At 46.6% G+C, this 57671-nt stretch carries 52 protein-coding genes and 1 pseudogene (1 of these 53 running past the window's edge); 30 read left to right on the top strand and 23 right to left on the bottom strand.

Features of this window, described 5'->3' with window-relative positions; genetic code table 11:
- On the top strand, positions 1-552 hold the 3' portion of the coding sequence (locus tag BN1234_RS00395) for a DUF3800 domain-containing protein (protein WP_054954690.1). 186 nt of this gene lie to the left of the window's left edge; only the last 552 of its 738 coding nucleotides appear in the window; the start codon falls outside the window, past its left edge; it ends in the stop codon at positions 550-552.
- A 515-nt stretch (positions 553-1067) separates the two neighbouring features.
- Here BN1234_RS00395 and BN1234_RS00390 read toward each other — a convergent pair.
- The gene (locus BN1234_RS00390; protein WP_054954689.1) at positions 1068-1646 is read right to left on the bottom strand and encodes a hypothetical protein; all 579 of its coding nucleotides are present in this window, start codon (positions 1644-1646) and stop codon (positions 1068-1070) included.
- A 605-nt stretch (positions 1647-2251) separates the two neighbouring features.
- On the opposite strand from BN1234_RS00390, the gene BN1234_RS00380 reads away from it, so the two are divergent.
- The 11 genes from BN1234_RS00380 to BN1234_RS00330 all read left to right on the top strand — a co-directional run bounded on the left by BN1234_RS00380 (position 2252) and on the right by BN1234_RS00330 (position 15202).
- On the top strand, positions 2252-3349 hold the full coding sequence (locus BN1234_RS00380; protein ID WP_054954687.1) for a PRK06851 family protein: 1098 nt from the start codon (positions 2252-2254) through the stop codon (positions 3347-3349).
- Positions 3350-3503: 154 nt separating this feature from the next.
- Entirely contained in the window at positions 3504-4178 is a 675-nt protein-coding gene (locus BN1234_RS00375) for a lysoplasmalogenase (protein WP_054954686.1), read from the top strand.
- A gap of 342 nt (positions 4179-4520) precedes the next feature.
- On the top strand, positions 4521-5348 hold the full coding sequence (locus BN1234_RS00370; RefSeq protein ID WP_054954685.1) for an alpha/beta fold hydrolase: 828 nt from the start codon (positions 4521-4523) through the stop codon (positions 5346-5348).
- 305 nt (positions 5349-5653) lie between these two features.
- Positions 5654-7267: a response regulator gene (locus BN1234_RS00365; RefSeq protein ID WP_054954684.1), complete on the top strand. Its 1614-nt coding sequence runs from the start codon at positions 5654-5656 to the stop codon at positions 7265-7267.
- Between the two features lie 12 nt (positions 7268-7279).
- The gene (locus BN1234_RS00360) at positions 7280-8305 is read left to right on the top strand and encodes a sensor histidine kinase (RefSeq protein ID WP_211751786.1); all 1026 of its coding nucleotides are present in this window, start codon (positions 7280-7282) and stop codon (positions 8303-8305) included.
- 7 nt (positions 8306-8312) lie between these two features.
- Positions 8313-9779 carry an ATP-binding cassette domain-containing protein gene (locus BN1234_RS00355; protein WP_054954682.1) on the top strand — a complete coding sequence of 489 codons (1467 nt, stop codon included), beginning with the start codon at positions 8313-8315 and terminating at the stop codon, positions 9777-9779.
- A 110-nt stretch (positions 9780-9889) separates the two neighbouring features.
- A complete protein-coding gene (locus tag BN1234_RS00350) occupies positions 9890-11389 on the top strand; it encodes a sugar ABC transporter ATP-binding protein (RefSeq protein ID WP_054954681.1) in 1500 nt (499 codons plus the stop codon).
- A 45-nt stretch (positions 11390-11434) separates the two neighbouring features.
- Positions 11435-12433, top strand: a complete 999-nt coding sequence (locus tag BN1234_RS00345) for an ABC transporter permease (protein WP_054954680.1) — start codon at positions 11435-11437, stop codon at positions 12431-12433.
- Positions 12434-12465: 32 nt separating this feature from the next.
- Complete coding sequence (locus BN1234_RS00340; RefSeq protein ID WP_054954679.1) at positions 12466-13413, top strand: ABC transporter substrate-binding protein; 948 nt, start codon at positions 12466-12468, stop codon at positions 13411-13413.
- A gap of 34 nt (positions 13414-13447) precedes the next feature.
- On the top strand, positions 13448-14128 hold the full coding sequence (locus BN1234_RS00335) for a D-lyxose/D-mannose family sugar isomerase (protein WP_054954678.1): 681 nt from the start codon (positions 13448-13450) through the stop codon (positions 14126-14128).
- Between the two features lie 12 nt (positions 14129-14140).
- Entirely contained in the window at positions 14141-15202 is a 1062-nt protein-coding gene (locus BN1234_RS00330) for an aldose 1-epimerase family protein (protein ID WP_054954677.1), read from the top strand.
- A 99-nt stretch (positions 15203-15301) separates the two neighbouring features.
- On the opposite strand, the gene BN1234_RS00325 is transcribed toward BN1234_RS00330, so the two are convergent.
- Complete coding sequence (locus tag BN1234_RS00325) at positions 15302-16360, bottom strand: NAD(P)/FAD-dependent oxidoreductase (protein ID WP_054954707.1); 1059 nt, start codon at positions 16358-16360, stop codon at positions 15302-15304.
- 195 nt (positions 16361-16555) lie between these two features.
- Between BN1234_RS00325 and BN1234_RS00320 the strand changes: the two genes are divergently transcribed.
- From BN1234_RS00320 to BN1234_RS00305, 4 genes are read left to right on the top strand one after another with little or no spacing between them, the layout of a single operon-like run.
- The gene (locus BN1234_RS00320) at positions 16556-17404 is read left to right on the top strand and encodes an ABC transporter ATP-binding protein (protein ID WP_054954676.1); all 849 of its coding nucleotides are present in this window, start codon (positions 16556-16558) and stop codon (positions 17402-17404) included.
- Positions 17355-18284, top strand: coding sequence for an iron-hydroxamate ABC transporter substrate-binding protein (locus BN1234_RS00315; RefSeq protein WP_054954675.1), 930 nt, complete (start codon positions 17355-17357; stop codon positions 18282-18284). The genes BN1234_RS00320 and BN1234_RS00315 overlap by 50 nt, the downstream gene beginning before the upstream one ends.
- A 9-nt stretch (positions 18285-18293) precedes the next feature.
- Entirely contained in the window at positions 18294-19304 is a 1011-nt protein-coding gene (locus BN1234_RS00310) for a FecCD family ABC transporter permease (protein ID WP_054954706.1), read from the top strand.
- Entirely contained in the window at positions 19301-20308 is a 1008-nt protein-coding gene (locus tag BN1234_RS00305) for a FecCD family ABC transporter permease (RefSeq protein WP_054954674.1), read from the top strand. Before BN1234_RS00310 ends, BN1234_RS00305 begins: the two co-directional genes overlap by 4 nt.
- 87 nt (positions 20309-20395) lie before the next feature.
- Here BN1234_RS00305 and BN1234_RS00300 read toward each other — a convergent pair whose 3' ends face one another.
- From BN1234_RS00300 to BN1234_RS00275, 5 genes are all read right to left on the bottom strand, one after another.
- Positions 20396-20932 carry a hypothetical protein gene (locus BN1234_RS00300; RefSeq protein WP_054954673.1) on the bottom strand — a complete coding sequence of 179 codons (537 nt, stop codon included), beginning with the start codon at positions 20930-20932 and terminating at the stop codon, positions 20396-20398.
- A gap of 244 nt (positions 20933-21176) precedes the next feature.
- A complete protein-coding gene (gene ypfJ / locus BN1234_RS00290; protein ID WP_054954671.1) occupies positions 21177-22022 on the bottom strand; it encodes a KPN_02809 family neutral zinc metallopeptidase in 846 nt (281 codons plus the stop codon).
- Positions 22023-22242: 220 nt separating this feature from the next.
- Complete coding sequence (locus BN1234_RS00285; RefSeq protein ID WP_054954670.1) at positions 22243-22419, bottom strand: FeoB-associated Cys-rich membrane protein; 177 nt, start codon at positions 22417-22419, stop codon at positions 22243-22245.
- 26 nt (positions 22420-22445) lie between these two features.
- Positions 22446-24455, bottom strand: coding sequence for a ferrous iron transport protein B (feoB, locus tag BN1234_RS00280; protein ID WP_054954669.1), 2010 nt, complete (start codon positions 24453-24455; stop codon positions 22446-22448).
- Positions 24452-24679, bottom strand: a complete 228-nt coding sequence (locus BN1234_RS00275; protein WP_054954668.1) for a FeoA family protein — start codon at positions 24677-24679, stop codon at positions 24452-24454. Before BN1234_RS00275 ends, feoB begins: the two co-directional genes overlap by 4 nt.
- Before the next feature lie 109 nt (positions 24680-24788).
- On the opposite strand from BN1234_RS00275, the pseudogene BN1234_RS21640 reads away from it, so the two are divergent.
- A pseudogene (locus BN1234_RS21640) lies at positions 24789-25037 on the top strand (transcriptional regulator); the annotation flags it as partial.
- Positions 25038-25366: 329 nt separating this feature from the next.
- A complete protein-coding gene (locus BN1234_RS00265; RefSeq protein ID WP_245640046.1) occupies positions 25367-29410 on the top strand; it encodes an FIMAH domain-containing protein in 4044 nt (1347 codons plus the stop codon).
- A 117-nt stretch (positions 29411-29527) separates the two neighbouring features.
- Here BN1234_RS00265 and BN1234_RS21635 read toward each other — a convergent pair whose 3' ends face one another.
- Positions 29528-29680, bottom strand: coding sequence for a hypothetical protein (locus BN1234_RS21635; protein ID WP_156337086.1), 153 nt, complete (start codon positions 29678-29680; stop codon positions 29528-29530).
- Positions 29681-29897: 217 nt separating this feature from the next.
- A complete protein-coding gene (locus BN1234_RS00260; protein ID WP_054954666.1) occupies positions 29898-31256 on the bottom strand; it encodes an IS1182 family transposase in 1359 nt (452 codons plus the stop codon).
- Positions 31257-31645: 389 nt separating this feature from the next.
- Here BN1234_RS00260 and BN1234_RS00255 point away from each other — a divergent pair, with 389 nt between their 5' ends.
- The 10 genes from BN1234_RS00255 to BN1234_RS00215 all read left to right on the top strand — a co-directional run bounded on the left by BN1234_RS00255 (position 31646) and on the right by BN1234_RS00215 (position 41982).
- Positions 31646-32737, top strand: a complete 1092-nt coding sequence (locus tag BN1234_RS00255) for a GntR family transcriptional regulator (RefSeq protein ID WP_054954665.1) — start codon at positions 31646-31648, stop codon at positions 32735-32737.
- Between the two features lie 68 nt (positions 32738-32805).
- Entirely contained in the window at positions 32806-35013 is a 2208-nt protein-coding gene (locus BN1234_RS00250) for a GH92 family glycosyl hydrolase (RefSeq protein ID WP_054954664.1), read from the top strand.
- 394 nt (positions 35014-35407) lie between these two features.
- Positions 35408-36397, top strand: a complete 990-nt coding sequence (locus tag BN1234_RS00245) for a glycosyl hydrolase family 8 (protein WP_245640045.1) — start codon at positions 35408-35410, stop codon at positions 36395-36397.
- Between the two features lie 129 nt (positions 36398-36526).
- The gene (locus BN1234_RS00240; RefSeq protein ID WP_054954662.1) at positions 36527-37402 is read left to right on the top strand and encodes a GGDEF domain-containing protein; all 876 of its coding nucleotides are present in this window, start codon (positions 36527-36529) and stop codon (positions 37400-37402) included.
- Positions 37403-37459: 57 nt separating this feature from the next.
- Entirely contained in the window at positions 37460-37603 is a 144-nt protein-coding gene (locus BN1234_RS22370) for a hypothetical protein (protein WP_170307949.1), read from the top strand.
- A complete protein-coding gene (locus BN1234_RS00235) occupies positions 37596-38891 on the top strand; it encodes a glycosyltransferase family 2 protein (RefSeq protein ID WP_054954661.1) in 1296 nt (431 codons plus the stop codon). Before BN1234_RS22370 ends, BN1234_RS00235 begins: the two co-directional genes overlap by 8 nt.
- Before the next feature lie 176 nt (positions 38892-39067).
- Positions 39068-40420, top strand: coding sequence for a sodium-dependent transporter (locus tag BN1234_RS00230; protein ID WP_054954660.1), 1353 nt, complete (start codon positions 39068-39070; stop codon positions 40418-40420).
- A gap of 193 nt (positions 40421-40613) precedes the next feature.
- Entirely contained in the window at positions 40614-41045 is a 432-nt protein-coding gene (locus BN1234_RS00225; protein ID WP_054954659.1) for an Hsp20/alpha crystallin family protein, read from the top strand.
- A gap of 239 nt (positions 41046-41284) precedes the next feature.
- Entirely contained in the window at positions 41285-41596 is a 312-nt protein-coding gene (locus BN1234_RS00220; protein WP_054954658.1) for a hypothetical protein, read from the top strand.
- 95 nt (positions 41597-41691) lie between these two features.
- Entirely contained in the window at positions 41692-41982 is a 291-nt protein-coding gene (locus tag BN1234_RS00215; protein ID WP_054954657.1) for a hypothetical protein, read from the top strand.
- Positions 41983-42413: 431 nt separating this feature from the next.
- Here the strand turns inward: BN1234_RS00215 and BN1234_RS00210 are convergent, their stop codons facing one another.
- From BN1234_RS00210 to BN1234_RS00200, 3 genes are all read right to left on the bottom strand, one after another.
- Complete coding sequence (locus tag BN1234_RS00210) at positions 42414-43424, bottom strand: sensor domain-containing diguanylate cyclase (RefSeq protein WP_054954656.1); 1011 nt, start codon at positions 43422-43424, stop codon at positions 42414-42416.
- Between the two features lie 42 nt (positions 43425-43466).
- Positions 43467-44264 carry an alpha/beta fold hydrolase gene (locus BN1234_RS00205; protein ID WP_054954655.1) on the bottom strand — a complete coding sequence of 266 codons (798 nt, stop codon included), beginning with the start codon at positions 44262-44264 and terminating at the stop codon, positions 43467-43469.
- Positions 44265-44353: 89 nt separating this feature from the next.
- The gene (locus BN1234_RS00200) at positions 44354-44695 is read right to left on the bottom strand and encodes a zinc ribbon domain-containing protein YjdM (protein ID WP_054954654.1); all 342 of its coding nucleotides are present in this window, start codon (positions 44693-44695) and stop codon (positions 44354-44356) included.
- Positions 44696-44905: 210 nt separating this feature from the next.
- On the opposite strand from BN1234_RS00200, the gene BN1234_RS00195 reads away from it, so the two are divergent.
- Entirely contained in the window at positions 44906-45328 is a 423-nt protein-coding gene (locus BN1234_RS00195) for an SRPBCC family protein (protein WP_054954653.1), read from the top strand.
- 89 nt (positions 45329-45417) lie between these two features.
- Here the strand turns inward: BN1234_RS00195 and BN1234_RS00190 are convergent, their stop codons facing one another.
- A complete protein-coding gene (locus tag BN1234_RS00190; RefSeq protein ID WP_054954652.1) occupies positions 45418-46893 on the bottom strand; it encodes a protein adenylyltransferase SelO in 1476 nt (491 codons plus the stop codon).
- Positions 46894-47107: 214 nt separating this feature from the next.
- On the bottom strand, positions 47108-47848 hold the full coding sequence (locus tag BN1234_RS00185) for a Bax inhibitor-1/YccA family protein (RefSeq protein ID WP_054954651.1): 741 nt from the start codon (positions 47846-47848) through the stop codon (positions 47108-47110).
- 169 nt (positions 47849-48017) lie between these two features.
- Here BN1234_RS00185 and BN1234_RS00180 point away from each other — a divergent pair, with 169 nt between their 5' ends.
- A complete protein-coding gene (locus BN1234_RS00180; protein ID WP_054954650.1) occupies positions 48018-48914 on the top strand; it encodes a diacylglycerol/lipid kinase family protein in 897 nt (298 codons plus the stop codon).
- 17 nt (positions 48915-48931) lie between these two features.
- Here BN1234_RS00180 and BN1234_RS00175 read toward each other — a convergent pair whose 3' ends face one another.
- From BN1234_RS00175 to BN1234_RS22080, 9 genes are all read right to left on the bottom strand, one after another.
- Positions 48932-50077 (bottom strand): DHHW family protein, encoded by a 1146-nt coding sequence (locus tag BN1234_RS00175; RefSeq protein WP_054954649.1) that lies wholly within the window; start codon positions 50075-50077, stop codon positions 48932-48934.
- Between the two features lie 17 nt (positions 50078-50094).
- Positions 50095-51480, bottom strand: a complete 1386-nt coding sequence (locus tag BN1234_RS00170) for an MBOAT family O-acyltransferase (protein ID WP_054954648.1) — start codon at positions 51478-51480, stop codon at positions 50095-50097.
- Between the two features lie 6 nt (positions 51481-51486).
- Entirely contained in the window at positions 51487-51972 is a 486-nt protein-coding gene (locus BN1234_RS00165) for a DUF4358 domain-containing protein (RefSeq protein WP_054954647.1), read from the bottom strand.
- 121 nt (positions 51973-52093) lie between these two features.
- Positions 52094-53692, bottom strand: coding sequence for a permease-like membrane multi-spanning protein (locus BN1234_RS00160; RefSeq protein ID WP_054954646.1), 1599 nt, complete (start codon positions 53690-53692; stop codon positions 52094-52096).
- Positions 53685-54398, bottom strand: coding sequence for an ABC transporter ATP-binding protein (locus BN1234_RS00155; RefSeq protein ID WP_054954645.1), 714 nt, complete (start codon positions 54396-54398; stop codon positions 53685-53687). Before BN1234_RS00155 ends, BN1234_RS00160 begins: the two co-directional genes overlap by 8 nt.
- A 95-nt stretch (positions 54399-54493) precedes the next feature.
- Positions 54494-55201: a hypothetical protein gene (locus BN1234_RS00150; protein WP_170307948.1), complete on the bottom strand. Its 708-nt coding sequence runs from the start codon at positions 55199-55201 to the stop codon at positions 54494-54496.
- A gap of 370 nt (positions 55202-55571) precedes the next feature.
- Positions 55572-56264 carry a YdeI/OmpD-associated family protein gene (locus BN1234_RS00145; RefSeq protein ID WP_054954643.1) on the bottom strand — a complete coding sequence of 231 codons (693 nt, stop codon included), beginning with the start codon at positions 56262-56264 and terminating at the stop codon, positions 55572-55574.
- 112 nt (positions 56265-56376) lie between these two features.
- A complete protein-coding gene (locus tag BN1234_RS00140; RefSeq protein ID WP_054954642.1) occupies positions 56377-57201 on the bottom strand; it encodes a Cof-type HAD-IIB family hydrolase in 825 nt (274 codons plus the stop codon).
- Positions 57202-57368: 167 nt separating this feature from the next.
- Positions 57369-57569 carry a hypothetical protein gene (locus BN1234_RS22080; RefSeq protein ID WP_156337084.1) on the bottom strand — a complete coding sequence of 67 codons (201 nt, stop codon included), beginning with the start codon at positions 57567-57569 and terminating at the stop codon, positions 57369-57371.
- Positions 57570-57671 lie beyond the last annotated feature (102 nt).

Genomic DNA, 57671 nt, shown 5'->3' with positions numbered 1-57671 from the left:
AGTAAAGCAGCTACACCATTTAAAGTGTTTCAAGATAAACGGAGACTTCAAGATTTCTGGAACGATATCACAAATATGTTTAACTTATATAACTTACCCATATTTGGAGTCAGTATTCATGAAGAGAACTGTTTAAATTTGTACAAAAACGGCAGAGATAAGTATTTTATTGCCCTACAAATGATTATGGAGAACTTTGTCCATTTTCTTGAACTTAATGACGGAAAGGGTTCAATTAATTTAGAATCTACTAATTCTGATCCGGACCAAAAAGATCAACAGTTACAAAATCATTTTCATTACCTTATGGCCCAGGGCACTCTTTTCTATAGTAATAGAACTGTACAAAAACGTTTAAGTACAATAAATTTCAGCCTAAAGGCAGACAATGTTATTGGGCTTCAAATCGCAGACTTATTACCTAACACATGGAATAGAAAACTTTCTGGTAAAACACAAAGAACGTACGGTTTATTAGATGTAATTGAAAAACACGCCTACGATGGGGGATGTACTAAAAAGGATAGATTTGGATTGAAAATTATACCATAAAATCATTGACTTCTTTTTTCTAAAGGATTATGATATCATCTGTGGCGATTGCGTAAGCCTTCATCACAAAAAAATTCGGTAAGAACTGCGCAAGCTCTTCTTACATTTAAAAGACATGTATATTTTGAACAAGTCGATGAATACTATTACTTAATGATACACAAGACTGCGAAAGCTCTCTTGCGTATCATGAACTTGAGGTAACTGCGAAAGCTCTTTCCTCATTAGAAGCGCCCCCCAGGGGCGCTTTTCTTCGTATTATCAATAAAAAAGCTTAAGCTGAAAACAGATTTGAATAGCAATATTCGAATGTAAAATACTCACAGTAGAAGAATCTTACCTTACTTTGAGCATCGTATGATGGTTTTCACTTAATAGGATAAAAGCATGGAAAAAGCGAAATACCACCCACAGTTGCATAAATGCAGCGATTAACCGGGGCGTACTTCTTCTCACTTTTTCTTATTACAAGTAAGACTTGGTTAAGTGAAGAACGCAACCATTATAGGGTCTAATTACGGTTGTTCTTTCTCTTGCTGATCAGAGGATCCTTGAACGTTAGATTTATCAATAACTATTTCAGGATCTTTTCCGACATCTTCAATCACTATCAGATGAATACTAATTAACTCTTTTGATCTACTTGTAGAGAAAGAAAATATTCTAGACAAGACTGATAGCCAACCGATTATCCAGAGCATCATCCAAATGATATCCATAGCTGGATCGAAAAAGAAAGTCTTGAGGTCCTGTGTTTCTTTATAAATGTTTATAGTTAACGAAATCATAACTGAAATTAAAGATATAACTATAGTAATTAATTTTGTAAATTCCTCAAAAAGAGTTCCATCCGATTGCTTTTCTTTCAAAATTTTTAAATCGATTTGAGCTCGCTTGAATGCTTGAAGATCACTAATCTGTAGTTGTTTGTAAGAGTCAACCAGATACCCTGATTCATCTTTTTCGCTTTCCTCTATTTTTATAGAAGTTAACTTTCCTTCAATTCTTTCTTTCAGGTATTTGTGCCTGGTCCACTCAATAATTATAGTGATTACTGTTAAAATAGGCATCAATATCGCAAATGTAATTTCCATAAATAACCTCCCTTTGATTTAACTATCGGAATATAAAGCATGTATTTTAATAGTAAAGGTGGTGATTACCGCCTCCAGCAACGAAAGATACACATTCATCTTGAGTGCATGAACACCATCAAGGGGATCCAGCAGTGGTTCTGGCGAAAAGACCCGAAGACAGGCCTTTACTTGGACGAACCGGTCAACTACTTGGATAATGCGATGGCAGCTCTCAGGTATGCAGTTGGTCCATTAAGGCGTCTAGAGATGTGTATAGTAATCGGCCGCCAGCAGGCCAGTGACCTGATATAATATTGAAAATTGGGGGCGGAGTGGTTGCGGTATAGATAATGAACAAAAAAGATTAATCAAAAGCGCATGGCAAAAACTGAGTGAGCTCGAAGATCCGATTATATTCGAGACTGATCAAATAGATGAATAGAACAAACTAATCCTCTCATTCCGAGGATGAATTCTTATATTCGGTAAAAAAGAAGGGGTTGCCATGAAGCAAAGGATTACAAGGGACATCATAGAAAATAAGTATCTAAAGCACCTTTTTTACTCCGAAGTAATACCATGAAGTAAAACCCATGACAGCTGCCTAGAAAGGTGTGAGCGTAATGACTGGAACCATCCGAAATTTCTTCGCAAGCGGCAATACGGCCCGAGGTTATACAAGTCTTCTATCCTCGTCCCTGCAAGGGATTCAATCTCTGATGATCGTTGATGGATCACCCGGCAGCGGCCACTCGAATCTCATTCGGGAAATCGGCAGTGAAGTATCGGCGCTTGGTCATGAGCTGTGGATTTTCCATACAGCCTCTGATCCGGATGATATTGATGGCTGGGTCGCTCCTGAACTGAGCACAGGCATGATTACAGGAGATGCCTTCCGCGGCATGTCGGCAGACGAGATTGGAGCGGACATTCAGTTTATCAATCTGGATGATACATGTATCGACCGGGAGAGACTGCGCCCATTACAATCCGAAATCGATAGACTAACCCTCTCGATCAGGCAATCTCATCAGAAAGCCTATGCCGGCTTTGCCGAAGCTCTGCGTATACATGATGAGTGGGAGGCCCTTTACAACGAACATATGGATTTTCAGGCAGCTGATGAACTTGCCAGCGAATACACAAAGCTTCTGCTCGGCGATCAAAGCCTCAAGAAACAGGGCCGTATGGATCACCGTTTCCTGGGCGCCGCGACTCCAAAAGGAGCGGTTGACTATGTCCCTAATCTGACCGAAGGATTAAAAAGATACCTCGTCAAAGGGCGCGCCGGCTCCGGTAAATCGACCATGCTCAAGAAAATCGTCGCCAGTGCCGAAGAACGCGGCTTCGACGTGGAGGTGTATCACTGCGGGTTTGATCCAAACAGCCTGGATATGGTTATTGTCCGCGAGCCCGGCTTTGCGATCTTCGACAGTACGGCTCCGCATGAATATTTTCCGGACCGCCCTGATGACGAAATCGTTGATACGTATGCGCGCTGTGTTCAGCCGGGAACGGATGAACAGCATGCCGAAGCACTCAGCGGTTTCAAGCAGCGTTATGCCGCCCAGATGAAAGCATCCACTCAGCATTTAACCGATGCCAAGCTTCAGCTGGATCAGCTAAAACAGCTTATTGCTCCCCTCGTGGATGCGGTAAAAGTGAATGAAATCAAAGACGCACTTCAGCGTGAAGTGATCGGTATCACACAGAAATCTTAGGGATATTAAAGGTACGCCAATAAAACAGCAGCCTGGTGAAGAAAAGTTATACTTCCTTTAGCCATGGCTGCTGTTTTCGATTATAATAACGGTAATTAACAGATTTCCGGGGTTTTACTGAAAATTATGTAAAATGATTGTATGGAGGACTGCCATGATAAAAAAATACATACTCCCTCTGCTCATCCTTCTGATGAGCATACTCTACATCTTCTTTATTCCATCCGATCCGATGGAGGTTAAGCTTCTATTCAAGCTCATTCCTATGTGGCTTATGATCGGGTATGCATTCCTGCAAGTCTCGCATTCGAGAACACGCACCCACTACCTGATTCTCGCCGGATTATTCTTCTGTATGCTCGGTGATGGCCTGCTCATCTGGTTTGTGGTAGGCTTGAGCGCATTTCTGATTGGGCATCTGTTCTACATGGCAGGGTTCTTCAGTCAGTGGAGATTCTCCATCATCCGGTTTCTCAGCATTGTTCCGATTGGGGTATATTCCTTCATCATGGGCAGCAAACTCGTTAACGCACTGGAGGCCAGTGGTGACGATGCGCTGATTCTGCCTGTCATGGCTTATATTACGGTTATTTCCCTGATGCTGTGGTCTGCCGTCATGACACGGAATCCTTGGGCGATTGTCGGCAGCACTCTATTTGTCATCTCGGATTCAATTCTATCCTGGAATATGTTTATTTCGGATGTTCCTTACTCCGGTATTCTCATTATGACTACCTACTACAGCGCCCAATTCCTGATTGCGCGAAGTCTTTCAGGATTTCAAGGCTCTGTTCGGCATTCATCCACTCGGCGCTTTCCTGTAAATTAATGGTTGTGAAGGAGGGTTGAACGTGATATTATGGCCGTAATGATTAGGAATGGAGGGTTACGTGTGGCTAACTAATTTTCGATTTTCAGTGCGCATTGGAATGGAAAGCACGTTTAGTCTGTGCTGCTGTGTGCATGTAATCGGGATTAGTGTGCCTTACGATACCTTAACATAGGCGTAAACGAATGATTTGAACTCTTAAGCCAGCTCTAGGCGCATCCGGCACTCGTCTTCTGGCATTGTTCTTTGATTTTGTTATCCTTTTTCCGACTACGAGTGGCACAGACACAGGCAATATTGCCTGTGTTTTTTTAGGTTTCTACTCTAAGGAGGGAATGTTCAGTGAGAGAGCAACGAATTCAAGCAAATGGAATTCATCTATATACCGAAAGCTTCGGTGAGCCTGACCATCCGGCTATTTTGCTCATTATGGGTGCTCAGTCTTCATTGGTCTGGTGGGAAAAGGAATTTTGTCAGCGGTTAGCTGATAGCGGGCGATTTGTAATCCGCTACGATAACCGCGATGCCGGTCGTTCTATTACGTATGAACCTGGTCATCCAGCCTACACCTTCGAAGATATGGCCGATGATGCGATACATGTCCTGGATCACTATGGAATACAGAAAGCACATATGGTGGGCATGTCCATGGGTGGAATGCTCACGCAGATGATCGCCCTGCGCCATCCCGACAGAGTGGCAGCCATCACGCTAATGATGACATCTAATTTCGCATCCCATCTGCCAGAGATGGAAGCGAAGGTGATCAACTTTTTTACGGAAAATGCAGAAGTAGACTTATCGGATAAACAAGCGTTTATCTCATTTACCGTTAGCAAATGGAAGATGCTTGCCGGTTCCAAATATTCGTTTGACGAAGAAAGAATCTACCGTCTGGCTGAGGAAGAATGGGAACTCTCTGACAATGCGGCAAGCTTGAACAATCATGGCTTAATAGCCGGTGGAGAAGCTTATCTGGGGAGAACCTCCGAAATTCATGTCCCTACCCTGGTAGTCCACGGCACAAATGATCCCATCATCCCTTATGAACATGGCGTTCATTTGGCCGATGTCATCCCGGGAGCTTCGTTAATAACACTGGAAGGTGTAGGCCACGAAATTCCAACGCAAGTGTGGGATACCCTTGTTGAAGTGATTATTCGGAAATAATTAGTCAACAAAAGAACAGCACATAAGGCACTCAGCCTATGAGCTGTTCTTTTTATGCAGGCGGTTTTGAGTAGACACTCCTATGCCACTATCCCCTCTGGCAGCTCACTGTTCTTGTAAGCGCTATAAAAATAACCTCTACAGGCATTCTGGATTTGATATACTAGAGAATAGGCAATTTGGCATAGAACACCATCGAAGCATTCATCAACTGGGATCTCATTGTCGAATAACTGCCTCCGCAACAATAAAGGCAGACGAACAAAGGCAAGGCATAGACCCCAGGATTACATGGGAGGACAAGCATGATTAAAGTAATTATTGCAGATGATGAGGAAAAAGTATGCCAGCTTATTGTTGGCTTAATTGATTGGCATCTGCTGGATATGGAAATTGTGGCGGTTGCGCACAACGGTATTGAAGCGCTCGAGCAGATCAAGCTGCACAAGCCCGATTTAATGATTACAGATATCCGAATGCCCGGATGTGACGGACTGGAATTGATTCGCAGATCCAAAACGATGAAAGCTGATCTGGACTTTATTATCATTAGTGGCTACCGCCATTTTGAATATGCACAAAATGCCGTTAAGTACGGTGTAGGGGACTACCTGCTAAAGCCTATCAAAAAAGACGAATTTCTAGCTGCGCTCCATAAAATGCGCAATCGATATATGCAGCGTACAGAACAACTGGATCATGAGGAACGTCTGAAAATCCGGTTGAAAAGCGATATCGATATCCTGCGCAACAATTTATTTACAGGCCTGCTTCTAAACAAGAGTATGAATGCGATCGACATAAACGATGTCAATGAGCATTACCATTTCTCTTTTAAGCCAGGTCTCTTTCAAGTGTTCGCAGTTAAGATCGATTGCGGGTATGAAGATCAATATCACCATGCAGTTGGTGTTCTGGAAGAGAAGATTTTGCAGATGATACACCGTTTGTTAAATGATCTTTGCTATGAAATGTGGATTTATTCACATGACAGCTGCCTATACGGCGTTATCAACTATGACCCTGACTTGAAAATAGAAATAAGAAGACAAGTGAAGCTATTGCTGGATGAGTTAACTGCACAAGAAGCCGCGTTTGAACCCTTTAAGTTTACAGTTGGGATGGGCAAGGCGGTAGAGGATATTAAGCAATTACACGTCACTTATGAAGAGGCCAGATCTACCGTGATGCAGAGACTGCTCCTTGGCACAGGCAAGTTTATTGAAGACGGAGCCAGATCGGAGCCATCTGCCTCTGCGAGAGGGACTGCACTGCTGGCGGAATTGAATAAGTCCATGGGAGCGGCTGTCGAGGTGCTCGATAAGGATTCGGTATTGAACTGCATTGCCCGTTTGAAAGAACAAATAAAATCGGCGGAGAGCTTAAGCGGTGAGATGATATTTACCGTGGTTGAACAAGCTTTTGAAATGTACTTATTTCATCTTCGCAACAACCAAATCATGCTTCACGACGACAAGTTCCATGAAACGTTCCGGGACGTGGCGAACCGGTGCAGCTCCATTGACGCCCTGTTTGAATATTTGTCCACCATGGTTGAACAATCGCTTAAAGCCATTATCGAGGACAAAAAGCAAATGGAAACGAAGCCGATCCGAATTGTTAAACAATATATACAGCAAAACTTTATGCATTCCATCAGCTTGGATGAGGTAAGCAGTTTAGTCGGATTTAATCCGACGTATTTCAGCAGCCTGTTCAAAAAAGTAAGCGGCAGTAACTTTGTCGATTATCTGTCTGAAATCCGCATGAATAACGCTAAGGATCTGCTCCGGCAAACCAACCTGAGCATCGCTGCGATTTGTGAACAAGTGGGCTACAGTGATCTGAAGCATTTTACAAAAAGCTTTAAGAAACATACAGGACTCAAACCGAACGAGTTTCGGAAATTATACTCATAACAGGATGGCTGGATGATGAAAACAAAAAATTCGCGTTATCTTTCCTATCGTATCGCTTGGATATCGATCCTCATGTTTACGATCATGATGGTTTTGCTGCTGACACTTACCATGTTCGCAGTACAAGAAGGAAAGCATTGGTTTATTGTTGCGTGCGGGTATGTCTCGCTGATTGCCATTGCGTATGCCTATTATAAATGGATTGTCGTGCCGTACAAGCAAAGCTCCAAGGTCCTGCATCTGTTCGTAACCGGATATACCATCCGGGACCTCATTGACCAACCGGTGTCGCTCAGCCCTGAAATCGATGAGATCACCAAGAAGGTCCAGGAATTAATGGATACAGGGGAGCTCGTGAATGCTACCAAGAAGCAGGCGGAATATCTTGCCCTGCAAAATCAAATCAACCCCCACTTCCTCTACAATACGCTGGAAGGTATACGGGGTGAAACCTTAAATGCCGGATTGGAGAATGTAGCTAAAATGACCGAGGCTCTAGCTACTTTCTTCCGTTATACCATCTCCAATGTCGAGAACTTGGTCACGCTGGAAGATGAGCTGATGAATGTAAACAACTACTATATCATTCAAAAATACCGCTTTAACGACCGGATCCATCTGACAGTGGAATATGACTCTACCAATGAAATGGAAGCCATGCTGTATAAAATCCCTAAGCTTACCCTCCAGCCTATTATTGAGAATTCGATTTATCACGGGATTGAGCGGAACATCGGCATAGGGAAGCTGCGCATTAAAATTCAGACCACAACCAAGAGACTCATCATTACGGTGTCGGATAACGGTGTCGGCATGACGGAGGAGCGCTTGCAGGAGATTAATGACCGACTGCGTCGGACCTCCCTCGATTATATTAATCCGGATACGAAGACCCAGGGCGGCATCGCCATCGTCAATGTTAACAACCGCATCAAATTATTGTTCGGCGAGGAATACGGAATCAATGTGTATAGTGCCTTAAATGTAGGAACAGACGTTGAAATCACATTTCCGCTGATCAAGAACAGCCAAGGGTGAGGACAACATGAAAACGGAAATTTTGAGAATGGAAAGAGTTACGATTAAAAAAGAGGACAGCACGCCTTTAGATAACTTTAATCTGAATATTTTTCAAGCTGAGATTATGGGGCTCGTATGCCTGAATCTAACGGGAAAAGAATTGCTCATTGACCTCATCCGGCAGAATACCCCTATCCATTACGGGCGTGTATATTTCGACGAAGTGCTCGTCAACAATTATCAGCACAGCCCCTTAACGATGAATAAGGTATTTGTGATTGAGCAGAAAAGCAGCCTGATTGAGGATTTATCGGTTGCGGACAATATTTTTATCCCTGGCAGAGGGCTTAAGCATTTCTTCATTCGTCCTCATGCATTGAATAAACAGCTGCAGCGATTTACGGAGGAACTCGGGATCCATATTGACGGCCGGGAGCTCGTAGCCAATCTGAGCGCTTATGAAAAATGTGTAGTCAAGCTGCTGCGGGCGGTTTTTACCGGAGCCAGGCTCATCGTGGTCCGGGACATCAGCAGCTCGATCAGTGCAGCGGAGCTATCGAATTTCCACGCCCTTTTGCGATATTACTGTCAGAAGGGCTTTTCCTTCTTGTATATTTGCAACCATCCCGAAGAAGCGTTCCAAATATGTGATCGCCTGCGTCTAATGCGGGACGGGAAAATACTCAAACTGCTCGGCCAAAGCGAATTTAACATCGAAAATGTGACTCCTTACTACTTAGCGGACTACGCAAACAGGATTGAATTTGAAGCAGACAGCGGCAGTGAAGAGGAAATTCTCCGATTTCAGAATGTTTGTACCGATCAGCTCAATGATCTGTCTTTCAGCATCGTACAGGGTGAATGTACACTGCTGTTAGATATGGACAATGTCGCATTATCCGATATTTGGCGTCTGATGAACGGAGAAATGAAGCCTGATCGCGGCCTTATTATGCTGGAGGATGCTCCATATACAGACAAGCAAGCACGCCATGCGGTATCGCATGGTTTAGCGTTTATTCAGGAGAACCCTGTTGAGACGATGCTGTTTAAGGAAATGAGTTACCTCGAGAATTTATATTTTATGGTGGATAAGAAGCAGAACCCCATACCGATCAAGAAGAGTGTGATTAACAGCATCATCCATGAGTACGAGCCCTTTGTCGGAGAAGAAATCTACGAAACTCATATTACGAATCTGAAGCTGCATTCCCTGTACAATCTGGTTTATTACCGAATTCATCTATGCAATCCCAAGATCGTTTTTTGCGTGCAGCCCTTTGCAGGTGCTGACATGTATTTGCGAATGCATTTAATCCACCTCATGAATCAATTGAGAAAAAAGGGAATAACAGTCGTTATTTTGGACGTCAATTTCGGAGATACGCTTGCCATAGCCGATAAGCTGATTGTTTTGGAGCAAGGACGGTTTGGTGCGGAGTATGCGAGATCGGAATTTCATCATTTTAGACCGGAAGGTATGACCCGTTAATCCCAAAGAACAGAAAAAAAGCCCCATAATTCAAAATCTACTCTCCTTATTCAGGCTGTGACTTCGTGATAGAGTTATAACCAAGACAACGAAGAGAGGCGGTGAGATATATGGGGCAATACATAGTGGAGATGAATCATATTAGCAAAAGCTTTCCTGGGGTAAAGGCACTGAATGATGTCATGTTTAACCTCAAGGAAGGTGAAGTTCTCGCTCTGTTAGGTGAGAATGGTGCTGGAAAATCAACACTTATGAAGATACTGAGCGGCGTTCATTCCAAGGATGAAGGCGAAATTAAAATCTATGGTGAGGTTATTGAAGATCTGACACTGAAGAAGGCTCAGGAACTTGGTATCGCTATTATTCATCAGGAGCTGAACCTGTGTTCACATTTATCGGTTGCCGAAAATATATTTCTAGGTCGCGAGAAAACACATTCCGGCGTTCTTTCCAATAGAGAAATGAATGCGGAAACAGAAGCTCTTCTGCAGAGCTTGAACATTAACATGGATCCAACAACGATTGTCGCGGATTTGCCTGTGTCCAAGCAGCAAATGGTCGAAATTGCGAAAGCGCTTTCGATTAATGCGAAGATTCTAATTATGGACGAGCCTACCTCTGCGTTAACATCCAGCGAAGTTGTGGAATTGTTTAAAGTGATCAATAAGCTTAAGGCGGAAGGTTATGGAATCGTTTACATTTCGCATCGTCTGGAGGAGCTGCAGCATATCGTCGATCGCGTGACGATCATGCGGGACAGTAAATATATCACCTCCATGGATTTTGCGAAGACGAGTATGGCGGAAATCATTTCGAATATGGTTGGCCGCGAGATCAAGGAGAAATTCCCGCATGTCAGCTGTAAACGAGGCAAGAAAATACTAGAGGTTCAAGGCTTAAATGCCGGCAGGATGGTCCGGGATGTCAGCTTCGATCTGTACGAAGGCGAAATTGTCGGTATTGCGGGCCTGATGGGTGCAGGAAGAACGGAAACCACAAGAGCAATCTTTGGAGCGGATGCCAAGGATTCCGGAACAATCATTCTGGACGGCAAGGAAGTAACGATCAATAAACCGATTGACGCTATTCGGGCGGGAATCGTGCTTGCTCCGGAGGACCGGAAAAAAGATGGATTATGCACCAAGCTGGGCGTTCAGGATAATATCGCGCTGCCTAATCTGGACCTGCTCTGCAGCAAGCTCGGAATTGTAGATCGAAAGAAAGAAAAAACCATGGTGGAGAAAGCGGTCAGCAACTTAAAGATCAAAATCGCAAATCCAGGCGTATATGCAGGTACTCTATCCGGTGGTAATCAGCAGAAGGTCGTTGTCGGAAAGTGGCTGGCACGAGACTCCCGTGTTGTTATTTTTGATGAGCCGACCCGAGGGATCGATATCGCTGCCAAGGTAGAGATCTACAACCTTATGAACGAATTGAAGAAGCAGGGTATCGGGGTACTGTTCGTTTCCTCTGAAATGCCGGAGGTCATGGGGATCAGTGACCGGATACTCGTCATGTGTGATGGCAGAATCACGGGTGAATTTATGACCGGGGAGGCTACACAAGACCTTATATTAGAGCGTGCCACCAAATTCGAGTCCAAGCTGTAGCATATGCCTAGTGAAATATAACTTGATGAATTAGGAGACTTGGAAATGAAGACTAATATGTTTAAGAGGGTTCTGAATATTAGGGGTATGGGCCAAGTACTAACGGTTACAGTGGGTCTCCTTATACTGTGTATCGTATTTGGGATCTTGAGTCCCTCCTTTTATTCCGAAAGAAATATCGCGAACTTGCTTCGCCAGATTGCACCGATCTTGATTATCGGTATCGGTCAATCCTTTGTTCTTATTACAGGCAATATTGACCTGTCGATCGGTTCCGTTGTAGGTATGGGCGGCATGATATCCGCAACACTTATGACCCGAGGCGTGGATCCCTGGGTTGCTGTGTTCATTACGATGATTTGCTGCATTGCCGTCGGCGTGCTGAACGGAACGCTTGTCGCCAAGTGGAAGCTCCCTCCTTTTATCGCGACGTTAGGTACGATGACCGTTGCCCGAGGGATCGCTCAAATTGTCAACAACAACTACAATACGGACGCTATCGGAGAAGGAGCCAAAGGGTTTAGAGATTTCTTCTACTACGGAAAGTCTTTGGGTCTGTACAATACCATCTGGATCGCGCTGATCCTGTTCCTTATCTTTAATTTCCTGCTCAGCAAGACCCGCACCGGCCGCCACATTTACGCGGTGGGCAGCAATATTGAAGCCGCTAAATTATCCGGCGTCAATACGGTGAAAACCACCATGATCGTCTATATTATAAGCGCATTTTGTGCAGGTATCGTTGGACTTATTATTAGTGCAACAGCAGGCATGGGAACCATGGATGCAGGTAACATGTATGAAATGTATGCCGTTGCTGCTTCTGTTATCGGCGGGATCTCCACGCTTGGCGGTCAGGGTCTCCTCATTGGTGCGGTTATCGGTTCTGCGATTTGGGGCGTGCTCCAAAACGGCCTTCAGTTCGCTGGAGCTCCGGTAGCGATGCGTAATATTGTCATTGGTGCCATTGTGGTCATTTCGGTTCTGCTCGATGTTATTATTCGCACCGGCAAGCCTAGAAAGAAAGCAAAAAAACAATCATAAATCCGATATCAAAAACTTGGGAGGTTTTTACTATGAAAAGAAAAGGTTCTATGGCGTTGTCACTCTGTTTAATGTTCTCTGTACTGTTAGCCGGCTGCGGCCAGGGAGCGGACAATTCGGCAAGCGGTGATGATTCATCATCCAAGAAGCAAAAGGTAATTCTGATTACGATGGACAGTACGGACCAGCACTGGGTATCGGTGAATAAAGGGGCTGAGAAGGCCGCCTCTGAGCTTGGGAATGTATCGTATAAATGGATGGCTCCAGATAAGAAGGATGACGCACAGCAGATTGAGCGTATTAATAACGCGATTGCCGATGGCGCAGAAGCGATTGTGATTGCGGCCAACGGACCTGACTCCATTACAGCATCCCTGGATGAAGCCAAAAATGAAGGTATCCAGATCGTGTATGTTGACTCCCCTGCTAATACCGAAGCTGCAGCCACGTTTTCTACGGATAATTTAGCTGCTGGTGAGACAGCTGGCAAGAAGATGATTGAATCCTTAGAAGCGGCCGGTATTAAAGAAGGCAAAATTGGTATTGTCAATTTCAACTCCTCTACCGAGTCCGCTACCAAACGTGAGCAGGGCTTCCGTAAAGCATTAGAAGGAACAAAGTATCAAATTCTGCAAACCCAGTATGGTGACGGGGATGCATCGAAATCGCAGGATATCGCAGATAACTATATCACTGATGGTGTTGTAGGAATCTATGGTACCAACGAAGGAAGTACGGTTGGGGTTGGTAATGCGATCAAAGGGTCCGGCAAGGAGATCATCGGTATTGGTTTTGATAAATCGGATGCTATTCTTTCCTTGATTAAAGACGGTTCGCTTGTGGCTGTCATGGGCCAAAACCCTGACGTTATGGGATATGAAGGCTTGAAAGCCGCTGTAAAAGCGATTCAAGGTGAAGAAATTGCAGAGAAAACGGTAGATACAGGCGTATCTATTATCGATAAAGAAAGCTTGAAGTAAGTCATTCTAAGCATCTATGAAGGAGAGTGGTCTCATGAAACGTTCAGAAGTGAATCACAAGATCAAAGAGGCTGTCGATTTTATTGAGCAGATGAATTTTAAGCTCCCTCCGTTTGCCTACTGGGGTCCTGAGGAATGGAAAACCAAGGGCAGCGAGTATGATGAGATTCGGGATAATATGCTGGGCTGGGACATTACGGATTTCGGAAGCGGCGATTTTGAGAATATAGGTCTTCTTCTGTTCACCATCCGTAACGGTAACCTGAATAACGATAAGTATATTAAAACGTATGCCGAGAAAATTCTGATTGTGGAAGAAGAACAGGTTACGCCGCTTCATTTTCACTGGAACAAGATGGAGGATATTATCAACCGCGGCGGCGGAAACCTGATGGTTCAGGTCTATAACTCCACCGAAGATGAAGAGCTTGCCGATACACCGGTAGAAATATCGATGGATGGCAGAGTATGTACGGTCGATGCTGGAACGGTGCTGCGGATCACCCCTGGAGAGAGTATTACCCTGCCGGTTGGCCAATACCATAAGTTCTGGGGAGAGAAAGGCACGGGCAAAGTATTGATTGGCGAAGTATCGATGGTGAATGATGATAACGCCGACAATCGGTTCTATGAGCAGACAGGCCGCTTCTCGGACATTGAGGAAGACGAAGCTCCGTTATATGTACTGGGGAATGAATATTCAACCGTAAAGTAAGGAGCGCTATATATGCAGAAGATGAGCTTGAATAAGCGAGAGATTCTTAAATATGTAGGGGACTTCAGCCAGGTTTTCGGAACGAAGGACTATACGCTGAGTGGAGGAAAAGCTCAAGGAGTTCGCGCCATTGATGTAAAGAACGGATCGGGGCTCGAATTTACTGTTCTGCCGGATCGGGGACTGGATATTGCATGGTTATCCTATAAGGGCAGCAATATCAGTTATATCAGTAAAACGGGAATTGTAGCTCCCGAATACTATAATGAAGCAGGCACGAGCTTCTTCCGAAACTTCTTCGCCGGCTTCCTGACCACCTGCGGGCTCATGAATGTGGGCTCGCCATGCGAGGACCATGGAGAGAGCTTTGGCCTTCATGGCCGCATTTCCAACACTCCCGCCGAAGAAGTGTACTCGGGAACGGAATGGATCGATGGTCAGCCTGTCTTAAAGATCAGAGGGCGAATGAGAGAGGCCAAGGTTTTTGGCGAAAACGTTACTCTGGATCGGGAAATCACATGCCGGGTTGGAGACAACAAGTTAACCATCAGGGATACCGTGGAGAACAATGGATTTAGAAAAGAGCCGTTGATGCTCTTATACCATTTTAATATGGGTTATCCGATGCTTGATGAGCATGCTTATCTTGTAACTCCAACCTTGAAGGTAGAACCCAGAGATGAAGAGGCACAAAAAGGTGTTGCAGCTTATCATGTATTTCAAAAGCCAACTCCGGATTATCTGGAGCAAGTATTCTATCACGATTTGAGAGCTGCAAGCAGCGGAGCGACTTGTGTCGCGTTAATCAACGAGGAGCTTGGACTCGGTGTCGCCATCCGCTTCAACAAAAACCAGCTGTTTAATCTGGTGCAGTGGAAGCAGATGGGTGAGGGTGAATATGTTCTCGGAATAGAGCCCAGCAACTGCTTTGTCGGGGGCCGGGAGGACGCGAGAAAGACCGGAGTTCTGGACGAACTGGAGCCCGGAGAAGTGAGAGCCTTTGAGATTGAGGCCGAAATTCTGGAGGGTGCCGGGGATATCCGCAGAATTAAGGATGAAATTGCAGCAATCTAATCACAAGAACAGCTCGTAAGGCATTCAGCCTTTGAGCTGTTCTTTTTTTATGGAGGCTGTCTTAAGTAGATGGGCCTCTGCCCCTGTCCCCTCCGGCTGTTAACTCAACATCTGTTTCACGAGTTTCCGGTTGCGCTGCTTGAACACTTCATTATGCGAGGATACCATCGCACTTTTGCCCGCGTCAGGCATAATATACTGCTTCGCCTGGTTCACCGCATTGGCTGCGTCCTGGAAGGTCCCTGCGATGAGACCCAGCTTCCCTTCATGCATAAGGATATCTCCGGCAGCGTACAGCCCTTCAACGGAGGTTGTACTGTTCGCTTGACCGGCAATGTAGTAGTTATCTACGATGTCAATATGAAGCGGACTATTCTCAAGCAGAGTCATATCCCGTTCATAGCCGTGATTAATGATGACCTCATCGACATCCACGATCGAGACTTCCCCTGTTGCTTGATTCGTCAGTTCTACTCGTTCTATCCTGTCATGGTTCTCACCAGCAATCAGCTTCGTTATCGTTGTATTTAAATAGCACTCTGCGGAGCTGTTCAGCAGCTGGGCAGCCTGTGACTCGTGTCCCGACAATGAGTCCTTCCGGTAACTGAGAATCACTTGCTTAGCAATGGGTTCAAGCTCGTTCGCCCAATCAATAGCCGAATTACCTCCGCCCGAAATCACAACGATCTTATCTTTAAAGTGCTTTAACGATTTTACAGTATAACTTAAATTCGCCACTTCGAAGCGTTCTGCGCCTTCAATATCCAGCTTTTGCGGATTCAATATTCCACCGCCGACAGCTACGATCACGGTTCGCGAATAGTGCTTCTGACCCGAAGCGGTATCTATGATGAATATCCCCTCTTTCCCCTCTTCATCCCGCGCGATCGACTCCACCTTTTCATTCAGCACTACCTCAGGATCAAAGGTTAAGCCTTGTTCAACCAGCTGCTCAATCAGTTTGGCCGCAGGTACAGGAGGTAATCCGCCCACATCCCAGATCATCTTCTCCGGATACACATGCAGCTTACCGCCAAGCTGCGGCTGGTATTCAATAATCTTCGTCTTCATCTCTCTTAGTCCGCTATAAAAAGCGGAGTAAAGCCCTGCAGGTCCTCCTCCGATGATCGTCACATCATACAACTCCCGCTGATCCATCATGGCTCCCCTCCCGCTCCTTAATGTTAATGATTATCATTCTCAATATTAATATAATCTCATTTGATCTTTTTTACAACATTCATTAACCCTTGACAATGGAATCGCTTTAGATTTAAAGTAATTATCGTAATGAAATTGATAATCATTATCATTTATATTGTTTAAGCATTATTCTAAACTGGAGGTTCGCTTATGACTCGACTGTATACGGAAGACTTGAGCATTGGATATGGTGAACGTCTTATTGTAAAACGGCTGAACGTTGAGATCCCGGATAAGCAGATCACCACGATCATAGGTGCTAATGGCTGTGGTAAGTCCACTTTTTTAAAAGCCATCACCCGCATTATATCCCACCAAGACGGTAGTATTCTGCTGGACGGGAAGCATATCGCGAAGGAAGACACCAAGGTTCTTGCCCGAAAAATGGCGATCCTGCCCCAGTCTCCTGAAAGTGCAAGCGGACTTACCGTCTCCGAGCTTGTCTCCTACGGTCGTTTTCCCTATCAGAAGGGATTTGGACGCTTGACGAAAAGAGACTTTGAGGTCATCGACTGGGCTCTTGGGGTAACAGGCACACAGGAGTTCAAGTACCGCCCTGTCGATGCCCTGTCCGGCGGACAACGCCAGCGTGTATGGATCGCGATGGCATTAGCACAGGAGACCGACATTATTTTTCTCGATGAACCAACAACCTATTTGGATATGGCTCATCAGCTTGAAGTTTTGGAGCTGCTTCAAAGGCTCAATCAGGAGCAGGAACGTACGATTGTGATGGTTCTTCACGATCTGAACCAGGCGGCGCGTTTCGCCAACTATATCATTGCCATGAAGGATGGAAAGGTTGTAAAGTCCGGCAGCTGTGAAGAAGTCATCCATCATGATGTCCTGCGGGAAGTTTTTCAGATTGATGCGGAAATCGGGGCAGACCCGAGGACCGGTAAACCGATGTGTATCACCTATAACCTATTAAAAGGAGAATCAACGACTCATGAAAAAGTTACTCATCCCCTTCCTGCTGCTGTCACTGCTGGTGCTTAGCGCCTGCGGCAGCTCATCTGCGAAACCAGACGGCAATACGTCACCTGCCGATAACAAATCATCAGAATCCGCAACGATTACCTATCAATCCGAAAATGGACCCGTTGAGGTGCCTGCAAATCCTCAGCGTGTTGTCGTGCTTGCCTCTTTTGCAGGGAATGTTATGTCTCTCGGTGTAAACCTCGTCGGGGTCGATTCTTGGGCCAAGCAAAATCCACGGTTCGAGCAGCTTAAAGACGTTGAAGAGGTAAGCGACGAGAGCCTTGAGAAGATCATCGAGCTTGATCCCGATCTGATCATTGGACTATCCAGCATTAACAACCTCGATAAGTTAAAAGAAATTGCTCCAACCGTTACATATACTTACGGCAAGGTAGACTATCTAACGCAGCATCTGGAAATCGGCAAGCTGCTTAATAAGGAAAAGGAGGCCGCTGCATGGGTAGATGACTTTAAGAAGCGGGCCGGCCAAGCGGGAGAAGAGATCAAGGCGAAGATTGGAGCAGACAAGACAGTGTCTGTTATCGAAAACTATAATAAACAGCTGTATGTGTACGGCAATAACTGGGGACGCGGCACCGAAATCCTGTATCAGGAAATGAAGCTAAGCATGCCGGAGAAGATTAAAGAATCTGCGCTGGAGCCGGGGTATTACGCCTTATCTACAGAAGTCCTCCCGGAATATGCAGGGGATTACATCGTTCTGAGCAAAAGCGCTGAAACCGATAATTCCTTTCAGGATACCGATACATACAAGAACATTCCTGCTGTGAAGAACAACCGGGTGTTTGAGGTCAATATGAATGAGTTCTACTTCAACGATCCGCTTACGCTCGACTTCCAACTGGAGTTTTTCAAAAAAGCCTTTCTTGGCAGCTGATGAATGAATATGCGTACTGGAACGAAACGTACCCTGCCTTTTGTATATAAACTGATTGCCGGATGCATTGTTTTAATGATCATGTTTATTATCGCGATGGTGCTCGGCGCAGCAAATACCACATTAAGTGATCTGTGGCTTGCCCTGACCTCGAATGCCCAGGGAGATAAAATCTCCATCCTGCGGGAAATCCGGCTGCCCCGCGAAGTCGCTGCAAGCTTCGTCGGAGCTGCGCTTGCCGTAGCGGGTGCAATCATGCAGGGCATAACGCGCAATCCGCTGGCCGATCCCGGCCTGATCGGTCTGACGGCTGGAGCCAATGCTGCGCTCGCGGTCACGATAGCATGGATTCCTTCTATTCATTATTTTGGCATCATGCTCGCCTGCTTTATTGGAGCTGCCCTTGGTGCTCTCATGGTGTTCAGCTTAGGCGCCATTAAAAAAGGCAGCTTCTCTCCCCTCCGGCTCGTGCTTGCGGGCGCTGCTGTAACTGCGTTCCTGCATGCGGTATCGGAAGGTGTCGGTATCTATTTTAAAATATACAAGGATGTCTCCATGTGGACGGCGGGCGGCTTGATCGGCACCACCTGGGGCCAGCTCCAGCTCATCATCCCGGTTATCGTGATCGGTACGGTCATCGCACTCCTCCTGTCCAGACAGCTTACCATTCTAAGTCTAAGTGAAGAAGTTGCTGTTGGTCTCGGTCAAAGGACAACACAGATCAAGGCGATCCTGTTTATCGTTGTGATTGTACTCGCAGGGGCATCGGTTGCGCTTGTTGGGAATATGGCGTTTATCGGGCTCATGATCCCTCATATCGTGCGGGCGATTGTGGGAACCGATTACCGATTTATTATTCCGATGTCCGCGATTTGCGGTGCATCCTTTATGCTGGCTGCTGATACATTAGGACGTACCCTGAATGCTCCATACGAAACACCTATCGTGGCCATTGTAGCGATACTTGGCTTACCTTTCTTCCTGATTATTGTACGTAAAGGAGGAAAAGCATTCTCATGATCCATCCGGCCCTCATCAAAAAACAACGTTTGATTCTAGCTGCATTATTCGTCCTTATTACGGTAACCGCGGTTATCGGCATGGGGATGGGATATGCCTCCCTATCGTTTGACCGATTGATTCCCACTTTATTCGGTCAAGGCACGTTTAAGGAGGAATTTGTCCTCTTCTCCATTCGGCTGCCGCGCATGCTCATTACCCTGCTCGCAGGGATGGCACTGGCGTTGTCGGGTTCCATTCTCCAAGGGATTACACGCAATGATCTGGCAGACCCGGGGATCATCGGTATCAACTCCGGCGCGGGGGTAGCTATCGCTGTATTTTTTCTGTTCTTTCCAATCCAGGCGGGTTCGTTCGTGTATGTGCTGCCGCTTGTCGCGTTCCTGGGGGCTTTGATTACGGCATGCCTGATCTACGCCTTCTCTTATAGCCGAAGCTCAGGTCTGCAGCCTGTAAAGCTTGTACTCGTTGGAGTCGGCTTCTCGACGGCGCTGTCCGGTATGATGATCGTCATTATTTCATCGGCAGAGCGCTCCAAGGTCGATTTTATCGCCAAGTGGATTGCCGGGAACATCTGGGGAGCCGACTGGCCTTTTATCTGGGCGATCCTGCCTTGGCTGGCGATCCTCATCCCCTTTACGCTCTACAAGGCGAATCGGTTAAACCTGCTTGGACTTAGTGAATCCGTGGCTATCGGCGTAGGTGTATCGGTTGAAAAGGAACGCATCGTCCTGCTGCTTACAGCGGTTGCGCTAGCGGCTTCAGCGGTTTCTGTAACCGGAGGCATCGCATTTATCGGTCTGATGGCCCCTCATATTGCGAAGTCGCTGGTCGGACCACGCAATCAGATGTTCATTCCTGTTGCGACTCTCACCGGTGGATGGCTGCTCCTGCTTGCGGACACGATAGGTCGAAACCTGGTGGACCCGGACGGTATTCCGGCCGGGATTATGGTGGCGCTGATCGGCGGTCCTTACTTTATGTATTTGCTGATGAAGAAATAAGATCAACTAGAATAAGAGGCCTCCTTTATCATGCTGAGGGCCTCTTATTTTGAATTTCTATGGAAATCGTTAGTCTCTGCACGCCTTTTACTCTTCCAGATCAAATGTCTTAATTAACTCACTAACTTCATCCAATGTTTTATACTGCTCTCTTAGGCTTTTGCCTTTAATTTTATTTTCCAGATCCAGTGTATCTACAATTTGAGAAACGTAAGAGGTGTATACCTCCAATTTCTGATTCACTTCTTCATTGGATACACCAGCAACGCGGTTACTCAAAGAATAGCCAACAGGCAATGACGACATAGGACTATTTAAAATATTTATTTGATCAGGAAAATCCACGTACTCACCAATAGAATTATATTTTTTAGTTAGATTAAAGTTATGGTAAATGTTGGCATATACTCCGACTAATGCATTAACATAATCTACATTGTCATCTTTATGGCCAAATGCAGTTTTCAAATCTAGAAGAACTTCACTTTGCTGAAAAGCATATTGCAAGATAACTCCTTTTTTCATGTCTGTATTTTCTCGATACAAGAAAAATAAACACAATATCAAAAGAACATTTAAGCCCAATGAAATTGGGACTATAACTTTCCATTTATTAATCTTCATAACGGATTCCCCCACTTTAAAGTTATGTTTCTTTTAGGCTGATGCACGCCTTTCGATTTCAAAATTATACCATTTTCCAGATTGGTAAATAACACTTTTTATTAATAAACCCTTTTTTAAAAATCTCCGCTTATTTGATGGATCCACGAATCCAATCATCATCTCGCTCTTACTTTTTGTATTTGCTGCAAAAAAGAGATGACCCTCCGCAAAGCAAAGGGCCATCTCTTTATTCCGTCTATGCTTATAAATTGTTCGCGTTAAATGTGTCTCCGCCTTGCAGCGTACCGTTCTCAAAGCCTTTGTAGAACCAGCGCTTCCGCTGTTCGGATGTACCATGCGTAAAGCTCTCCGGCACAACATAGCCCTGAGCTCTTTTCTGGATAGTATCATCCCCTACGGCACTTGCAGCCGTTAAGGCTTCCTCCAGGTCGCCTTCCTCAAGCAGGTTCATCCCCTGCGCGTGATGCGCCCACACACCTGCCAAATAGTCGGCCTGCAGTTCAAACCGAACCTGATACTTGTTGTATTCCTCCTTGCTCAGCTGCTGCCGGTATTGCGCCAGCTTGTCCGATGTGCCGAGCAGCGTCTGTACGTGATGGCCAACCTCATGCGCGATTACATAAGCCATGGCAAAATCGCCGGGTGCCTGAAAGTCTTTTCTCAGCTCATCATAAAAGCTCAAATCAATATACAGCTTCTGGTCACCCGGACAATAAAATGGACCTACCGACGAGCCTGCTGTTCCGCAGGCAGACTGTACGCTTCCCGTATAAAGAACGAGCTTCGGCTTCTCATATGTCTTTCCTTCTTTTCTGAAAACCTCAGTCCACACATCCTCCGTATCCGCCAGAACAACAGACACGAACTGAGACAGCTCCTTCTCTTCCGCCGTTTCCGTGTATGGTGCTCCCGTATCCGAGCCGCTGCCCACGAGATTGCTCAGCACATCCGTAACATTGCCGCCGCCGAGCAGTGTTACGAGCAGCAGGATGACAACACCTCCAATACCGCCACCGATGAGACCCGGACCCCTGCTTCCTCTCCGGTCCTCCACATTAGAGCTTGTCCTTCTTCCTTTCCACTGCATGATGTCTCCTCCTTAATCTATCCGAACAACCATAAAGTCAAGTGATCGTTAAATCGTTCCTAATACGTTTTACCCTAAAAAGGATCCGTTACTCACTTTCGGGTATGATAGCGACCTATTCAAACCGCCAGATTTGGCAATCATTCAGGTGATCCGGATAAAAGAAAAGCGCCCCTTTCTCCTATATGGAGAGGGGACACTTTGGGTCAGTTATATTTAACTAGCGGCCGCCTTTGTTCTGGGGAGGTGTTACAATCTCACTGCTGCAAGACGAAGAACATGTCTTCGCCAGGGAACAGCCGGCGCATTTGCCTTTCTTGGTCTTTTTGATATAAGAAAACAGTGTCCATCCGGCATAGCCGAAGATCAGCACACCGATGATGATGCTTGCCAGCATGCTCGTCACTTCCTTTCACGATCCATTTACTGAAAGCCGAGAGCCCTTCCTGCCGTCATAATGATGAATGAAATTCCATAGGCAATCACCAGCGCGTAAATGATCGAGAACCAGGTCCAGCGCGCTGACATTGTCTCTTTCCGAATAACCCCAACCGTAGCCAGACACGGCACATACAGCAAAATAAATGCCATAAACGAATATGCTTCAAGCGCTGTAAAATGTCCGGCAAGCAGTCCCTTTAGCGTCTCTGTATCCGGTGCGGCGTAAATGATGTGCATGGTAGATACGACAACTTCTTTGGCCAGAAAACCGGTGATCAGCGCTGCCCCCGCCTGCCATGTTCCGAATCCGAGCGGCGTCAGCAGATATCCGATCCCCCCGCCAATCATTGCGAGGAAACTCTCGTCCATTGGGACATCCAGTCCGCCAGGCCCGGCATAACTGAGCAGCCAGATGATGACCGAGCCGCCGAAGATGAATGTTCCTGCTTTACGCACGAATCCTTTGCCCTTCTCCCATGTGCTGCGGGACAGCGTCTTCCACTGCGGAATCCGGTAAGGGGGCAGCTCCACGACAAACATGGATTCCTGCTGCTTCAGAATGGTGGATGAGAACAGCTTCGCCAATACCAGCGCAATCACGATACCCATCACATATAGAGATAGAACAATCAAGGCTTGATTCGACTCGAAAAAGATTCCGACAAACAGACTGTATACCGACAGACGTGCCGAACAGGACATCAGCGGCGTCAGGATAATCGTGAGTATACGCTCTTTCGGCTGCTCGATCGTCCGCGCCGCCATAATACCGGGAACATTGCATCCAAAGCCGATGATCATCGGAATAAATGCCTTCCCGTTCAGACCAACCGCTTCCATCAGCCTGTCCATGACGGAGGCAATCCGGGCCATATAGCCGGAATCCTCGATAAATGAAATGATCAGGAACAAGATGAAGATCTGAGGCACAAATACAAGCACCCCGCCTACACCGGCAAATATACCATCGAAAATAATAGCTTTGATAAAGTCGGTAGCATTCACGCTATCCAGCAGCCACTCCGTCCCGTTTCGCAGCGGGCCATTGATGAAGCCGTCAACCAGATCGGATAGCGGGCTGCCAAGCCATTCAAACGTCAGCTTAAACGTCAGATACATAAACGCCAGAAAGATCGGGATACCTAGATACTTGTCGGTAACGAGCCGATCAATCCGTTCTGACAGTGTGCTGCGCCCTTCCTTGGAACGTGTCAAACACTGTGCAAGAAGCTCCTGAATGTAATCGGTGCGCATTTTCCGAATATACTGGGGGAGCTGCTTCACATCGTAGGCATCTTTAATGGACTCCTCAGTGGACTGATACAGCTGTTCCAACCATTCGGAATCCATCTCCTCTTCCAGCGCCTGACGCACAACATGATTACCTTCAAGGAACTGAACAGCCATCCAGCGCGGCGACACCATATGCTCAGGCATCCGGGAGGTTAGCTTGGCGATCGCCTCTTCCAGCAGCGCTCCATACGGAAGATGGTAAGGCTCCTCAGGAGCCTCGGGCAGCCCCTCTGTAATCGAGTGCAGCAGTGCATCACAGCCTTTGCCGCTCCGGGCAACGACCGGAATCACCGGCATTTTCAGCAGCGATGCCAGCCGCTCCACGTTCAAGTCCAATCCATGCGCCTTCGCCACATCCATCATATTCAAGGCAATGACAACCGGCTTGCCGTATTCAAGCAGCTGCAGCGTCAGATTCAGGTTGCGTTCAATCTGGGAAGCGTCTACCACATTCAGAACGCAATCAAAGGACTCATTAAGCAGAAACCTGGAGGCAACCTCCTCATCCTTCGAGAGCGGGTTCAGGGAATAGAGTCCGGGGAGGTCGATAATCTCGCCTCGGCCATCTTTTAAATAGCCGACCTTCTTCTCGACCGTCACTCCGGCCCAATTCCCTACATATTCATATGAACCTGTCAAAATATTAAACAGCGAGCTTTTGCCCGTATTCGGATTACCAGCTAGTACAATAGTGCTCATACGGCTTCCACAACGATTTGTGCAGCTTCCTTCCGGCGGATTGCTATCCACTGTCCATCCGCCTCAAGCGTAATCGGGCCGCCGAACGGGTGCCGCTTCTTTACACAGACGAGACACCCCTCCATTACACCCAGGTCATTAAGACGTCTGCATACCAGCTGATTGCTGCAGCCAACATCTACAATACGGGCAGGTTCACTTATATTCATATCGCTTAAATTCACGTTAAACACCTCAGTGAGAACTATTATCATTTACTTGAATTATAAGACTCTGGTCCTCGCTTGGCAATGACTTTATATTGTAATGATTACATATTAGAATCAATTTCATAATTTGAATCAATATGGCATGCTGAAACTGATCCGTATCAACAAAGACGGAAGCTTTATTGACGGATGCCGCATCTCTGATGTCACACTCGATCAAATTCAGCTGGATTACAAAAGCGAGCTGACCTTCCGGATCGCCGTAACGGAAAAATCGGTTAACAAAGGAGGATTGACGATCTTCGGCAAACATTTCGGCAACTATAGCCAAGACTTGCTGGCCCGTATTCTCTACGATGTTAGGGAAGTCTGACAAAATATAGAGCAAGAACCGTTCCCTTATAAAGAATGGTTCTTGTTTTTTCTGCAACTGATGAACCCCTATTACTTTTGTGGGCTCGTACTTCAGTTTTAAAGCTCTGTTACCCGGCGCCTACTACCTGCAATCGTTTATCGTTACTAATCCGACCTCTACTTCAGAGATCAAATCTCTAAAAAAAAATTTACTCGAGCAACGAGGAAACGCGGAAAGAATGGCGAATGGTATAATCCAGCTTTAATTAATCAATTTAATTTATTAATGCTTTGTTTCTGCACTACAACTCATTGCTTGTCAATAAAAAACAAGGAGATGATTAACAAGTGAAAAAGAAACTAACCCCCTTCCTCGCCTGTATGATGGCCGCTCAGCTTACCGCTGGCACTCTTCTGCCGTTCAGCAATCCTGCTTCAGCAGCAAGCCCCGGTGCTGCCACGGCGGAAGCCGGAATACCCCGCATGCTCATTACTGAATTGGTCCCTGACTCGGGCGGAGACGATGGTCTGGGAGAGGACCCTTATGAGTACATAGAGGTCTATAACAACAGCGACCAGCCGATTGATTTTAAGGATTATTCCATATTATACAGATACCCGGGTGAACCAGGTAACGATTCGTTCTGGCGGCCTTATACCGATCAGCAGATCATCATTCAGCCTAAGCAGGCCATGGTCTTCTGGGCGGTCACGCCGTCTGCTCAGTCCAAGACGGTGGCGGACTTCAATCAGCATTTTCAAACCTCGCTCGTTGAGAATAAAGACATTGTCCGGATTCCCGGTGGGCTCAACAACCTGAGGGAAAGAACGATTGTGGTGGCAACAAATACCGGGACAGACATCGTACGCGCCAGTTATAATCAGGGCGTAATTGACACAGGAGCCGATCTGAGTATAGAGTATGGCGTTCCGGATGCCGGCAGTCTCGATATGAAGAAGCTTAGCTCAAAAACCGTTCCGGCCTCCCCCGGAGCCTTCAACCCGGCTAACGTACCAGCTGAGCCTGTCACCATCGTGAACGATCCAGTTGCGCCGACGGTAACAGATTTTACAGACCCCTCGCGTATTGATCTGATATCTCCCATAGAACTGATGGCGGAAGCGGCCGATGACCGTCTGCTTGCCTCCGTCAACCTGTACTATAAGACTAACAAGACATCGGATTATACAATGGTAACCCTGCCGCGCGGAACAGACGGACGCTTCCGCTACTCGCTCGGGATGATGGAATGGTTCGGCAGCCCGACATTGCAATACTATTTTCAAGCGTCCGATACCTTTAACCTGACATCAACGGCACCTAGAACGCTAAGCTTGGCCGGAAATGAGAAAAGTCCAGCACTGAACGTGCGTGATGGCGATGTTTTGTCAGGTGAGCGGGTTCTTATCGGGTCATCCTCCAGTGAAGGCTCCATGTCACTGTCGATTGACGGTCAGCAAGTCAGTCCAACGGAACAAGCCCTTGAGAAAACGGCATATTTCGTGTTTGAAGCCGACGGCATAAATAAGGGCCAGAACGTTACCACGATGGGCAATGAAACGCTGTACCTGATTCCGTTCGACACCCAGGGATACCAAACGATAGTCGTGCCTGTACGACCTGATCTGTTCAAATACGGTCAAGCTAATCCGATTGCCCTACGCGCGGGTTCCGTAAACCGGCCTTATTATGAAAACGAGCCGGAGCCCGATCTCGACGATTTCAACATCCGGAATGTCCGGCTTGTACTGGCGGATGGTACGGTCGTTCGTGACCCGAAATATACGAACCCGGCAACCATCCTGGACATGGGGGATAACGGACGTTTCCTTCCAGTTGTGTACTTCAACTTTGCGATTCCAGAGCATTACTGGGATGGGATATCCTACCGGTGGAACACCGAGGCAGCAGCCGACGGACCTCACGAAGTCGAGGTGTCACTGCCGGACGGCAGCAAGGAGTCAGCGAGTGTGGTGGTAGATAACCAAGGGCCGGAGATAACGACAAATCTAATCGAGGGAAATACTTACAAAGGGGCTTTTGAGATACAAGCCTCCGCGACGGATGCAGCTTCCTCCGTCAAATCCTTCGAAGTGAAGCTGGATGGCAAGCTTATTGAAGTTCCATATTCCACATCCTCTGCGGCTCTCGCTCCAGGCGAGCATAGTCTTGCGCTTAAGGCTGTGGATGCTGGAGGTAAATCGACGGAGAGAACGATTACATTCTCCACTCCTGCAGAGCTTCCGGATAAGCCGCTCTTGGCCGAACCTGCTGACGGATCAGAGGATACGGACACGAACGTGAACCTGCAGGTATCGGTTTCCGATCCGACGGGTGACCCGCTCGACGTGAAGTTTTTTAAAGGACAAAAGATCCATGCCGGTGACACGAAAGTGACAGCATACCAACACGCGGCTGATGTAGAGCCTCCGCTGACATTGGTGACTCCCGGAGAAACACAGCTCACCGCAGAGGAGCAATCCGCAGCCGGGACATCTGATGACCTTTATGTTACCACCGACTCAGTGGAACAGTTTCCTTATCAACGCTTTGAAGTCGAGGTAGGAACTGAGACAGGTGCCGGCGACCGTCTTGAGCTAAGCTGGGAAGGTCATTCGCTTCAAGGACGCAAGGTAGGCTTATATGCATGGAATTATAACGCGCAAACGTGGGATTCCCTGGCGTCCACCGTGGCTGCATCTGAGGAGGACTTTACCCTCTCAGCAGGAGTAGACGGCGGCAATTATGCTAGAAACGGAAAAGTCCAAGTCTTGATTCAGGATGAGATTCCACGCCGTGAACAATACGATTTCACCTTTGCCTCTATACCGGACACGCAAATCTATGCGGAAGTTCAGCCGGAGTATTTTGAATCCCAAGTCAACTTCCTGCGTGACGCCAAAGAATCCATGAACATTCAATATGTGATGCACGTGGGAGACGTGGTAAACTCTGCAGGGATCAAAGGGCAGTGGGAACGTGCCGACAAGTTCATGAAGGTGGTGGAAGAAGCACAGATTCCTTGGGGCGTCGTCGCGGGGAACCATGATGTATTCGACGGTGGTGCCACTTCTGTGCCGGATTACTCGGAATTCTCGAAGTATTTCGGAGAGGACCGCTTTAAAGATAAACCTTACTACGGAGAGTCTTACCAAGATAACAAAGGACACTATGACCTGATCTCAGCGAACGGCAACGATTTTATTTTTGTCTATATGGGCTGGGGCCTCAATGATGAAGATATGGAATGGATGAACACGGTTCTTAAAGAGCACCCAGACCGTAAAGCGGTCATTGTCGTGCATGAATATTTGCGAAATAACGCGACGAGATCTGCAACCGGCGAAAAAATCTATCAGAAGGTAGTCGTGCCCAATCCGAACGTCTGGATGGTCATGAGCGGTCACTTCACGGGAAGCTCGCTGCGTACCGATCAGCTTGATGATAACAATGACGGACAGCCGGATCGAAAGGTGTACCAGATTCTTAACGATTATCAGGGCATTCCGAATGGTGGGAGCGGGTATTTGAAGCTTCTGCATTTTGATACAGAGACGGATACCGTCTATGTGAATACGTACTCACCTTACTTGGACGATTACAATTATTACGATCCGAGCAAAGATGAGTTTAAGCTTTCGGTGGATTTGAAACCGATGGTCAAAAGAGTGGCTACCGACGCCATGACGGTAAAGGTGTATTCTGACGATATCATCGGTTCGGTGCAGGCGGCCAGTGGAACAACTGCCATGGTCAACTGGAACGGCTTAAAAGGCAATACAAATTATGAATGGTACGCAATGGCGGAGGACAGCTTCGGCGGACGAACCTACTCGGATATTTGGTCCTTCCGGACCCGTCTTACTGTTGATGCGCCGCAAGGTCTGAAGGTAACAGACGTGACATCGGATTCGGCTCAGCTTAGCTGGTCCCCGGTAACGACGCCCGACGGAACCCAGGTGACCTATCAGGTGTACGGCAATCATGGCGCCGTCTCAACGGTGACCGATGCCGTGTACCTTTGGAGAAACTTGGAGCCGGATACGACCTATATGTTCCAGGTCAAAGCCCTGCTCCCGTCAGGAGCGGCATCAGAGCTCAGCGAGCCGCTAAGCTTTAAGACATCGATCGACCTGCCTGCTCTGCAAAGCGGCCTCCAGCGTTTTATAACCTCCGGCAAAGTGACCCATCCGCTGGCCAAACAGCTGGAGAATGCGCTGAGCCAAGCGGAAAGCCAAATGCAGAAAGGTCACTATGATCAGGCAGCCAAGAAGATCGAGGACTTTCTTAAGCACCTCGGAAATAAAGCACATCAGGAATTGGCGTCACCAGACGCCCGGCAGTGGCTGAATGATAAAGCGGATGCCCTGCTTCGTGTCTGGGGCAGATAACCTCACTGGATAGCGCTGTTAAACGAAAATCCCCTGGGGGAGATATGAAATCTCCCAGGGGATTTTTTGGCTTTTATACAGCTGTTATGATAATCGGTCATTCTCCATAAAGGCTGCTTATTGTACAGATTGTTTGATCGATTTCAACCGTTTCATCACATTATTCTCACCGTGTCCGAAGTAATCGTGCAGCTTGCTGTATTCTTGATACAAAGTCTCATACACCTTTACATTTTCTGGAATCGGTTTGAACGTTTCTGGTAATTCCAATGCTTCCTCGTTCCTCTTTTCTCTTACATGAATGACTATTTCAGTAATATCATTGTTTAAGTGATGTTGCTGCCTTCTCTGTATCTACATTCTTACATAAGTTTTGTAGATTTATATTGTTTTTTTGTCCTTAATGTATTCTAGTTGAATCAATTTCATAATGCATTGGCTTAAAAAACTGCAGACTACTCCAATGCAATCGGGGTACATTTTTAATTTATGCTGCTTGTGCTTTTTGTTGTTTGTTCACACGATCCACGACTAGCTTCATGCTGTTGTAAACTAATGTTGCGAGGATAAAATGCAGCCTCGCTTTTGCTCCTGTTCGATGTCTTACGTTATTTACTTGAAAGAACTCTTTCAAGTATGCATTTACTCGCTCAACTGCGGATCGTCGCTTTGCAATTTGCTTCCACGAAGCGCTGCCTCGTGCGGGTGCTACGTATTTTCTCAGATCTGTGGTTACCTTCATTTTATAAACTTTTTGGCATAGCGAATCGTGTGCTAAGGGACAGCTTTCGCATTCCTTCGGCCTTACGTATTTCAGTGTTTCATACTTTGAGTCGTAACTGTCGTAGCAGTAGGAATACTCTCGCACACATGTGGGTGCGAAATGCTCATCAAAGCCTTCCATCTCCGGTTCGCGCCTACGGTTGTAAGCAGTAATAGCATGAGCGTTCCATTTACGCACTTCTTCGTAAATCGGCTCGTAATCATACCTTGCATCCATCGTGGCATATCTAAATCTGTAGGTCGGAAACTGTGCGTATAGCCCTTTTAATAGAGGAATAGCAGCCTTTCCGTCATTCATGCTTCCAGATGAAAGCAGCGCGCCAAGAATATATTGGCTTTGTGCTGCCCCTACCAGATGGCCTTTGAAGCCATACCAATTCAAATTTTTACCTTCACTATTACATTTCACACCCCATTCAGGTGCGATCGGCATCTGCTCTCGTAAGGTTTTGTAGGGTACATCGAGTTGGTCTGCAATTTTCTTTTCGTAAATCGACTTTTGTTGTTCTTCCTGTTGTTTTTGCAGCAGCCAGGCTTCTCGTTCTTGCTTGGGCTTACGCCCGCGCTTCTTCGGAACAGTCGGTTTCTTCTCTTGTTCTTGTTTCTTTGGCGCGCGATCTCGGGCTTCGATATGTGTTGCATCAATGGCTACGGTGTCATCTAAAATAAAGCCTTCTTCAAAAGCATGTTTGACCACGTTTTGGCTGACCTCTTCTAGTGCATCACTTTGGCTAAGCTTTTGAATCAGCCGAGAATACGTGGATGCCGAAGGAATGGATTCTGCTAAAGAGAACCCGCAATCAAAACGAAACAAAACATCTTCACGAAGTCGCTTCAACAAGTCTTTAATGGTCGGAATCCGTTCAATGATTCCGGCAATAAGGGAGTAGACCATGGCTGAATAATTGGTTTCAACGGGAGCACCTAAACGCGACTTTTTGTTGACGATTCGTAAGATGGGAGCTAGATCTATCGTTGCAAAGATAAGTTCAAAGCGATGCTCTCGATCTAAATCATATAGATCTTGCAGGGAAAACAGACTCTCATGTCGAATATATGGCATAGGGAGTTCACCTCCGTCTCATTTGGTTTGTTTAGTCGCTAACCTATTCGAGATTTGGGGAGGTACTCCTTTTTCTATGCCTAAAAAACCTTATTATATCAAGGGTTGAGAATTATGAAATTGATTCATTAATAATAATATTTTAATTTTACGGGGAATGGATCTAAATCTATGACCTAAATCCACAGATGAAGAGTCATGATTAGATATATTGTTACAAAATTGAGCCATAATATTGATATATCAAATTCAATTATTTAGCACCTGCCAAAAAATATGAGAATAACCCTTGAATCTATCCATTTAAAGGAATAGTATATATTTACCACGTTAATTCTATTAAAAATTCGCATTCCAATTGATATATCAAATTAGAAAATGGAGGTCATATGAACAGCATTCCGTTATATCAGAATATCGTCATAGATCTAAAAGCGAAGATTAAATCCGGAGAGCTGCGAATCGGGGACAAGCTGCCCACGGAAGCTGAGCTTTCCAGGAAATACAATGTCAGCCGGATCACATCGAAGCGGGCGCTGACCGAGCTGGAGAACGCCAATCTCATTACCCGGGTTCAGGGCAAGGGGAGCTTCGTACATTCGGTTGTCCCTGGCAAACCATCGGACAAGGCGGCTAAAGACATTTTGCTGATCCTGCCGTTCACGCACAATCCCGGGCTTGGCGATTATGAAAAAGGAATCAATGAATACCTCGCAAGCAGCGATTATACCCTTAATATCCAATCCAACACGACGGTGGGACAACGAAAGGTGCTGGAGGCAGCGCTTCACAGCTCGAATGCGGGAATGATTCTGTATCCGCTCACCAGTAATTCGGACCTTGATCTGTTGTATCAGTATCATGTTTCGGGCTTCCCTGTCGTGACGATGGACAAGCATATTGAAGGCATTCCGTTTCCGTCGGTTGTACCCGATAATTTTGATGGCGCTTACCAGGCAACAAGGCACTTGATTGAGAACCATCATCGAAAGATCGCCTTCGTCTCTTCGTCCAAGGTCGATTCCTCTACATCCATTCGCGAACGGTATTTCGGATATTTAAAAGCGCTCTTCGAGCATCATCTGATCGACAACAGCGTGAACGAACTAACTGAACGCCACTTAACCCATATCAGCGATGACCGAAAAGACTTCTATACCCGGTTCATTCAATCCATGCAGGAGCAGGAAATTACGGGCGTGATCGCCGAGAATGACCTGATCGCTATCGAGATGATCCAGACTGCCAAGGAGCTTGGGCTTTCTGTGCCTGATGATTTTTCGATTGCGGGGTTCGATAACATCCAGCTGGCAAGCTTCATCGAACCACAGCTGACTACGGTTTCTCAGGATTTCGTCACTATGGGCCGTCTGGCTGCGAAGCAATTGATCCAGCTCATTGAACACCCGGGTAACCCGGCACCCGGCAATACGATCGTCCCGGTGAAGCTCATGGAACGCCAGTCTGTCAGACGCTTGTAGTACACGCCGCTTCTTTCAGTTATTACCTAAATTTCCATAAATTACTTAAGTACAAAGGAGACCCTACCATGCTGCACTATATCGACACCAGACAAGGCACGAACAACAAGTATACATATTCGAACGGCAATGCACTGCCGTACACCGCAGTCCCTTTCGGAATGAACCACTTTGCGGTGCAAACAAGCGATGAAGGCAGCTGGTTCTTCAATCCGAATGACCGTGTATTCCAGGGGATTCGGTTGACGCACCAGCCAAGCCCGTGGATGGGCGATTTCGCCCATTTCCTCATGACTCCCATTGCCGATGACAAAATCCGGGGAACTGTCTTCACCTGCCAAAGCTCCTACCGCCCGGAAGAGGCCGTGTTCAAGCCGAACTACGTACGTGTGAAGCAGCAGCGTTATAACATTACAACGGAGCTTACCCCTTCTACTTACGGCGCATCGCTGCGCGTTAAATACCATTCCAGGCAGCAAGCAGGATTTGTGCTGAACGCTAAAGGTAAAAGCTCGCTTCAGTGGGATGCGGCAGGCCGCAAGCTCTCCGGCTTTATCAGCAATTACTCGGGCTGCCAGGACGAGAACTTCGGCATCTATATTGTCATGACGTTTAACAAGGATATCGACCTGTCCACTTCCGGTTATTATGACGCTGAAGGTGCATTCACAGCAGCAGCCTCCATCGAAGGAGAAAACCGGCACGCAGTCATTCGTTTCACAGATTGCGAGAAGGACACGCTCGAAGTTAAGCTCGCCACTTCGTTCATCAGCATGGCGCAAGCCGAACTGAACCATGAGCGCGAAATGGACAAGACTTTTGACCAGATGAAAGAGGAATCAGCGAACGCCTGGAATCATTACCTGAGCAAGATCAAGGTCACACACCGGAATGAAGAATATATTAGAACGTTCTATACCTGTCTGTACCGGATGTTCCTGTTCCCGCAAAAATTCTATGAGCTCGATAGCAACATGGAGCCTGTTCACTACGATACAACAGCCAAGGCAGTGAAGAAGGGTATTCTGTACACCAATAACGGATTTTGGGATACGTACAAAACAGTCTACCCTCTCTACTCCATCATCGCTCCAGACGAATATAAAGAGATGCTTGAAGGCTTCCTGAATTCATTCCGGGAAACGGGCTTCCTGCCCAAATGGTTATCTCCCGATGAGCGCGGCTTAATGCCGGGTACCCTGATTGATGCCGTGATCGCCGATGCGGCGGTAAAGGGCATTGCCGATTCGCTTCTGCCTGAACTGCTTGAAGCGATGCTTACCGCAGCCACGACACAGAGCGAGACGAATCTGTATGGTCGTCAAGGTACGATCGATTACTTGAAATATGGCTATGTGCCAAGCAATTATCACGAAAGCGTCAACCATACGCTCGACTATGCCTATAGCGATTACTGTATCAGCCGGGTGGCGGATGTGCTGGGACGAACGGATATTGCGGAGCAGTATAGAGATAGCGCACTGAATTACCGAAATATTTTCGACCCCGAAACCGGGTTTATGAGAGCTAAGGATAAGGAAGGGAATTTCCGTCCGGACTTTAATAACACAAGCTGGGGTCTTGATTACGCGGAAGGCAGCGCGTGGCAGAACAGCTTCGCGGTCTATCAGGATTTCGAAGGGTTAGCCCAGGCCTACGGGTCCAAAGAGCGCTTCTTTAACCGCATCACTGAACTGTGCAATACCGCCCCGGACTTCGATGTTAAAGGATACGGCTTCGAGATTCATGAGATGAGTGAAATGGCAGCGGTCGATTTCGGGCAACTCGCCATCTCCAACCAGCCAAGCTTCCATATCCCGTACATGTTCAGCTATGTCGGGCAGCCCGCTTCAGCTCAAGTGGTCATTAAGCAGATCATGACGAATCTGTTCAACAGCGGCTTTGACGGGTTCCCCGGTGACGAGGATAACGGCAGCATGTCAGGATGGTATGTGTTCAGCTCCATGGGCTTCTATCCGGTGTGTCCGGGCAGCGGCGAATACGTGCTTGGCATTCCGCTGTTCGACTCGGTAACCATTGAGCTGCCAAACGGCAAAAAAATGAATATTCATACAGAAAACAATAATCCACAGTCCAATTTTGTAGCGAAGGTTGAACTGGACGGCGAGGACTATACCAAGCTGTATGTGAAGCATGAGGACATCATGGACGGTAAGACGCTTGAATTCCGGCTCGGCCTGGCTCCAAGTCACCGTAAATATTCATCTGAGGAGCTTCCATTCTCCATCTCAAAAAGTAACCGCATCGGCATTTAACCAAAATACTCATCAAAAAGGACACCTCCTTGAAACCAGTCTATCCGGTTTGCGGAAGGTGTCTTTGTTTTATGATTCTGTTAAAAGGTATGTCGATCCATCTATTAGTTAATTAGTTACCGCTATTTAAAGATTTTAAGCGATACATCTCATATCAAAGCCGCACCTTGTGATGTCATTAGCAGACATCATGGGGTACGGCTTATTTATGGTTATATATAAGCAAAGAGAAGCCGTATGAGTTGAATTGATTTCACACGAATAAAACTGAGGTGCAAACTTGAAGAATACTATTCACAAAAACGCAGTTATAAGCGTTGCTATATCCATATTTCTCGCTCTAACCATCATGACAATCTGGCTCATCAAGAGCCCGGGCAGGGAGGTCTCCTCTTTGACAGAGCAGTTTATTGAACAGCATATGAGGAATGAGAATGGCACATTGGCAACCTATCTGGAGCCCGCTTCGTCCACAGACCCGGATATGGCTGCCGGGAAAGAGGCGCTATCCGAGTCACTTGGACTATGGATGCAATACGCCGTGCTCCAGCAAGACAAGCAGAAGTTTGATGAAAGTCTCACGATCCTGAAGTCGTATTTCTTATCACCGCAGCATTATATCCGGTGGAAGCTTACGCCCACAGGCCAATCGGAAGTAAGCACCAACGCGCTTGGCGATGACCTTCGCATCGTGGATGCTCTGCTGAAAGCTTTTTCCTTATGGAATGAAGAATCATATATGAGTCTAGCAAAAGAGGTCTCATCTACACTCCAATCTATCGGGATGCAGAACGGGTACCTTGTTGATTTCCATGATTTTAAACAGAATCAATCTGCACAGACGCTTAGTCTGGCCTATGTAGACCTATCTGCGATGAAGGGTATGCTCCGCAATCACCTGATGCAAGAGCCCATATTTGAGCGGCACAAAAACCTGCTTCTGGATATGCCGAATGATGGCGTCTTTTATCCCAAAGCCTATCAGATTCCATCCAGGCAATACGTCTACGATGAACAGGTGAATATCATTGATCAGTTAATCGTCGGGTTACACGTCACAGAAACGGGACAAAAGCCTGCCGGGCTTCTGGCCTTCTTAAAGCGTGAATTCCAGCAGCATCATCAAATCATGGGGCAATATACCCGAAAGACCAGAGCGCCCGCTGTGGCTTACGAATCTCCAGCCGTTTACGGACTGGCTGTTATGCTTGCACTGAAATGTGATGATCCGCAGTGGGCCGAGCAATTGGAGAAACGCATGCTGAATCTTCGTGATCAGAACCCCGCTTATTCGGGAGGTTATGTGTTTAATAATAATACACATATCTTTGATAACTTGCTTCCACTCCTAGCCGAGGTCACCCTAAATAACAATCATCGATAGACCTTTATAGTATTTTTTCTATATTTTGCCTCATTTTCCGTTAAAAAATTGTCGAATCATGCTATATTATGTTAGAATATATTCTATTTTTTGCATAAATACGAATCAGCATAGAAAGGATGTCTGTATTTGATACGAAAAAGCCCTGTTCGCCGAGCTGAATTAGGCTATACCCTGATGATTCTTCTCGTCATCGCTCAACAGGTTCATTTCTACTGGAACATCTATGAGAAGCACATATTCTCTACCAAGGAGATTCTGTTCAGCCTTACTACCCTTGCAGCGTTACTGATCGGCTTTGTGCTGCCGGTGGGAGTTTTGGCTGTAGGGATATTCATATTTCTGGTCAGTTATTTCGTCTGGCTCTCCACCTATGCACCCGTCAATATTTTAACGATATCCTGGATGCTGTTTATTCCTGCTAATGTGATTATCGCTGCATTCATTCGTTCTGTTCTCATCCAGAACCATCGGTTCATCGAGCGGTTAGAAGCGTTTAAGATGAAGAACCCCGACATTGACCTGAATACATCACTGGGGAACAAAGCGTCTTTTTCGGATACGCTGGTGAAGCAGTCCAATCTGGCTAACCGCTACCCGGACCAGTACAATTTCTGCCTTGCCATGTTCAAAATTGAATTTCTCCCTCTCGTGAAAGAATCACTTGGATCTCAGCGGTATGCCCAGCTTTTGCTCGAATTATCGCATACCATCCAGGATCAGATCCGGTTCGAGGATTATAAGTTCTCTATTGATAACGGGCGGTTCATTATCTTGTGCCCGCTGACTCAGCCGGAAAATATTAAGAATCTCACCGACCGGATCAAGCAGGCGATGATGGACATGCCGTTTATCGACAAGCACGGCCGAACTTTGAAGCTTGTTATCCGTGCCGGGGCAATCGTCTTTCAGAAGGATCAGTTCCGTAAGTATGAGGACAGTGATGCTGTGATCGCGGCCCTGGATCGGAACACCGAAACAGATCTTATTGGGGAATACATATAAACATACATTTTACAAAACAGATAATGCATGTTTATACCAAAAAGGAGGTTAACATTCATGTCAGACGCCCATTGGTTCATTCCTTTGTGTATTGCAGTCAGCGTTCTGTTTACCATCTCCATACTGTTCCTGACGATTTCGACCTTAAGATTCCGCTCCCAAGTAAACAAAAAATATGATCGGGGGAAATTTAATGCTTGATATCCTGCTTATTATTTCCATAATAAGCATTTGGATTGCAGTCTTCGAGTCCATTCTCTTGATGATCGGAGCTGTCCTGTTTATTCGCAAGCAGAGCCGCGAGGAGCTGGTTATGCCGGATCATCTTGAGGATTTTCCTACAGTTACTGTCATGGTTCCGGCACATAATGAGGAATTGGTTATTACAGCAACGGTAGAGCATATCCTTCAGATGAATTATCCGGAGCATAAAATGCAGGTCATCGTTGTTGCTGACAATTGCTCGGATAACACAGCCGCTAAATTAAAGGCATTGAAAGCAATCTCAAGCTACGCACACCGCGACCTGCTTATTCTGGAGCGTACAGGAACCGGCGGTAAGTCCGGAGCGCTGAATGATGCCATGAAATATGCGACAGGAGAATGGATCTGTATCTATGATGCTGATGCCGCTCCCGAGAAGAATGCACTGCTGTTCCTGACCCAAAAGGCGATGGAGGACCCTGAACGATACGGCGCTGTATTCGGACGCAACAAAGCCCGTAACCGCAGCCATAACTTTCTGTCCAGATGTATCAATCTCGAGCTGATCACCATTCAACGGGTGCATCATACGGGTTTATGGCAGCTCTTTAAGCTGGGGACCATTCCTGGTACGAATTTCATCATAAAAACATCGCTTATCAAAGGCATTGGCGGCTGGGATGAGGGTGCGATTACAGAGGATACCGCAATTTCATTCGAAATTATGAAGAGAGGCCAACTGATTGCTCTTGCACCGCAAGCTGAAGCCTACCAACAGGAGCCTGAGAAGCTAAGTGTATATATGAAGCAGCGCGAGCGCTGGGCTAAGGGCAACTTCCGGGTTGTCATCGATAATTTACATCATTTGATAGACCGAACCAGCTGGCGAATCAAGCTTCAGGTTCTCTATTACGCCGCAAGCTATTTCTGGTTTATGATAGCGGTCATCGTATCGGACATCCTATTTATCGTCAATATCATCTATCAGCTCATTGCCCTGTTTAATCCGGAGATCGCCCTACCTATCCATTTTCAAGGCGATGTATATGTATTTCTCGTTATTGCCTGGGCTCTTATGTATTTTATTTACGTTTTACAGATTAATCTTGCCCTGGCTACAGATATTGGACAGAGTAATGTCCGTAACTTTATTCTTTCCTGCATATCTTACTTCACCTATGCACAGCTATTCCTGGTTATTTCTATTAAATCTTTCATTTCGATGGTCGTAGATAAGCTTACCGGCCGTAAAAGCAAATGGTACAAGACGCAGCGGTTTGGTTAATCCAGCTTGCCTTGTGTGCTGCACCCGTCGTATGATCAACGTTGATTTCATGCATTCTATCAAACATCCCCTTCTATATATGGTAATAATTATAAATCAATATTTCTATCCATCTTATAGAATTTAGAGTTAGAATATAAAGAATAATTTATACTCATACGACTGGGGGAATAATTATGAGCTTGCAACCAGGGAAATCATCAGCACCCCGTAAAAACGATCGTTTTTCTTCAACGGGCTTCATTCTCGCTGCTATCGGCAGCTCTGTCGGACTGGGAAATATGTGGAAGTTCCCGTACATAACCGGAGAGCATGGAGGAGCCGCCTTCTTCCTGCTATTTATCATCTGCCTGATTATTATCGGTCTGCCCGTACTACTGGCTGAGCTTGCGATTGGCCGTGCTGGCCGTGGCAGCGCCGCTACCTCCTATGTGAAAGCCGGCGGGCCTACTGCATTTGCACCATTTGGATTACTTCAAGTCATTACTCCTTTTATCATTTTGTCCATATACACCATCATCGCGGGCTGGACACTTCACTATGCGGTTCAGTCCTTCACTGGAAAACTGTTCACTAACGCCGATTTCGGCAGTCAGTTTACAGCCTTTACCGGCGGCTATATGCCTTTGGTATGGCAGACGGCTGCGATCGCGCTTACCATGTTTGTTGTAGGCAAGGGGATTTCCGGAGGAATTGAAAAATTCAACAAAGTGCTGATCCCCGGACTCGTTATCCTTCTTATCATTCTTATGATTCGGGCAGTAACACTTCCCGGGGCAGGAGAAGGTGTATCCTTCTTCCTTAATCCTGATTTCTCTAAGCTGTCTGCTGAGGCTGCACTTGTCGCATTGGGACATGCCTTCTTCTCCCTGTCGCTGGGCATGGGTATCCTGCTTACCTATGGTGCCTATGTAGATAAGCGTCAATCCTTGGGACCAGCAACGGTTGCTATCGGTGTCGGCGATCTTATTTATGCACTCATTGCAGGCCTTATTATATTCCCGACCACCTTCTCGTTCGGCATCGCACCGGATGCAGGTCCGTCCCTTGTATTCGTGGCCCTTCCGGCGGCATTCTCGGCAATGCCTTTAGGCTCATTCTTCGGAGGCTTGTTCTTCATCCTGCTGGCCATTGCGGCTTTGACTTCAGCAGTCTCTCTGCTTGAGGTCCCGGTAGCCTATGTAATGGAACGCTGGCGCTTCAGCCGTACGAAGGCTGTTATTATATGCGGTGTGGTGCTTCTAATCATCGGTCTGCCATCCGTCCTCTCGTTCGGCATGATAGACTCCCTGACCACGATCGGAAGCAAGTCCTTCTTTGATTGGGTCGATTTCATTACTTCCAACATTCTGCTGCCTATCGGAGGACTTGTGACAACGATTTTCGCCGGGTACTACTGGAAGGGTGCAGCCGATGCCGCTGGTCTCAAGGCTGGCTGGTTCAAGGTTTGGCTGTTCACGCTTCGTTATATAGCGCCTGTTCTCGTATTGCTGGTGCTGCTGCATACCTCAGGCATTTTGAAATTTTAGCGAAAATATAGAGAGGCCGCCCACAAGATCTTGGATCTTCCGGGCGGCCTCTCTTGCTGCTCGAAAGACGCTGTGGATACGAGTCATTCCTGCCATTTCTGCCCTTTCATATATCCTGTATTTGGATTTTTTAAAAGAAAATATGGAGGGTAATTATATTCTGTAAATAACTTTTAATATGGAGGTATGTATCATGAAATGGTTTCCTGCAGCTAAGAAAGAACATCAACTCTCCAGCAATTGGCCGTCGTTATTCGATTGGGATGATTTCGATATCTTTTCGAGACGAGGCAATCAGTTATTTTCGTCGGATATTAAGGAAACGGATAAAGAGTATGAATTGTCCGTTGATCTGCCAGGCTACGATAAAAAACAAATCGAGATCGATTATCATAATGATATGCTGACTATCAAAGCGTCCCGCGAAGAAGAGCAGGACGAGAAGGATGATGAAGGCTCTTATATCCGCCGCGAGCGTATCTCCGGATCATGCGTACGCCAATATCATCTTCCTAACGTAAATGAAGAGGAGATCGAAGCTAAGTTCGATAACGGGGTTCTTAAGATCGAAATGCCTAAGCTGACCCCAACAGAATCGGATAAACGCCGCATTGAAATTAAATAACACGCTTTTATTCGAGCCGCCATGCTTTCCAGAGATGGCGGCTTTTCGTATGGAAGGAATAGTACACAGGTCCATGACCCGTGAAGCAGAATAACCTTATGGGCAGCTCTCTTTTTAGGGAAAATGCCTCAAATTCCACTATCCTTCATCTCAGGAACACTCAGATGGGCTTCTGCATATGGTAAGGCAACAGACCATTCAGTAAGAGATTTTTACCCAGAGATATGGAGGACTAAATGATGAGTATTCAGCAACAGGGCTATGGCCATCAAGAGCAGCTCTTGTATCAAGCCCGTCCCGATCATCCGCAAACCTTGAAGTCGAATAGAGATCACATCCACAATCTATGCAATCAGCATAGAAATCAACATGTTCGCGTCGAAACGCTTGATGGGGAAACCTTCGAGGGTATGATAATGCATTGCGATCGGGGCATCCTCTACCTGAGACTGCAAGCAACAAGCGGGCAACGCGCTTTATCGCCGTTCTCCAGTGTGATTCTTCCCCTTGTTCTCTATGAGCTTCTCGTAATTACCCTGCTCTATCTTTAGAATCAACGACTGCCTGCTCACCGCTTAAATCCTTACTATCCAAAGTGTTTTGCAACAAATGACGTTTACAACCAACTTCAAGGAGTGATCTTCTCATGGCTTTTATGCCGCCGTTTGGACCTCAGGGACAGCAGCAGGGACCTACCTCTCCGCCCCCGCAGGTCCCTCCCCCAAAGCCCCTTGTTTCTCCCTTGGCCGTTGATCCTGGTGCAATTCGGGGCTGCCTGTTCCGCAACACCTTTATATGGCCAAGATTCGGATTCGGCTTCTGGTTCTTCCCTACATTCGTCGGTCCCACGTCCGTTGCCGGCTTCAGATGGACAGGGAGCAGATGGGTGTTCTCCGGTATTAGCTTAGCAAGCATTGAGGCTTTTACTTGTTTCTAATCAGGAGAAATGATCTCTTTTTATCGCTATTAGGCGCTGCGTATCCATTCAAAAACAGAAAACACAAAGAAACATGCATATTGGAGGGCAGTGAGCAGACGGTTCCTTTAAAGGAGCAGAGTCCCTAAACCTCCAGCTTTCTCCCGGCTGCTGCCATAGTAGTACACCTATAGAACGGCCAACCAGAATATTCTGGCTGGCCTTTTAATGCGTAACTACTCTTTGGTAAAGCCTGTGAAGATGAGCCTGGTGTCCCTGGACGCTTTCGCTCGCCCGCCACTTTTTGAAGCGGGGGCGATAGACATAACAAAGACATGGCGGTGCCGGGGTAACCTCCCTAACACCACCATGTCTTTAATTTTCGTATCATGTTCATTCGAGTGAACTGTCTCGTAAAGCACAAGAAACCTACTTTCGAGACGCTCCCTCTCCTATTTGTCCAGCATATAAAGCTGAGGGTGCAGATTGCTTATATCCTCATAATGTGTTACCCGGTTTCTCCCGTTCTCCTTCGAAACATAGAGCGCTTGATCCGCCTTGTTCAATAGGGTAAGGTCCGAGTCTTCTAATGTCATCGTTGCGACTCCTATGCTGACTGTAATATGAACAATCCTCCATTCAGCATGTTCCACAACAAACCGCAGCGCTTCAGCTTTTGACTTGGCTGTATGCGCATCTGTGCCTGGCAGGATGATTACGAACTCCTCGCCGCCCAGCCGGGCTATTGTATCTTTGTCATGAGAATGCTCGGTGAGCGTATCTGCCAGCTGCTTCAGAACGTCATCTCCGGCTTGATGGCCAAAGGTGTCATTTACTTTTTTGAAGTGATCAATATCGATGATAAGGACAGAAAAGAGCTGGCCTGTCTTGCTATGCCGCGCAATGCATCCCTCCAGCCGTTCTTGAAAAAACCTTCTATTCTTAAGTCCCGTCAGTTTATCCGTAACAGACAGCTCCTTCAGAGTCGCATTGTACTCCACAAGCTCGGCCTGCTTCTTCTCAATCTCCATATGAATATTTTTCAGCTTTGCAAGAGCCTGTTCCTGCTCCAGGTACGCCTTTTCGATCTGGTTCTTGGCAGCCCAAAGCTCCCGTTCATAATCAATACGTTTGCCCATCTGTACCAGGATGCAGTCAATGACCTCCACACCATCGATCTCGAACCGTCTGCCGTTCAAGATGAACGGAATCAACTGGCCGGTGCTGTCCTTCAAGCTTAAAAATAACTCTTCTACATGTCCGTTTAAACGAATATATGGATAAAAATGTGTATGAAAGATAAGTTTGTTCGCCGGGGACATGATTGATTCAAAATGCCTCTGCACCAGGTCTTCCTCCGTATACCCCATCCATTCCAGAAAAGTATGGTTCACCTCGGTAACCATTCCGGTCTGAGAAATGGAGACATATCCGCAGGGAATAAAATTCAAACGATCATTCATTATCTCATATATCCTTTCGATCCAATCATAATCAGATTCTATTTATCGAAGATACTCCTGTATCAAAGCAATCGTTTCTCCCGGGTGACTGATCTGGGGATAATGCCCTTTAGCCTCCATCAACCGAAGTGTACTGTTCTGCAAGTGCCTGTGTAAATACTCACCCACCTGAAGCGGTACGATGCTGTCATCCGAGCACTGCAGGATCAGGACAGGCACCGAGGATCTGGACAGGTCGCTCCGATGATCCGACAGGAATGTTGCTTCGGCAAACTCCCTGGCGATAACCGGATCTGCAGATAGAAAACTCTGCTCCAGTTGTTCCGTTAATGCCGGGACATCAGGGTGGTTCATCGCAATCGGTGCCAGGTACCCCGCCCAGCCTGCAAAATTCATTTCCATCATATTCATCAGCTCTTGAATATCGCTTAATTCAAACCCGCCGAGGTAATGATCACCCTCATTTAAATAACGCGGCGAAGGTGCGATCATAATCAATTTATCAAAATACTCCGGGTGCTTTATAGATGCCAGCATTCCAATCATGGAGCTGACCGAATGTCCGATAAAAATAATATCTCGCAGCTTCAGCGCCTCAATAACATCCAAAACATCCTGCACGTAGCCGTGAAGGGATCTATACTTCTCTGATTGATATGAAGCTATATCTGAGCTGCCTGAACCTACATAATCAAAGAGCACCACCTGATACTTCTCTTTAAAAGAAGGGACGATGTAATGCCACATGCTCTGATCGCAGCCAAATCCATGAGCAAAAACTATCGTCTTCTGTCCTTCTCCGATCACTTTTACATTATTTCGTGCAATTACATCGTCCATCTTTACAGCCTCCCGCTCCCTGTATTTACCTCTATTCTTTCTATTCTGGGGGGCAGGATGACAAATATCAAGTCCCAATCAAGACGAAACTATATCTTCTTAACAAATTCGGATTTCAATTTCATGGCTCCAAATCCATCAATCTTGCAATCAATATCATGATCACCTTCGACAAGCCGAATATTCTTCACTTTGGTTCCGATCTTCAGAACGGATGAGCTTCCTTTCACTTTCAGGTCCTTGATGATCGTGACAGAATCGCCGTCTTGCAGCACATTTCCATTCGCGTCCTTAATCACTTTGGTGCCTTCATTCGCTTCTTGTTCTTCAGCAGGATTCCATTCATGCCCGCACTCCGGGCATACCAGCAGATTTCTATCCTCATACGTATATTCGGAATTACATTTTGGACAATTAGGTAAATTAGACATCATAATTAACTCCATTCATTGTTGAGATCAAAATATGTTACCATGCTCATGCAAACCGATCTATTAACTATCTCATTCCTAACTGTACTGGATACATTATATTTTCAATCTAAGATTCCTCGGTCAGTTATGGTTTATACATGATCCGGGGCATGCTATTATCAATCAAGACACATTTGTGTTTGATTTCACTTATGGAGGTTTATTGATATGCCAACTCAAAACATACCTGAAATCCGTAAAACGGTTGTTATTCAAGCTCCGATCGAAAAAGTATGGAAGGCTGTCTCAACCGCTGAAGGCCTTGCCGCCTGGTGGATGGAGAGCACGCTTGAACCTGCGGCCGGTCAGGAATTCATACTCCATGCAGGCCAATTCGGAGATTCACCTTGTAAAGTAACTGAAGTCGAACCTCCGCACCGCCTTGGGTTTCATTGGGGGAAAGACTGGCATCTTGCATTTGAATTGAAGGAACTTGATCGTGAGAAAACCGAGTTTACACTGATTCACTCCGGCTGGGATGCCTCAAAAATGACAGAGTTCGGACAGCCCCATGCTGTCATTCGGGAAGTAATGAACGGCGGATGGGAAAGCATCATTAACCAGAATCTGGTCGCGTATGTAGAGGGCTAAGATCTGGAATCAAAGAAGCAGGTGCATGACATGCACCTGCTTTTACTATATTTTGTGCTCCCCATTCTCTTTATCTTATCCGGTTTAACTCAGGTTCCACAGTAGGTACGGTAAGCACAGGACTGCTCAGGTACGGAAGCATACTCCTCCTGTTCAGGCGAGTACGCATAAGGCTTCGCAAGGACGCCGAGAAGACGCTCCATCACGCTGAAGTCTCCTTGCTCTGCTGCTTCGAGCGCTTCCTCTACACGGTGGTTACGAGGAATAACGGCAGGATTGCTGGTGCGCATCAGCTCTTTGGCTTCCTTCTCGGTTTCCTGCTGCCGGCCGAGTCTCTCCTGCCACTGCGCATACCATGAATCGAATTCAGCGGTACCAACCAGTGCCGTTCGCTCCGGCTGATTAAGCGTTAATGCACGGAATGTGTTCGTAAAGTCTGCACCTTGTTTCTGCATGATTTCAAGGAGTTCTCTAATCAGCACTTCATCCTGCTCCTCTTCTTGAAAGAGTCCCAGCTTGGCCCGCATTCCTGCAAGCCAGTAATTGTGAAACAGCCCCGAAAACTGCGCAAGCGCATCCTCTGCCAGCTTAACAGCCTCTTCCTCATCCTCGTGGAATAGCGGCAGGAGTGCTTCTGCCAACCGTGTAAGATTCCACGCTGCAATATAAGGCTGGTTGCCGTAGGCATAACGGCCCTGGGAATCAATCGAACTGAATACCGTCGCGGGATCAAATGCATCCATAAAGGCACATGGCCCGTAGTCGATGGTTTCGCCGCTGAGGGTCATATTATCCGTGTTCATAACCCCATGAATAAATCCGACAAGCTGCCACTTGGCAATCAGAGCCGCTTGACGTTTAATCACTTCCTGCAGTAATAACAGATACCGGTTCCCGTCTTCACCAGGGCGTGCCTCCGGATAATGTCTGTGCAGTGTGTAATCCGCTAATGTACGAAGATTATCGGTCGAGCCCGCACCTCTGGCATACTGAAACGTGCCGACACGCAGATGACTCGATGCCACGCGAACCAGAACTGCGCCCTGCAGTTCTCTCTCACGGGTGACCGGCTGGCCCGTGGTGACTACAGCCAGACTTCGGGTCGTGGGAATGCCAAGGGCATGCATCGCTTCGCTGATAATATATTCACGCAGCATCGGGCCGATCGCCGCCCGGCCATCGCCCCCGCGCGAATACGGAGTGCGGCCAGATCCCTTGAGCTGCACATCCATACGCTTGCCCTTAGGCGTGATCTGCTCGCCAAGCAGAACTGCGCGCCCATCCCCAAGCATCGTAAAGTGACCAAACTGATGACCGGCATAAGCCTGAGCCAAGGGATCAGCTCCCGGCGGAATCTTGTTGCCGGCAAATACCGCTGCTCCCTCATCCGTCTGCAGCGCCTCCACATTCAGCCCAAGCGACTCAGCCAGTGGACGGTTGAATGCAATAATCCGGGGGCTTCGTACAGGAACGGGCTCCTGTCTTGTATACATAAGGTCCGGCAGCTCTGCATAGCTGTTGTCAAAATTCCATCCTGCATCTATCTTTGGTTTATGATCTGTCACGGTAATCTCCTTCTTCAGGCAAGTTGGTTATTCTTAACTAATCTTAACTACTCTACTCTATATAAACACAAGTTTGAATCTTTATAGGGTTTTCCCAGGAAAATTTATTATTCAATTCATGATACATGGATGAGCAGCCTGCCATTTAACAAAAAGAATCGCTGACCTGGGATATCCCCGGTCAGCGATTCAGATTGTAATGCGTTCTATTCCATTAATCCCGGCTTGCCAGCTTGGCAAGCAAACGGATAATTTCGAGATATAACCATACGAGTGTAACCAGCAGGCCGAAGGAGCCGTACCACTCCATATACTTCGGTGCTCCGCTGCGAGCGCCTTGTTCGATAAAGTCAAAGTCGAGTACAAAGTTCAGCGCCGCGATGATGATGATCACGATTGAAATTCCAATTCCGATCGTAGTGCTTTCATGCAGGAAAGGAACTGCTACACCAAACAATCTAAGCACCATGCTGAGCAGATACACAAGCATCACGCCAATCGTAGCCGCGATGACACCTTTCTTGAAGCCTGCAGTCGCTTTAACCAAACCTAGCTTATACGCGATCAGCATGCCCAGGAATATACACATCGTTAATAAGGCCGCTTGCATGGTAATGCCATAATACAAGGATTCATAATTCGCAGATAGGGCTCCGAGCAGCAATCCCTCGACCACCGCGTAGATCGGTGCCAGAAAAGGTGCTGTTCTCTGGGCAAAGTTGATGATGAGTGCAAGAATCAGGCCCGTAATCGCCCCGCCGATGATAAACGGATACACATTGTAACCGTTAAAAAACATAACCCAGGAAACAACAGCCGCTCCAATCAGCAGTGCCAGCAGCATGAACGATTTATTCACCGTTCCGCCAATCGTCATCAGCTCTTGGTCGCTATAATTCCTGCTTCTTTCAAATGTTTCTTCATTCAGTGTTGGATTTCCGCTTCGTCCGAGCAAATAAACGCCTCCCTATCTTTTTTTCTTTCCAGTGTAGCACAATATGGGATATTTTAGGATATCAAAATAACTTGGTATCTAGAAAGTTCCACCTCTTCCCTTTTGGGTAATTAGTAAATAGCTGCCTTGTGAAGGCCCTGCAGTTATAACAAAAGAGAGGAACATGTCTATGAAACAGGCCCTGGTCATTATTAATCCCTCTTCAGGTAAAGAGAAAGCTGTAAATTATCTAGAAGACACCACAGAGATTTTACGTAGCCAAGGATACAGCGTGACGGTTCGTGAAACGGAAAAAGAACGGGATGCTACTCATTTCTGTGTCAATGCATGTGAGCAAGGCTTTAGCCTGGTCGTATCGATCGGCGGCGATGGTACGCTGCATGAAACCATTAATGGACTCATCGACCAGCCTCATTGCCCGAAGCTTGGTGTGATTCCTCTCGGTACCGTTAATGATTTTGCCCGTGCGCTGCATATCCCGCTTGATCCCGAGCAGGCCATTCAAGCTCTCCGTTCGTCCCGAATACAGAAAGTGGACTTAGGGTGCGTCAACGAGCAGTTATTTGTGAATGTGATTGCTGCCGGTTCAATTGCGCAATCCCTATCCTCGGTATCATCAAAAGATAAATCCAGGTTGGGTGCTTTTGCTTATTTGAAGGAGGGTTTCAAGGAACTGATGAACACCCCCGTTCATCCCCTTCGCATTCGTTATGATGATAAGGTCTGGGAAGGTGAATCCAGGCTGTTCCTCACGGCGTTGACCAACTCGGTTGGCGGATTTGAGAAGCTGGCTCCCGATGCGGAGGTCGATGACGGTCTTCTTCATTGCTTTATTATTAAAGACCTGAGTATATTCAGCACCATTTCGGTAAGTCTCTCCCTGCTCCTTGGCAGCTTAAAGAATCATTCGGATGTCATTTACTTTACGGCAAAACATGTCCATGTAAGCTCTCCGCAGTCGGTGATGACGAATGTAGACGGCGAAGAAGGCCCTCCCTTACCGATTGATCTTCGCGTGATGCCGCGTTATATTGAAGTGATTTTGCCGGAGGAGCCCCTTTCTTAAAAAGTTAGGCCCTTATATTACCTGGCATCCAGCTTCAGAAGCGCCGAGTTGTCCACGAACGTCGCCGTATTAAAAAGCATCAGCACATCCTTTATTCTATTCTCGGACATATATTCGCTGATGCTGCCGTTATAATAACGCAGGTCGATCACATGGATCTCGGGCACATGGAGCGTCAGGAACGGGATGACATTATGCGCGTAAGAATCTTTAATCACTAACAGCTTCTCCTGCTGAACAAACGTCGGGTCAAGCTTACTGGTAAGCTTCATCAGCGCATGAACCCCGCCCAGGAAGTAGGAGTACTTATCTTTTTTGGCTAAAAAAAGCTCGTCATACATACTCGTTAATGTTTCACCCGAATCTGCGATATACATTTCAGTCGATACCGGTCGCTTGGGCTTGTAAACTTCAATCGAATCCGGCTTCACACCGCTAAACTGGCTTCTCGTATGATAGCTCCCCAGGAATGAAGTGCTCACCGTATGAATATGGAAATCGTCTTTGGACAAGGGCTTCCAGCCCATCTGCCCGGCATATGCTGCATAGGCAAGATAAGCACCGTACGTTGTCCAGTGGTGATCGGTCCGGTAGTAGATCGGCTGCAAAGCGTGAGGACTAAGGAATGTAAACCCATCCAGAAAAGACACATGATCCCCCATAACACCTGCGACATATTGACTTACCTTCAACTGAGGGTAGCTCGGAGCAAGCCATGGTAAGCGGTCCTCGTACATCCCAACGGAGTTCGGCGCGAGCATAAGCGTGGTGTTCACATCAGGATGGCTGGCCGCAAACCTCCGGATCGCTTCCGCATACGATTCAACCTTCGAGTAATCCGGCTCGGTGAATTTCTCAAACAAATAGCCGTCTTTCCCCCTGTATATTCCGTTATTCTCCCGCTGCAGCCGCAGCTGTTCAGCGGTGGATTTCACGCTCAGCCATTTCGGGCGAAACGGAAATTGGTCGGTTACGAAGCTTTCCGCATCCTCCGCAAATTTCTTGGACAACAGATTGTCCCAGGTCAGCTGCGGGGCGCTCTGCAGTACGCGATTTTCCAATTCGGAGAAGTGCTCTTTAGGGAGGACGAGAAAGGTTATGAACATGAGAAACAGCGTGATAATAAAGCCTACAACGAGTATCCGGTCTGCTCTTTGCTTCATGGGTCTTCTGCCTCCTCTTAGAATCGGAAATATAGGAACGGGTTAAATGTAGCCTCTACCAGGTAGGCAACCGACAGGAAGAACAGTAAGCCATAACCGATCAGCGAGAAGAGATGCCTGGCTTCATGCTTTATCATTGGCTTCCTTGGGATCGATGCCATCACCAAGACGATAAGCAGGATCGCGTTTGTGTACGCAAAATATACCGTCGTACTGTCCAGCAGCGGTTGATGGTTGAGCCCAGCCATCGCTTGTATGTAGCTCAGCATCGTGGGCAGTTCCTCAAAAGCAAACAGCACCCATCCGACAAGGATCAGCAGGATAGCATACAGATGCCTGATGAAGCGTGGTAAGCGGCTGAGCAAGCCCAGTCCCCACCATTTTTCGAAGATGAGGATAACGCCAAAGTACAGCCCCCACAGCATAAAGTTCCAGCTTGCTCCGTGCCACACCCCTGTCAGTATCCACACAATCAGAATATTGCGGATTTGAATGCCAAGCCCCCGCCGGTTCCCGCCCAGCGGAATATAGACATAATCCCGAAACCAGCTGCTCAGCGATATATGCCATCTGCGCCAGAAATCTGTAATACTTTGTGCGGTATACGGCTTGTTAAAGTTTTCGTTAAACTCGAAGCCGAGCATAAGGCCCAGGCCAATCGCCATATCGGAATAGCCGCTGAAATCGAAGTAAATCTGGAACGCGAACGCAAGGATGCCGAGCCATGCCGTGAGCATAGGCAAGTTGTCCAGGTCTGATCTTGAAATGGTATCCCATAGCAGACCGATATTGTTGGCAAGCAGCACCTTCTTGGCCAGGCCGACGGTAAAACGACGAACCCCTTGTGCGAATTTCCCGATATTCACGGTACGCCCCCGCAGCTGCTCTGCAATGGAGTTGTACTGAACGATGGGACCCGCAACCAACTGCGGAAATAGAGCAACAAACGTACCAAAGTCGATCCAGTTCCGCTGCGCTTTTGCCGTTCCGCGGTAGACGTCTATGATGTAGGACATCGATTGAAAGGTATAGAACGAGATTCCGATCGGCAGCGGCAATTCCGTTAATGGAATATGGGTTCCAAGCAGTCCATTTACATTGGCAATGAGAAAGTCGGCGTATTTAAAGTACGATAACAGCCCCAGGTTGATGACCATGGAGCTGATGACAATCCACTTCCGCTGAACAGCACTTAGCCCCGGCCTGCCAAGAAGGAGACCGAAGCTGTAGTCTGTTATGGTGGAGATGAGCATGATTACAATGTAGACAGGCTCTCCCCACGCATAAAATATGAGGCTGCTTAGGAATAACATTAGATTCTTCATGCGCCAGGGCGAAATGAAATACAGCGCAAGAACAAGCGGCAGGAATACAAACAGGAACAGAAGGCTGCTAAATAGCATACAAGACTACTTTTGAACGAAGAAACTTTCGAATGACTTCACAAGCGCATCGGCTTCTTCAGAGATGACGAACAGCACATAGTTTCCTTTGGTAACGAGTTTATAGTTCTTGGCATTCTCGTACTGGTCCGGCAGATACTGCTCGAATGACTTCTGTACGTCTGCGGCACGTTGTTTAACGGCTTCCTCTACCGCAGGCAGATCTTTCGCGTCTTTCACCTTAAGGACAGAAATTTCGTTTGATTTTACATTCATCAATGGAATACGAACCGAATATTCTTCAAGCAATGCCGGGTCCAGATGATACTGCTGCTTTACGGTTTCGTCGTCCAGTTCCATCAATTTGGGCTGCTGGATATCCGTGAGCATTTTATCGACCATTTCCTTTACAGGTACAGTGGCTTCAACAGGCTCGGCCTTATCACCGGAACATGCGCTGATTGCCAGCATGAGCAGAATAGCTAACATAAGTGTGAATGGTTGTTTTTTCATGATGTAAAGCTCCTTCGTGTATTGTTGTTTCTGTTCACAGGTTTATCAACGCAAAGAGCGGGACAAAAGTTTCGCTCTAAACAGCCTTCCCAATATTTACACGAAAGATGTAACTGCATGGCTAGAGAGCCTGAAACAGCCGCTCCGCATGTTTATGGATATACCCGTAGAGCAGGCCGCAGGCTGCAATCATAAGGAATGCGATCCCCAGGAGCAGGGCATGGGCATGGATGTCAGACAGAACAACAGCCGCTCCAGCAGGAATCACCAGACTGATAAAGCCGATCAGCATGGATACGAGCACCGCCGCACTCTGTTTAATGACCGTCACTTCACTTGTCCATGTGAAATTAGGCAGCTTCAAGTTCACAAGTACACCGACCATGGCTGTATAACAAGCATAGAGCACAGGAATCACCAGCAGAAGTATACTCTCCAGCCAGCCAGTACGCAGGGAGATCATGAGCAGCACACCGCTTACCAGCAATATGGGTACAGTAACTGTCAAATTCACCGCTACTTTACTGAACAGAATGGTCGATTTGGAGACAGGTGCACTTTTTAAAATCCATAGATTGCTGCCCTCGAGCGAAATAGAACTGGATGTTGTGCAGCTGAGAGCAATGAATAAGGATACGAACAGCGGTGCCAGTCTGCTTAAATAGTCTGACAATTCAGGAATCTCAAGCATCTGCCCCAGCGACTTTGCATCAACGAACAATAAGGATATCGACATCACTAGCAGCAGCACCATTCCAATGCTTGTGTTCAGGACATATAAGGAAGAGCTCCTATACCGGCGCAGCTCCTTCTTATATAAGGCTTGAAAAGCCGATGAGGTTTTCAGCTCCTTCATTTGATACTTACTGCTGGTATGTGAGGTCGTTAAGCCGGTATGTATCGCTTTGAACCGGGTTCCGAGTACATAGGTAAACAGCATAAATGCAAGCACGGATATCGCTATGAATAACAACAGCGGAGCCAGCTGATAAGAGCAAACCGCATCCACATACATCGCTGTCAGAGGATACAGATTGAATATCATGTCGGCCATTTGTATCCCCATGTCTGTCAGAAGCTGCTCATTTCCCTCCATGCGGAATGAACCTAACATAAAGACGATAACGACAGCAAAGGTAAGGATGATGCTGATCAATCGGCTGCTCTTAAAGCGGGAGGAGAACCAGCTGATCAGCGCACCGATGATGGTCGCAGCAATAATCGGAACTAGCGGAATGAATAAGAGCGTGATGAGAAAAAACAAATAATATAAAGCGCCCGGATTTACTTTTATCGCATATACCGCACCTGCCGGCACCATCACGATCAAACTGAAAAATATATTTAGCACATAAAGCTGAAGCACACGGCTTCCTACAACATCGCTCGTTCGCACGGGCAGGGACATGACCAGGTCGTAGTCCTTAAAGTTGAACAGCACATCGCCAGCCTTGTAAACCGTAGTGAAGAATCCGACAAGCGACGTTACCGCCATCATGATCGCAAGCAGCAGATCCATACGCCCCATTTGTTCAAAAGCCATGGCCATCCCGTAACTGTAGCCAAATGATGCTCCAACGATCACCACCATGCTTGCCAGCATCCCAACACTCATGAGTATCCATTTACGTTTTTCTTTGACATCACAGGTATGCAGCGCCTGGTTCAAGCCAAAGGAAGAAAGCAGCTGTATTCTGGTTAATCTCCATATATTAATCATTGTTGATCAGCTCCAGAAATACGTCTTCAAGACTGTGATCGCCCTTAACGTCCTCTGTCTTCCCGTGAGTAATCAGTTTTCCCGCTTTGATAATCGCGATCTTGTTGCACAGCTTCTCTGCTACATCAAGCACATGGGTCGAGAAAAAAATCGCACTGCCGTTTCGGCACAGCTCTGCCATGATTTCCTTGAGCGTATGGGCTGCTTTCGGATCAAGGCCGACAAAAGGCTCATCCAGCACAAGCAGCTTCGGTTTATGGATTAAGGCTGATATAATGGCCAGCTTCTGCTTCATTCCATGAGAATAAGATGAGATGATGTCGCCTAAATGAGGGGTAAGCTGAAAATCATCAGCATACTTGTGAATGCGCAGCTCGCGATTGGCCTTGGATACCCCATAAAGATCACCAATGAAATTCAAGTACTGGATACCTGTCAGATGTTCATAAATATCCGGGTTGTCCGGTATGTATGCAGTCACCGCTTTACAGGCTACAGGATCTTTGCGGATCGAGATGCCGTCGATTTCAATTTCACCCTCTTCAAAATCCAGCACACCCACGACCGATCGGAGCGTCGTTGTTTTCCCTGCGCCATTATGGCCGATGAAGCCGTAAATATCACCCCGTTCCACCACTAAGCTCAGGTCATCTACCGCTTTTTTGCCACCCTTGTAACTCTTCGTAAAATGCTTGATCGTAAGCATTTCCTCACCCTTCCCTCGTTCGGATCTATAACGATAATACGTTTATCTTCTCCGGATCGTTCAATGGTGAGAATGAAGATGTAAGGTTGATCTTATTAATACTTTTCAAATAGCGCCTCAATCAGGATGACGAGCCATATCAAGAAAACCGCTCCCAAAAGGATAATCTCCAAAAAATGAATCTGCATCAGCTTGTATTCACCCTGCTTGGCATGACGGATGCCGAGGAAATCACAGTGCTGAATCATATAGAGAAACCCGCAAGCAAATATTAATGCTGCTATAAGCCGCATTCCCGAGGGTAAACTCATGACATATCTCGGGTTACCGCTCATTTCGAAGTACAGCTCTAATCCGAAATGCTTGGATAGTATGAATGTCAGAACAACCAGGATGAACAGGATCAGGGCTAAGCTGAAGGGATGTTCCCTGTAATCAATCAAGCGCAGGAATCTCTGCACTTTAAGACTTTCGGGTGTAAGATCATCCTCCTCATTCTCCTTGCCATCATCCTGTACAATATAAAGAAACGAAAATCCGGCCATGCCCAAGAGTGTCACGAGCTTCAGCAGCTGATACGGCATATCACTCTTAAAAATGAACATGGAAACCAGTAAAAGAATGATAAGAATGACCATGACAGCACCGATTGTATCTTTTTGTCTCCACATTTTATTGATGATAATCCGGTTATCCTTGCCCGTTCCTGATCCAATCGTTACATTATTCGTGCTCTCGGCCCGCTTTCTTTCAATCTGGATGATCATGTACGCGGCAATGATCAAACCTATGCCTATAGCCAAATAGACAGACACTTCCCCCGGATATATAACATACGAATCATAAGAGTCCACAACCCAAAGACCACTGAAGACAACGAGGCTTATCCCCAGCATTAAAATGTAAGGCGCAGCTATGTAAAAGATGATCCTCAACTCCCTTTTGTATGAGTTCACAGACATAAATCTATTCCATTTTACACCATTGTTACAGATTTGAATGATTAAAAATCCCTGCTTAATTGAAAAACACCTGCCCAGTCCAAGCATCACTTCGAATGCCGATCATTCTTCCTTTCACTGTTGTTTTTCGCTGGCATAAAAAATACACCTTCTAGAATTACATCAGAATATACCCAGGGGTAATTCCAATGTCCATTCTAAGAGGTGCACTCTAAACAGAATTAGATGGTGTTTGTATTCGATCTTTGCGGTATAATTCGCGGGTCTTATAACCAGCTTGCAGAATCATCTTCATTTCTTCCCGGCGTTTGGCTCTGGTTGCTTCTTGTTTCGCACTATACACATAGCGGGCCCAGTCCTTGCGGTATCCGGGGGTGAGTGATTGGTACAAGGCTAGCAGATCAGGCGTATCCGCCAAATCCTTCTCAATGCTTGGGATGAGGGAGATATAGTCATCCACACACTGGCTGGCCTTGGTGGACGTTTTATTTTTACCCTTGGCATCCTCCTTAAACCCAACCACGGTAAACACCTCATCCAGCCCGACCATACGCGCAAATTTAATCGGGCTTGTCCCTATATACCCTTCTTCATCACTACCCAGACCCGATAGCAGATCGTCGCGGTGAATAAACGTGTCATACACTTTATTTCCCTTTTTCGGATAGGCCGCAAACAGATATCCGCCCGGGTGCAGATGCTTACCTTCAATGACTCGCTGAACAAGCTCCTTCAAAGACTCCATGTCCAATACAAAAGCAAAAATAAGATCATAAGCCGGCTCCTTGATCTCTGTATCATAGTTCGTCAGCTCCGCCAAATAATCCGTTCCCTCCGGCTGATTCAATACGGCAGCCTGCTTATATTTGTTCAGCTTCAGCTTCTCTACGATTGATTTAGACAAAGATCTTCATCCTTTACAGTTGGTATGGTTTTAATTATGGCCTTTACTGCATGACGATATAATAAAAAAACGCCCGAACAGGCGTTTTTAGCTCATATCTATGAAGCAATCATTAAACAGTCAAGGCCAGTTCTTTTAAAATAAATTCTTCAACGACCTTGGCTACGCCATCATTCATATTTGTATCCGTAACATAGTCGGCCATCTGTTTGATTTCCTCCGGTGCATTGCCCATAGCAACACCAAGACCTGCAAATTCGATCATGGCCACATCATTGTACCCGTCGCCCATCGCAATCACCTCAGAACGCTCGATACCAAGCTGCTGGATCAGATGATTCAGGCTGGTTCCCTTATTCACGCCATCCTCGGTAAACTCCAGGAAGAAGGGCTTCGAGCGCATTACATTCAGTTGTCCCGCCATTTGCACTTTCAATTTCTGCTCGACTTCAACTAACCGTTCCGGATCAGCCACCATAAGCACCTTAACCACTGGCACCTGCACAGCTTCCTCGAAGCTGGACACTTCCACAACCTTCATTCCCGTAATCTCCGCTTCAACCGCTGTGTACTCATTGGCCGATGCCGTAATAATCTCATCACCTACATAAGTGAGCGCAGATACGCCTTCTTCCACACTCATTTTATACAGGTCATGTGCCATCTGAGGGGTTAGTGTACTGCTAAAAGGCTCCTCCTGCGTCTTCCAGTTTATGATCTTCGCCCCGTTGAACGACAAAATAAAGCTCCCAAATCGTTCAAGCTCCAGCTCTTCAGCAAGTGCCCTCATAGCATAGGTTGGTCGTCCTGAAGCTAATACGACTTTGACACCCGCCTCCTGTGCCGCCATTAAAGCCCGCTTGTTACGAGCCGAGATGGTTCCGTCATCCTGAAGCAGTGTATCATCCAGATCAAGCACAATCATTTTATAGTTCATTCTTCAGCATCCCTTTGCATCATCTAATAGAGTATTTGCTATCTACTATATCATGATCTTGCTTGTCAGCTCTATCGATGTTACTTGGCTGCGGACTTAAAATATTGGTAGACCAGGTTCAGCTTCGGCTCATCCCTTTCGGGCTCTCCTGCCAAAATCGAAAATCTCTACCTTCGTTTATAGGGACTAGAGCGATCATTTGCACCTGTAGAGTCTGATGATGACTGTTCTGGAACACTTAATTCAGGGCTCAAGGCCATCCCTTTATTACTAGATTCACTACTGGAATCCGCTAATAGATTTGCAGTTAGAGCTCCTGCTGAAATCAATATAATGACAGAGGTTATTACAGCTATTTTTCTTAACATGCTTATTCCCACCTTTCTAACAGCAATTATTGCCTGTTTTCAAACCTCCTATTCTAAGGGAGTAGGAAGATCAGAGATGGATTATACCTTCTACATAAAAAA

The sequence above is a fragment of the Paenibacillus dakarensis genome, from assembly GCF_001373415.1.
In the GTDB taxonomy this organism is placed as follows: Bacteria; Bacillota; Bacilli; order Paenibacillales; family Paenibacillaceae; genus Paenibacillus_AQ; species Paenibacillus_AQ dakarensis.
Note: the sequence above shows the minus strand (reverse complement) of the source record. Positions and strands in the feature narration are given on the sequence as shown.

Excerpts from the sequence above, each read along its gene's own strand:
- BN1234_RS00170 (WP_054954648.1), bottom strand. The coding sequence starts at position 51,480 with ATGCTATTTAGCAGCCTTCTGTTCCTGTTTGTATTCCTGCCGCTTGTT.
- BN1234_RS00230 (WP_054954660.1), top strand. The coding sequence starts at position 39,068 with ATGAGCTTGCAACCAGGGAAATCATCAGCACCCCGTAAAAACGATCGT.
- BN1234_RS00285 (WP_054954670.1), bottom strand. The coding sequence starts at position 22,419 with ATGCTGGCAAGCATCATCATCGGTGTGCTGATCTTCGGCTATGCCGGA.
- BN1234_RS00365 (WP_054954684.1), top strand. The coding sequence starts at position 5,654 with ATGATTAAAGTAATTATTGCAGATGATGAGGAAAAAGTATGCCAGCTT.
- BN1234_RS00325 (WP_054954707.1), bottom strand. The coding sequence starts at position 16,360 with ATGGATCAGCGGGAGTTGTATGATGTGACGATCATCGGAGGAGGACCT.
- BN1234_RS00310 (WP_054954706.1), top strand. The coding sequence starts at position 18,294 with ATGCGTACTGGAACGAAACGTACCCTGCCTTTTGTATATAAACTGATT.
- BN1234_RS00235 (WP_054954661.1), top strand. The coding sequence starts at position 37,596 with ATGCTTGATATCCTGCTTATTATTTCCATAATAAGCATTTGGATTGCA.
- BN1234_RS00315 (WP_054954675.1), top strand. The coding sequence starts at position 17,355 with ATGAAAAAGTTACTCATCCCCTTCCTGCTGCTGTCACTGCTGGTGCTT.
- BN1234_RS00175 (WP_054954649.1), bottom strand. The coding sequence starts at position 50,077 with ATGAAGCAAAGAGCAGACCGGATACTCGTTGTAGGCTTTATTATCACG.
- BN1234_RS00225 (WP_054954659.1), top strand. The coding sequence starts at position 40,614 with ATGAAATGGTTTCCTGCAGCTAAGAAAGAACATCAACTCTCCAGCAAT.
- BN1234_RS00355 (WP_054954682.1), top strand. The coding sequence starts at position 8,313 with ATGAAAACGGAAATTTTGAGAATGGAAAGAGTTACGATTAAAAAAGAG.
- BN1234_RS00345 (WP_054954680.1), top strand. The coding sequence starts at position 11,435 with ATGAAGACTAATATGTTTAAGAGGGTTCTGAATATTAGGGGTATGGGC.
- BN1234_RS00375 (WP_054954686.1), top strand. The coding sequence starts at position 3,504 with ATGATAAAAAAATACATACTCCCTCTGCTCATCCTTCTGATGAGCATA.
- BN1234_RS00250 (WP_054954664.1), top strand. The coding sequence starts at position 32,806 with ATGCTGCACTATATCGACACCAGACAAGGCACGAACAACAAGTATACA.
- BN1234_RS00200 (WP_054954654.1), bottom strand. The coding sequence starts at position 44,695 with ATGTCTAATTTACCTAATTGTCCAAAATGTAATTCCGAATATACGTAT.
- BN1234_RS00255 (WP_054954665.1), top strand. The coding sequence starts at position 31,646 with ATGAACAGCATTCCGTTATATCAGAATATCGTCATAGATCTAAAAGCG.
- BN1234_RS00340 (WP_054954679.1), top strand. The coding sequence starts at position 12,466 with ATGAAAAGAAAAGGTTCTATGGCGTTGTCACTCTGTTTAATGTTCTCT.
- BN1234_RS00260 (WP_054954666.1), bottom strand. The coding sequence starts at position 31,256 with ATGCCATATATTCGACATGAGAGTCTGTTTTCCCTGCAAGATCTATAT.
- BN1234_RS00350 (WP_054954681.1), top strand. The coding sequence starts at position 9,890 with ATGGGGCAATACATAGTGGAGATGAATCATATTAGCAAAAGCTTTCCT.
- BN1234_RS00160 (WP_054954646.1), bottom strand. The coding sequence starts at position 53,692 with ATGATTAATATATGGAGATTAACCAGAATACAGCTGCTTTCTTCCTTT.
- BN1234_RS00360 (WP_211751786.1), top strand. The coding sequence starts at position 7,280 with ATGATGAAAACAAAAAATTCGCGTTATCTTTCCTATCGTATCGCTTGG.
- BN1234_RS00300 (WP_054954673.1), bottom strand. The coding sequence starts at position 20,932 with ATGAAGATTAATAAATGGAAAGTTATAGTCCCAATTTCATTGGGCTTA.
- BN1234_RS00180 (WP_054954650.1), top strand. The coding sequence starts at position 48,018 with ATGAAACAGGCCCTGGTCATTATTAATCCCTCTTCAGGTAAAGAGAAA.
- feoB (WP_054954669.1), bottom strand. The coding sequence starts at position 24,455 with ATGAGCACTATTGTACTAGCTGGTAATCCGAATACGGGCAAAAGCTCG.
- BN1234_RS22370 (WP_170307949.1), top strand. The coding sequence starts at position 37,460 with ATGTCAGACGCCCATTGGTTCATTCCTTTGTGTATTGCAGTCAGCGTT.
- BN1234_RS00215 (WP_054954657.1), top strand. The coding sequence starts at position 41,692 with ATGGCTTTTATGCCGCCGTTTGGACCTCAGGGACAGCAGCAGGGACCT.
- BN1234_RS00305 (WP_054954674.1), top strand. The coding sequence starts at position 19,301 with ATGATCCATCCGGCCCTCATCAAAAAACAACGTTTGATTCTAGCTGCA.
- BN1234_RS00140 (WP_054954642.1), bottom strand. The coding sequence starts at position 57,201 with ATGAACTATAAAATGATTGTGCTTGATCTGGATGATACACTGCTTCAG.
- BN1234_RS22080 (WP_156337084.1), bottom strand. The coding sequence starts at position 57,569 with ATGTTAAGAAAAATAGCTGTAATAACCTCTGTCATTATATTGATTTCA.
- BN1234_RS00210 (WP_054954656.1), bottom strand. The coding sequence starts at position 43,424 with ATGAATGATCGTTTGAATTTTATTCCCTGCGGATATGTCTCCATTTCT.
- BN1234_RS00155 (WP_054954645.1), bottom strand. The coding sequence starts at position 54,398 with ATGCTTACGATCAAGCATTTTACGAAGAGTTACAAGGGTGGCAAAAAA.
- BN1234_RS00320 (WP_054954676.1), top strand. The coding sequence starts at position 16,556 with ATGACTCGACTGTATACGGAAGACTTGAGCATTGGATATGGTGAACGT.
- BN1234_RS00390 (WP_054954689.1), bottom strand. The coding sequence starts at position 1,646 with ATGGAAATTACATTTGCGATATTGATGCCTATTTTAACAGTAATCACT.
- BN1234_RS00335 (WP_054954678.1), top strand. The coding sequence starts at position 13,448 with ATGAAACGTTCAGAAGTGAATCACAAGATCAAAGAGGCTGTCGATTTT.
- BN1234_RS00330 (WP_054954677.1), top strand. The coding sequence starts at position 14,141 with ATGCAGAAGATGAGCTTGAATAAGCGAGAGATTCTTAAATATGTAGGG.
- BN1234_RS00205 (WP_054954655.1), bottom strand. The coding sequence starts at position 44,264 with ATGGACGATGTAATTGCACGAAATAATGTAAAAGTGATCGGAGAAGGA.
- BN1234_RS00220 (WP_054954658.1), top strand. The coding sequence starts at position 41,285 with ATGAGTATTCAGCAACAGGGCTATGGCCATCAAGAGCAGCTCTTGTAT.
- ypfJ (WP_054954671.1), bottom strand. The coding sequence starts at position 22,022 with ATGCAGTGGAAAGGAAGAAGGACAAGCTCTAATGTGGAGGACCGGAGA.
- BN1234_RS00195 (WP_054954653.1), top strand. The coding sequence starts at position 44,906 with ATGCCAACTCAAAACATACCTGAAATCCGTAAAACGGTTGTTATTCAA.
- BN1234_RS00165 (WP_054954647.1), bottom strand. The coding sequence starts at position 51,972 with ATGAAAAAACAACCATTCACACTTATGTTAGCTATTCTGCTCATGCTG.
- BN1234_RS00380 (WP_054954687.1), top strand. The coding sequence starts at position 2,252 with ATGACTGGAACCATCCGAAATTTCTTCGCAAGCGGCAATACGGCCCGA.